The following is a 44,674-nucleotide window of genomic DNA, read 5'->3' on the forward strand; positions in this document are numbered from 1 at the left end:
TTATCATGTCGTTTTCAGCGACAAGATTTATTGTATCATATCATCAAATTCTGCGCAACAACTTTTTTTGAAAGTTGTTTGAGTGGTTAACAAGAACGAAAACCAAACCGCACTGCTCATCAGCGACAAATAATAATATACCACAATGGAATTTTCTACGCAACACTTTTTTAATTAAATATTGTTTTAAAGTAATTCTCATTGTGTTCAGAGTTACTAATTTATCATAACCCTAAATATAAGACAATCCTTTTTTACCAAAAAAATATAAGCCATATTTATTATAGATGTTTTTTTCTATCGCTTCGTTATAGTTACTCTTTATATAGAAAAAGAGATACCATTCTAATTTGAACTGCACCCGGTCAAGTAGACAGTGGAAATAATAAAAAGGACTTAAGCGGCTTTAGCTCTATATTCGATAGGGTTCAGGATGTACCTCACCTAACTCTTTGAATATAATACTCTGATAGAACAGCAGACAATTTATTCTTTGTATTTTCCACTTCAATATTAGGATACAAATCTTTTAAAGTAGCCACTAAATCTGATAGTACTCTCTCTCCTAAATTCATATAATCAACTTTCCTTAGTTCTTATTAGTAACTAAGGATTACCTATTCAAACAGCAAAAATACCAAATGAGTATTTTCTTAGATTTTTTATCCTTTGAATAAGAAAGAGATGATTACCTTTAGAAAAAAATTGTCTATTAACGGTTGAATAGCTAGTAAATTTGTACTGGGCTGCAAATAAGGAATAAGCTTAATAATCTGCATACATGAATCCAAAAACAAATAAACGACCAACTATTGTTGATCGTATTACTTATTGGGTATTCTGCTGACATACATGAAAGGTAACTAATAAACGCTTAGTTTTTATAGAAACTTTTTTTGTAGTATTCACGTAATTCAAGTGCATTATCTTCCCATTCTATTGTAAGACCATGGATTAATTGACCAAGGACATCCAAGCATCTATGCCATCCTGCAGCAGTATAAATAGCCATTGCTCGATCATCAAACGTATGACTAAACGTCAAGATGCACCCTTTATCCTCTTCATGTAAACTTATGTCTAACAAATCATCAACTTCCCGAAAACAAAAAGTATATGGAGGATTTAATTCGGTAATAACAGCCTCATAGATTGACCCTTCCCCATCATCGAACTTTATCTTTCCGCCAACGCTAAGATCCATATCTCCAGTTGCAAATGGATACCACTGAGTAAAATAATCAGAATCCGTTATATAACGAAATACTTTTTCAGGACTAAATGGATATTTACGTTCAAAAACCAAAACCTGTCTTCCTTCTTTTTCATAGAGACTGCCATAGTTACTCATGAATATTACCACCTTTTTCGAATGTAATAATGTAATACGGTTTCCAATACTTCTCTTTAGCTATTAAAACCAACGGAGTTAACAACATTACTTTCGATACAGATGTTAATTACTCCTTCTCACACTAATTGCTTCACTGGTTTAGTGTAGCAAGATTGAAGGATATTTTATTCAGCTTCTTTCATAGGTGAAACTAATATGCTTAGTCCCATTTCACCATAATCCCAACCCAGGTGGCCGCTTAGACATAGCATGTTAGCTAAAAAAGAAAAAAGTGTTGTACTTACTCAACTCAATCGTTCTTTAACTATTGCATCCGTTAAATGAAGATGTTCACAATCTATATATTTTAGCCCATTTGTAATCAAAAAAGGACTGCTCATTGCAGCCCATCTATACAAGCATTAATTACTATTTTATTAAATGTTCTATTTTAGTTCGTACACTATTTAATACTTCTGTGTTCACTTTGCCAAATCTTTTTCTGATGATTCTTTTTGAAAGTGTATAAACTTTGTCTACTCTCACTGCTGATGTAACTTTTAGAGCACCTTCATATAAATCCTCTTGTTTAATCACGACTGAATAATCAAGGTCTTTTAATTGTGATGTAATAGCAACAACAAGAACATCATCAGTCATCTGATTATAATCATCGTTTGAAATAATGAGAACAGGGCGTTGTTTTCTATTTGATAAGTCACTGAATGGTACTGGAATTAAAACAATGTCACCTTGTTCATACATCATTCCAAACCTCATCATCTATATCATTATCCCAAAAGTCAATGCTACTTTCGCTCGCTTTTGTTAAATCTTCTGATAAACTTTTTTCTCTTTTCAGCTTTAAATATTCAGCAAAGTCCAAAATTTTATCGACTTCTTGCTCTGGAATTTCATCAATAATCTTTAGTAATCGTTCTTTAGCAGTATCCATGATGTTCATCACCTCTTCCATGAATATTTTATCTAATTATATCATTTTGGATTACTTCAAACCATTGATGATTTAGTAAGGCTCACCTATAGTTGAATAAGATTTTGACATTCAAGCAATTAAATATTATATTTTATGGATTTATGGAATACCTCTTTCTTTTTAAACGAATACCAAACAATAACAAAATTATGCTATAGATGCTAAAACATACTATTATAAGAATTGCTTCATTTGTAAAACTAATCGGTTCATATCCGCTATGGTTGTTAATATGATATTCTTCACCTTTGTACGTGAACCAAATAATAGTAGAAATAAAAACATATAAAATTATTATGAATGCTGACTTTATATAAACTGATGCTTTGTTCTTTGAAGAAATTGAATGTAATGTATATAAAAAAAGACCACCATATACAATTATAAAAATGATTATTTCATAAATCCCAATTTTCAGTTCCAATTCACTTCCCCTTATTAGGCAATTCTGCCCCTTTATTTCAACATTGCTTCCTTCGCTAATGCAACCGTTCAATAAGCAAAACCTTTCAATGATAAAGACTATCTGTTCCTATGCTCCAATCCAGAAGGAAGAAAAACCATCGTCCTTATATTTCCTTAGCATCTCCGCTAGCTTTGGCACATTTCGGAAATCGCGCCGTTCCTATGTATTCATCAAGTCTATGATCATCATGAATGATATCTTCTGACACCTGGACCCCGGTACAATAAGCAAACAACGACTTCAGCACTTCAAATACAGGCTGATCACTTCGGGATATTCGCGGTAAGATCTTCTGATGAATTTCAATTTCATCACGAACTCGCTAGCCAACACTATTCTCCAAACTCGTTCAAGTAGCGGAACGAATCACAAAAAACCTTTAGGGAAAACATTTTTAATCATTTCTTCCATTTTCATTTTTCTTTCTGTGTCTATTATTGCTTTATTATATAAATCAATATCCTTTTTTAATTTTTCAACAGCTTCTTCTTCAGTTTGACCTATTTCTCCGCAAGCGCGATATATAGGGCACTTAGCGATAAAAAAACCTTCTCTTTCTTTTTCCTGTTCAATAAATATAGGTAAAAAAACAGGAGATTCAATCATTCTTACATCTGTTACGGTTTCCAAGGTACGTTTAAATATATCGTGAACTTCATCTTGCGATATTGAATTTCCTCCTTTAGATCTTTCTGAGATCTTTTTAGCCACTTCACTCAAAAAATCTAAATTGCTATAGCTATTTTCTTTTCCCATTACCTCACCTCTTTTATTTGTAGCTACAGTATTGTTAAGAAGATTGCTTTTCTACATCTAGTTAGTATAGTATTCTTAGCATATTTTCCGTAGTTGTTCTTTTCGTTTGCATTCATTTTTTAATCCCCACTACTTTGTTAATTTTACTATGTTCAATATTTCTATTTTTGCAAAAATATAGTTCTAACAAATTTGCCTAACTGTTCATCTGACATTTCTCTATTTTTCACTGCATCTTCTATTGCTTGAATTTTATTTTTATTAATTTTAGTGTTTTGCTCTTTTCTCTTGTGATACTCTTGAATTATTTGATGCTCTGATTTTGCAAACTCCATCGCTTGTTCAGCTGTTTTAAGCTTTTTTCGTGTCCAATGTCCTGCGATCTTTTCAACGTATGGTTTCGGAAGCTTCATGTTTGTCGTCATTAGCACATAATCTAACAACACGTTAATCACTTCATCCCTCAATCCCATTTTTCTTAAAGTATTAATTAGTTGCACATCCTCTTTAGGAACTTTTGCACCAGGAACTTTTGACATTAACAATTCTTCAGGTGAAACTGACTTATACACTTTAAGTATTTTTTCTATTTCTGTAGACATGCATCTCTCTCCTCTCTCCTGTTTTTTATTAGATTATTTTAATCAGTTATGTCGTATAATGCCATCATATGACTAACTGTGAAATGAGCAAAATATTAAACTGAGAATTATTATCAACTTCAGTTCATGACTACAATTTCTAAATTCAGGAAGTATTAGCATTTAATCTGTACACCCATTATGCCATGTACATACGTTCTAAAACGGGGGTTTTTCAAAATATTCACACAATTTACACACAAAAAACACACAGACCGATCCCCCCTCAGCCTGCGTTTCCCTACCTATTCTATTCCACCATCCCCACCAATTCCTTAAACACAACCGACGGCTGCCTCTCAAGCAGCACCAAATCCACAGTCTTTCGCACCTGCCTATTACTGACCAACAACTGCCCCCCTTCCACACTCACCGTCAAATTCTTAATCTGATAACTCTTAATCTCAGAAGCAGTATCCAAATAGCGATCATCCAACTCCATCTGAACTCGATTCGATAACCGTCGCAACATCCGCCATAATGTCACCTCTGCCTTTGACTTCATAAAAATCTCCGGCAATTCTTTTGCGTCCAACAAGGTCTCAAGCGTTGTCATCGCATAGACACGAATCCCATAACGAACGGGCCGAATTACTTCTTTCAATGGCTTCCACTCTTCTACTTCAAACCGGACATACTCTTCATCACTGCGTTTTGGCAACTCACGGATGTCCGAACGTCTAACCACCTTCACGTCCTTGATCTTTCCATAACACGTAATCCCATTTTGTTTCGCCGCCCCTTTCCTTGGATAAAGTGCGACATACTCCACTTCCTGCCATCCCTTCCGCAGCTGCTTCACTGGAACATGATAAAATTTATACACCAAATGCACTTTATAATTCTGCTCATATGGCACCATCCCGACAAGCACTTTTTCCTCAAGCGACGACTGCCATTCCTCCAACGCCCCGCGCGGCAGGATTCCCTCGGCTTGCAATTCCTCTGGGCTCTTTTCAATTAACCGCTCAACAAGCTGTTCAACCATCGCTGTCGTTCCTGGTAAAAATGGCAACCCGCCTATGTTTACTTTCTCAATGCTTTGAAAAAAAGGATGTTCCTGATAACTTGCTTCATCGTGCCATGGAAACAGCACATATGCGCCAAAGGCATTCCGCTCAAATGATCCACCGCTTTCAACAACTAATGCATCGCGGTATCTGTGCATCGTATTAATGTCTTCCTCAAGTGGCCCAGGTGTCGCGTATTTACTATCATTTACCGGAAAATCAATTCGGTATTTCGCATCAAATATATAATTGTATGTAAAATCCTTACCCTGTTTCTCAATGCTTAGCATCGTATCCGGCTTCTGACTTAACGTCGGTAGCTTTGACTCATATTTTTGAAAGTGCAAGACGATCTTCTCCTTCGTCATCGGGTGCACATACTTACATTTCGCCGACGCCTTCTCAGACAAATTCACAAACAATCCGTTACGATCGACTTTGATCAAATCATGTGACAGCAGCTCATATTTCTGCTTCAAAATCTGCCCAAGCTTCAAAAACGTCCAGTATTCATACAGTGTCGCCACATCTTTTACCGACATTTTGTACAAATCCCCCTGCAGCGATAACCCACGGCTGACAATCAAATAGATCTGGTACGCATTCCGATAGCCTGGTGCAAGCTGCATAACAAGACTCACCATCGAACGCTCCAACTTGCCGATCCCTTGCCAAAACGGTTGACTCAGCTTTCGCTCAAGCGTTGTGCTCATCTGCCCAATTCGAGTCACTAACCACGGATCAGGTTCACGCTTATACCTACCCCTCTCATCCGTCAACTTCCTCTTCAAGTCCGCTAACCGATGCAAAAAACGTCCAATCATCCATTTCACAAACCGGTTTTCCTGCGTATCAAATGTCAATTCCTTCTTGATCGCAAGCCCATGCGTCGGCAGCATGTTCTTCTCCTTAATCATAATCCCGCGCTCAACCTCTTGAAACAAATGCGGCTTCTTCCGTAACTCATTTCGGCCCTTACTATCTAAGCGCCGCAGTTGATCGCCACGTGCTTTCCGGTGCGTCTTCATCAACTGATGATGCGGTTGCCGCTCAATCCGCTCTAATGCTTGTAAAAAAGAGCGATAATGCGCATCAAACAAACGGTAAAACTCACTCTGAGACGGCTGGCGCTCAACCGTTGACGTCGCTCCCAAATACGTTTTCTTCACAAAATGATAAGCTAAATTGTACACTTCACTGTTTACTTCATCTAGTAGCTTACGATAATCATCCTTATAACTCAGCTTCGACGGAAAGATCTCCAGCTTCACCTTAAGCAGCAACTCGCTGCCGTCATAAATCTCAAACGACGTAAAACCGACTTCATTTTGAAACGCCAAATTACCCATCAAGAACGGCTGTGGTGCCCGTGTCACAAGGCTGACCGCCTGCCTTAACTTTGGATGCTCATGATGAAATGCTAACTTCTTTCCATGCTTTGAAGTAACAACCAATTGATAGATTCCATTTTCAAAAAAGAGCGGTGTATACTCTTCACTCTGTGTCAACTGCCCTTGTTGAACATCAAAGACATGGACTGACTCCACTCCCTGTCCACTAACGTAGAACTCCATCATTTCATTATGATCAAGCTGTTGGTATTGCTTCAAGCTCTCGTAGCGTTCATGATACGGCTTCCCTTTAATCCAAAGCGAGAGTTCTGATGTTTCAATCACAACGAGTTCATGTTCCTCACGCTCCGATCCAGAAAGAGGTGAAACCATCATCTATATACCTCCTTAGCATCTCAGCAAGCTTCTTTGCACATTTCGGAAACCGTGATGCTTCTATGTATTCATCCATTCTATGATCATCATGAATGATATCTTCTGTCACCTGTACCCCGGTACAATAAGCAAACAACGACTTCAATACTTCAAATACACGCTGATCACTTCCCGAGATTCGCGGTAAGATCTTCTGATGAATTTGAAAATCCAGTGCTTTTTCAAACGACATCAATCCTGCCTGTTCGTTATAAATCATATAAAAGGAAATTTCATCACGAACGCGGTAACCAACATGAGCGCCCAGCTGCTCTAATGGCTTATTAACCGATATAAGCTCATTCGTTACCTTTTTAATTAGATCACTGTAATCCTCATAGGCATCCTTCAGGTGAATGAATTGACTCGTAAATTGATTATTCCCGATATGTACTGCCTCTATTTGTTCTCTATCATTCTCTAAAAAAGCAAAATGATCTAACTTAACCCGATTAAATTCAATTGTATTCGCCCGATCGAGTACCTTCTTACTAAAAGGATGCGTCGTTTCATCCATATTCACCGTACCAATCACATACACATTTGCCGGAAACCGCACTGCCTCACCAATCACGTTTGGATCAAGAACCGTTGATGTTATAATCTTACCATCCTGCCATTCCCGACTTTCCATCACACTTAAGAGATCACTGAAATAATACTCAACACGAGCTAAGTTCATCTCATCCAGACAAATAAAATAAGGCTTGTCCGGATTATCCATTGCCGCCCGTAGCACCTTCGTAAATGGCCCCTCTTGAAACTCCCCTTTAATATCAACATAACCGAGCAAATCCGACCCATCACTCCAATCCGGTCGTACCGGAATGAGTGTATACTGTCCATTCTCACTCGTCGCCCCAACACTTTCCGCAAGCCATTTCACGATCATTGTTTTTCCAGTACCGGATATACCAGAGATAATTACAAACGGCTTTGTTTTTAAAGAAAGATAGAGGTTTTCTACTTCTTCACGTTCATAGTAGAAACCTTTGGAGTTGATGTAGGAGTGGATGTGGGTGACGAGGTCATGATCACTCATTTCCGTTGGTTTACGAACTTCTATCTCTTCAACTTGTCCTACCTTATGCTTAATGCACTCCTCATAATAGCGAATCATGCGCTCTAAATCAGTAATTAATACCTCTTCGGATGGCATATTCGCTAACGTATAAGGAATATAGACAGCTGTAGATTGTTCATAGCCCCTTCCTTTACTACTAATCCCAATCGATATCTCCTGATCACGTCGGACACGATCACCCGAAATCAACCCTCGAATTTGCTGATTAATTCGTTCCATCTCATCCCTTGATGTCTCAGTAATCCCTTGAGCAATCGTCAAATACACACGCTCCATATCCTCACTAAACAGATAAACAACATAATACCCCCGCTGCGTCGTTGTCGTTACAGCCTTGTTCATAATCGCCACCCACGGACAAGTAGCCCAATTGCCCTGTCCAACCGAACCTTTGACAATGTATTCTGTTTCATCAATAAATGGTAGCGAAATAAGCTCAGCTGGGAGAACATTGCGAACCTTCCGACCAAGCTCATGCCCAGCAAATGTTTCACGCTTGGCATCTATGTAATTTTCCATGACCTCAATAAATAAAGGTCTAAGTCTTTCTTGCATGATCGGATTCAACTCCTCGTCGATGAGATTGGCGGATTGGAGCCAGTTTAGTAAATATACAGTCCTATCTCTAGAAACCCCTTCAACCATTAGATTATCCCCCATTGAATTACGAACAATTAGCGTACCTAATTCAATAAGGGCTTCTTTCTTTTCTAGTTTACTTATTGAGTGTACATTTTCTAATAAGTCTAATATCATTACACTATATTCATGTTGAACTAACTGCCTTTTAATAATATTAATTTTGTTAGAGGCACTAGTATATTCTGTTAATAAATCTCTATTTGCTTTGTAATTATCATCAAAAAACCCAAGTAACCTTAAAGATTGACGTATTTTATTTTTGCTACTTTTAGAAAGATTTGTCTCAAGGTCACCAATTTCATTAGTATCATTCTGCCTAAATACCGTCATAAAATGTTTTTCCGCTTGATTAAAATTGGCTTCTGGTAACTGGTTTGTCATGTATTCTTTTAACTTAATAATGTCTAGGTCATCTTTTGAAGACTTTATAACAAAAGGCAACTTTTCAAAGAGCATAAGCATTATTGAGGCTGGCCATTCTTTTAATTCCGGCAGGTCATTTTTGGATATAGCTCTTAAATTCCTAAAGTTATTCCATGTAGAGATTATAGAATTTAATTCAATAGTAAGATTACCCTCAATTTTATTTTCTTCTGTATTTATTACAGTAGCAGAAATTGTTTTTCCATCTTCCTTCTTTAATAAATATGTAGTTTTACCATCTTGAGTCTGTAGTTTCTCAATAGCGGTTACGTAATCTAATATCAATTTGTTTAGCAAATCAAAAACATTCCTTCCATGCTTGACTCATTAAGTTCCATTCTATCAAGATTAACAAATTAATGGTAATTACTAAATGAAAAGTGCAAAATTTGTTAAAAAATTGTACTTTAGATATAAAAAAATAACACCATAATAACTTGATTTTTTTCCACAAAACTTCATCCTAAAGGTAGTAAAAATTTAGAAGTAAAAGAAAAATCCACCCGAAAGTTAATAATCGGTGGATTTCTATTTATATTAGTATTACAATTTTTAATAAGTAGAGGATTCCTTAAATACTTTACAATTCTTTCATGATGCGTAAAGCTCTAATGTATTTTACAGCTACATCAATTTCTTCTGGTGTTGCAATTTTGTCATCAATCTTGAAATTAAATTTTTCTTTTAATGTCTCTGGATTAAGTTCTTGCTTATCATTTTTCACTTTTTTTATTTTCTATTTTTCTATTTATAAGGGCTACATCGTCATTAGCAATCCTTTCTGTAGGACTCAAAGCAATCTCTAATATGAGGGGCAAGTGACTACTTAAATTAAACCATTCCTCTAAGTCACCCAAATAAAATTTTTGAATGATTTGAAGAATATCCTTAGAAACAAAACAGTAATCAATATGGAAAGGCTTTTCTAGCTTTCTTTGATGAAAATAAGTTGGTTTACTCTCCAAACCAAATTCTTCATTATAAAAGTGATGATAGCAACTTTTTAAGCCATATTTATTGAAAAGAGCAATAAATTGATTAAATCCCTGAATCCCAGAATAACTAGCTTTCAAATTTTTATCAACGTTAAAATCTCCAATAATTATAACCTTGCTGTTATTAAGTAGGATCTTATACTCTTCTATGGCAGTGTACAGTAAATGTCCGTAGGAGGAATAACCCGAAACTCTTTTTGTCCACACTGCTATCATTACAAAATCAGCTTTCCCAGTGACCTTTATTGGAACAATCCATTCATATTTAATTTCATCATCAAGCACAGTAAGCTTATAATCATCTGAAAATGATATAACACATAATCCTATGCCACCTTCTTTACCTATCCATTTAGCATCATCATAGTTAAAGTCATCGTTAAATTTGCTAGGTTCGGGACTCTCCTGTATAATTGCAATATCAGGTGAAAACTCTTGTAACTTTTTATACTTCTCTTTAGTTAGCAGACCTCTACTACAATTCCATGAAATAAGCTTAATTATTGACACCCTTTCTCACTTTATCACATCACATTCCAACATTTATTAATGATCAATACATAAAGATTGATCCGGGGATTCCACTTCACTTCATAACTTAAATAAAATGATTCAAGTAAATTAGGCTCAGTTTAAAATTTTAAATAGCTAAATCAGTTTATTTCATATTTATAAAAAATTCTTCCAATGCTTTTTCAACTACTTTCGATTTACTTATTTCATTTGCTTCAGAATAATTCTCGATCTCTTGAAGCAATGAGTTCTTAACTATAAAAGTTGATTTTACCTTTTCATCCTCAGTATGATTTCCATCAATCCCGTGCCATTCTTTTATTATCTTCCGAAGTTTAAAAATTTCATCATTTGATAATGAATTCTCAGCGGTTGTAATTACACTATTTTCAACTTTTGATAGAGGTTTTATATCTTCTTTTATAGTAGCAATTGTATCATTATTAATTGGTGAAGGATTTAGTGTAGCTAATGGCTCTGGATGCGGCTCTTTGTCTTCATCCTTTATTTGAGAAGGTTTATATTCCAGACCATTTTCTTCCAACTTTTTCATTAGCGCTTTAGTATAAACACCAGCTTTTTTTAATTCGTCAAAAGTTGTAATCCCATTTTTTAAATCATGTGCCACATTTTTTAATAATTCATCTCGACTTTTATTCGACCATGTATCAAACATGACATCATACGTATATCCATGGGCTTTTAACAATAGTCTAATTTTCATACTGTTGATTCTAAACTTTTTTTCAGCCAGTTTTATCGAATTTGATTTATTTAAAAAGGCAACGATTTCTTCTACATTACCTGCATCATTATTCACAGAAGTGGGATCGTTATCCTCCTTTTTCTCGTGTGCCGATTCCGCACTTGAAAGAGGACCTTCTTCTTTCTTTATGATATTTTGTTTTACAGTTGGTTCATCCTGTTTACTTTCTGGAATCTTCACTATTTCTTTTTTATATTCAGAAATTTCAGATTCCCATTTCTTCGTATCTTTATTAAAAAGATATCCTTCTTTTTCTAATTTTGATTGCAAGTTTCCTGCAAATTTAGCACGATATTTTCTATTTTTTGTATAACGTTTAGAAATATCATAAATTGTTTTTCCCTTGTTTAACTCTTGAACAATCTCCTTTAAAATTCCTTCTTCTCCATCCTTACTCCATTCATTAAAGAAGTAACTATACTTTAGTTGTGGATCTTCCTCAGATGTTTTTTCCACCTTTCCAGGTTCCTGAGCGTCGTCATTTAAACTATATGAATCTTCACTACGCACCTGATTTAAGCGTTCGAGTGATGATTTAATTTCTTTCCAACTTACATTTTGATTTGTTGTATTTTCCTCAACCTTATCCTGTGATTCTTCTTCAACTCCCGTTCCAAATAGCTTTTCCAGTTTATTACTTGAAATAAATCCTTTTCGATTCGTGACTCTTTCAAATAATTCAAGTCCCGCTTTTGTATAAAAAGAAACGCTTACAAGATAATCAAGATACGGTACAGTGCCTTTTACTTTCTTAAGTAGCACTTTATCAATCTCCACATAGTGTATATTTTCGATGAACTGATCTTTTGATACGTTAAAATAATACCCTGAGTTTATTCCTAATAAACTATTTACTTGTAATGAAATAATTACTCTTTTTCCTTTATACTCAATATATTTTAGCTTCCCATCGTCAGCATTTGTTACAAGTGTTAGTGAAGAATCAATGGCTGCATAACTTTCATTACCTTTTCTTGCTGTCTCTAACACCCAAATTTCTCTCAATGCGTTTTTCAATGTAATTAACTCTTCAGATAATTGATTTGAAACATCTTCTAATGTCTTCTCTGTTGTATTTAGTTCTATAAGAACCTTATTTAGATTTGATTGTGAACGGTGGCTTTCTTTAAGAATCCACCGTTTTATATAATTGTACTTATTAAGTTCATTTTCTAATGTCATTTTGTCTAAATGAAGGTCATCAGCGATTTGATCCAGCGTTTCCCCTGTGAAAACTCTAATAATGATTTCCTGTATTTGTGTTTGCGATAACGATTGGCTTTCCTGATGATTTGACTCTTCATTTGTCCCAGATGCGTCGTTTTGGGTGGCTAATCTATTTGTGATAAGTTCAACTTCAATTTCATACTTTTGAGCAACTTCCTCTACCGTACTGCCATGTCTAAGTAACATTAGGATATCTTCCCAATTTTCGTTTAAGCGATTATCTTCATTCTTATTAACCACTTTTCTTACGATATCTAATATGTCCATTTCAAAATCATCCCTTTATTATTTTGACTTAAAATGACAACATATCTGCTATCCCTTTTAGATTCCGATCCTTGTCGTTCACTTCATTTTTCATGCTCATAATAAAGTCAAAATATGTATTTAGCGCGAGTTTTGGATTCTCCATTATTTTATTATTTATTATTTCAAGGCCGCCTGCAGCGTACTCTTCAAATATTTTCATCTTCTCATCAAATTTTTCATTATCATCATTCAAAATTGTAATGTCCTCTGTTTCAGCTAGAGCAATTGCATTTATTATTGTTTCATCGGTTTCTAAAGTAAAAACATTCCATGGGATCCCTTCTGCAGATCCGGTAAATTCTTTACGTTTTTTTTCCATAAAACCTACTGCTCCTGCTAACATAAAAACATCTTTATAGGTAGCAAATATCCCAAATTCATTTGAGTCAGTTAATGATTTGTATATATCTTCTTGTTCTTTTGGACGGCGAATTCTTCTTCTAGACATTTTGCTTAGTCACCTCTATAACCTCTGTAAATTCATAAGGTTTTTCTTTATTTTGACGTGGGTCATTATATGATAATCGATACTCTTTTCCAATTAAACCTGCCATCTGTTCTTGTACTTCACCTTTCCATTGTGAAGTAGAAACAATTACGATTACTTGATCAGCAAGCTTATGAATTCCTTTTGCAATTCTTTCACGGTGATCAGAATCAAGAGCTCCAAATGGTGAATCCATAACGAGCGGATAAATTCCACCTTCATCAAATTCTGCCTTTTTTTCTTTCTTATATTGTTCCCGAGCAATATCAACGATTGCTCCAATAAATGATAAGCTAGTTATTTGTCGTTCACCTTGAGACATCCCTACAAGATTTCCATTGTCATTAACTACATTTAATTCATAGTTATCAGCTAATTGTACATGGTAACCTTTTCTCAAAAACTGTGAATAAACACTTGTAATTCTTTGCTGTAATTGTGCTTTGACAATTTTTTCACGAACACTAAGAATCCCCTGCATTGTTGTTTCTAGCTGGAAACAAACATCCATTCTCTTTTGTGTTAATTTTCCTTTTTGTTCCACAGACTGATGCTTTTTGGCTTCATTATTTTTCTTTATGATTTCTTGATTTATTTTATCTAACTCTGCTTGAATCGCACCGATTCTTCTATCAGTTAAACTCTTTTGTTCTAAAAGCTTTTTCCTTTTATCTTCTAGCTTTACAATCTCTTCAGAGTCTTTTCCTGATAATTTTTCACTAATCTCATCAATTTCCTCAGAAAGTTTTTTCTCTTCCTGTATACCCCTAATTTCAATGTCTTTTAGTTGTTTCATTTCTCTCAAGAGATTTTCTTTCCGTTCTTTCATCATCTTTAAGTTACTGGCAAAATCAATTATTTGATAATTGGATTGACTTTTTGCTAACTTATTTTTAATATTATTTATATGCTCAAAATGGCTACTACCTTCCACAAGTTCTTCTCCACAGATACAAACTCTTTCTTTTAACAATTGCTCAATAAACTTTTTACTAACACCACTAATTGTTGTTGAGTCACTATTTTCTTTAATTATTTCATCTGCTCTCTGAATAGCTGAATATGTGAAAGCTAAGTAACCCTTCTTACTTAGAAGATCAGTGATTTCTTTTCTTATCTTTTGTAAGTTTTCTTGAACTTCATTTAGCTCATCTGTTTTAGAATCCCTTAGATCTTGAAGTTGCTTAGCACCATCTATTTGTTTCATTCTTGTCTCAACTTCGTGGATTTCTCTATTTGTAGCCTTCATATTTTCCTGTTGTAGCTCTTCTTGCTTTTTTAATTCTTCTTTTTGAAGTTCCAGTTTATCTAATTCTTCAATAAGGTTTATTGTCTGTACATCACTATACTTTTTTAACTCATTTCTAAATCTAATCCTAGCTTTTTCTGTGTGATTTATCGCTCTCTCTAAAATTTCAAGACCCATAATATTTTTTATTGCTTTTTTTACATCTTCAGACCCACTATCCTTAGATAAATTATCAATTCTTTCCCCATCAAAAAAGAAATATGTTCTTAAATCTTCCGGAAGTATTCTGTTTAATTCTACTGTTGGATTATTTACAGATTTATATAAGCCAGCCTCATCTTTATACTCAACTGTAATATTTGTTTCTAAATATGTAACTCGTTCAGATGAATCTTTTTTAGCCAATGCTTTGCGTTTTGCATAATATGTTTTTCCATTATCGATAAAGACAATCTCTACCCAACCTTCAATTGTTTCACCAGGTTTGGCTATAGAAATAGCATGTTCGTTTATAATATTTGTTTCATTTGGCAGATTAATAATTCCATAAAAACACCAACTAAATGCATTTAATAATGCAGTTTTTCCTGACCCATTTTCTCCATGGATAACAGTAACATTTCTAGTTGCTGATTTTGAAAAATGAATTGTTTGGTCTTCAAAATATTGACGGAAGTTATATAAAGTAATTGATTCAATAAGCATTATTCAATGATCCTTTCCTTAACAATATTAACAATATCGCTAATAATTGTTGTTCCTTGTAAATTCTTTAAGTGAAGTACTTCTTTTTCAGCTTCAAGTATTTCTTTAAGAATTAATGTATGTGTATCTGGTAATTCAGCTAACAAAGCTTCAATCTTTTCTCGTTCTTGGTTCATACTTATCCCTCCTTGCTAAGTGTCTAATAAATGATAGGCTTTCTTAAATTCAATTAATGATTCTTGTGCTAATGGACCGTTGATTGCAAGGTCTGCGAATTCATTAAATCGATTCAGCTCACGGATAACCAATTTTCGTTCCATATTAAATAAGGCTGGTTCAATAAGGCGAACTTCATCTAAATATCTTGGTATAACAATAAAATCATGAATATATGAAAACTTTTTATTTTTATGCTTACGAAGAACTCTACCTCTTCGTTGGATAAACTCTCTTGGATTTGTACTACTTGATAAAATAAATGCTCTTTGTGTAGCGGGTACATCTACACCTTCATCCAAACATTTAATTGCAACAAGCACTTGCAAATCTCCACTTTCAAATTTATGTAAAAGTTCACTACGTTGTTCCTTATCTTCTCGAGATGTAAATGTATGAACCTTCATATTTAATTCATTCCCTAGTATTTTTACTACGGCATCAATTTGCTTCTCACCATCAGTCCAGCTATCGCCACAGTATACAATATTATACTTAGACTCAGTTTCTTCTTTCATTAGTTTTTTTAGCACAGACAATTTATTTCGTGCACGACTCAAAATTCTCGCCCGCTCAATCAAAAGTCCTTGAACTGATTGAGCATTATCCCCTTTAATGTTTCCATCTTTCGGAAACACTTTCACTAATTTCCTTGTAATTTCATAATATCTTTCACTTTCATCTTCATCCAAATATACAAGGTGAGGGTAGTAAAAATATTCAGTTAAAAACTCGCCAATTGCTTTATCTAAACCAAACTGGAAGACCGTTTTATTCCCAAAATAATTTATGAGTTGACTTGTTCCTTCGTCATCGTACCATCTATTAGGAGTTGCAGAGAGAGCAAGTCGAAATGGAATTGTATCTAGGAGCTTATTTCTACTATTTTCAGCACCTAAGTGATGAGCTTCATCGGCTACAAAAACAACATTTCCACTTAACCTTTTCAAAATAGCTTGCATATGTTTTGTTGAGTACGTAGCATTTGTTGTGATTAAACAAAAGTGTTTAATTACTCCCGATTGAAATGCAGTAACATAATTGGATAGATCCGATTCCCATAGATTTCTTGAATTATAAGCCACAATTGGAGACATATTGAATTTCTTTATATCTACTACCCATTGATCAACTAAATGAGTATACGGACAAACAATGATAACCGCTAAATTCTTCGTTACTTCCCATAGTTTAGCCACTGCTGATAATGCTGTAATTGTCTTTCCAGTACCGGTTGCCATTTCTAGTAACCCCTGACATTCATTTCGAAACCAACTTCGAATCGCTTCTTGTTGGTAATCACGAATTGTGAATTCTGTAGGTATTACTGGGTAATTATTTTCTTTTAATTTATCACTGGTTTCCTCTATTGCTTCAGGGTCAATTCCTTTATAGTCGCTAACTTTATATGTTAATATTTTTTCTTTGACAGCTTGTGGAAATTCATAAACCTTAAGGTAATCAGTATTATTCTCCCAAAGCTTATTAAAATCGGCATCCTTTTTTTCGACCCTTATTTCCTCATTAGGTTGCCATGAACAAAATACATCTATCGATTCAAAATTATTGTATAAACCACCCTCTGTTTCATTTGATGAACCTGAAAAAGCAATTTTATTACCATCCGTATCCTCCATAATACCGAGCTTTTCATGATAAATACCATACTTTACTCCATCAGAAACAACAGCAATCTTTATATCCAAATTATTATTAGCAATAAGCCAAGCTAAATAGTTAAGCCGTTCCTTATGAATTGGAGTAGTTACTTCTTCGTCCAATACACGAAGTAAAGATTCCTCCACTACCTTCTCCCGTGATTTATAACCTCGTTCTATCATTTCGATATCCTCTTGCTCTAGTTTCGGTGATGCAATTAGTTGCATTTTTCCGCCATTATCAATAAGTTCAGAAATCCCTTTAGCTGCTAACATTAATGATCCACTAGAGAAGTACCCTACTGCTCTTTTATATAAGATACTTTTTGATAAAACAGGTATGTAAAATTCCTTTATAATATTTCCTGGTTTTTGATCTGTTCTATATTGGTAAGAGACATTTAATTCTTTAAAATTCATAATTATCTCCTCTCAATTTTTCATCATGATCTAATGGTTTACAATTACCATTTTACAATTAATGTAATAACTTGACAATTTGAAATCAAATTTCAATAAATTACACTTAAAAGTTGCCTTTCTCATCCCTTCTACAAAATTTGTTCGTAGTCCATTTTTCTCATTTTAATATTAATAGATTTAATTCTATTAAAACTCTTGTTAAAATTTACTACATTTTTTATTATAGAAGTAGATAAAATTACGTACGTAAAAGGAGAGTGTTATATTGTGGATGCTAATTTTTCATACAGTTTTCCTGCTTTAAGAGGGAAACAAGCAGGGAAAGAATATTTTGTTGTCATGTGCCCATTACGTTTAATACCAAAAATCTTCTTGTTTGATGAAGAGGAAATCCCACCAGAGCATAGGGCACAACGAATTATCAACAAAACTAGAGTTCCAGAAATCGCTAATTATATGCTGGAAAATCCAACAGATTATGTTTTTTCATCGCTTACAGCATCTGTTGATGGTAAAATGGAGTTTCTACCTTATTCAACTGAAGATGATTTTAAGGATCTTGGTAAATTAATTATTTCTCTAGATTCAAAGTTTCTAATTAATGATGGACAACATCGGAGAGCCGCTTTAGAAGAAGCCTTAAAAATGTCTCCAGAATTAGGGAATGAATCTATTTCAGTTGTGTTTTATAATGATAAAGGCCTAAAAAAATCACAACAGATGTTTGCTGATTTGAATCGTCATGCTGTTAACACTACTTCCTCGATTGGGATTTTATATGATCATCGTGATCAAATGGCTACCATGACGAAAGATGTTATTGCTGAGATTCCATTATTAGAGAGGTATACAGACAAAGAACGTGTTTCCCTTTCTAAGCACTCTCCTAAAATATTTGCATTAAATCATATTTTTAATACAAATTGTAAACTTTTAAATAAGAAAAAAGGCGAACTAGTATCCCAACAAGAAAAAGAGTTCATTAAAGAGTTTTGGGAGGTTCTCTGTGACTCAATTCTAGAATGGCAGCAAGTAATAAAGAAAGAGCTAACACCAGCACAATTACGTGCAAACTATATCGTTGCTCATGGTGTTTTTCTTGAAGCAATTGGTACAGTTGGTTACTATCTTTATCAGAATCATCCAACCAACTGGCAAAAATATATTAAACAGTTATCTAAAATTGATTGGAATCGTTCAAATAAAAAAGATTGGATGGGACGAGCTTTTGGTACAACTGGGCGTATTAACAAAACGAACCAAACCATCCTGTTAACTGCAAATCTCATTAAAACAAAACTATCCTTACCTCTATTGGAAGTAGAAATAGAGATGGAAGAAAAATTAAGGTCTGGTGATGTATAATGTCAACCCAAATCATAAATGATGAGATGATTAAAGCCACTAAACAACATATTCAAGAAATATATTTAGCTGATGATCGCCCTTGGGTTGTTGGTTATAGTGGTGGTAAAGATTCGACTGTCGTTGTTCAACTAGTTTTTGAAGCACTTTCAGAATTGAAATCAGATCAATTACAAAAGAAAATCTATGTGATTTCTTCTGATACACTGGTAGAAACACCGCTAATTATTTCATCCATCAATACAACGTTAATGCGAATTCAAGACAAAGCTCTTGAACTAGGTTTACCAATTGAAACACACAAGGTAAGACCAGAAACGAATAAGACCTTTTGGGCATCGTTAATAGGAAAAGGCTATCCTTCACCACGGCAAAAATTCCGTTGGTGTACGGACCGCTTAAAAATCGATCCAGCGAATCGGTTTATTCTAGATAAAGTATCAAAATTCGGTGAAGTTGTAATGGTATTAGGTGTACGTGATAATGAAAGTCATACACGAGATCAAGTGCTAAAATCCCATACAATTGAAGGTAAGGCGTTAATGAGGCACTCTTCACTACCAAACTCTTTCGTCTTTGCACCGATTCGTCATTTTTCTTTAGATGATGTTTGGGATTACCTGCTTAGCTACCCTTCTCCATGGGGGAATGATAATCATGAATTGATGGCACTCTATCAAAATTCAAATAGTGAGTGCCCTTTAATCGTTGATAAAGATATTAAAGAAAGTGCAGGTTCTTGCGGAAACAGCCGCTTTGGTTGTTGGACATGTACGGTTGTTACAAAAGACAAAGCATTAATTGGTTTTATTGAGAACGGTGAAGATTGGTTAATACCTCTATTAGCATTTAGAGATTGGTTATCAGAAATCCGTGATAACCCTAAATATCGTCAGAAACACCGTATGAACGGACAAGTGTACTTACTTTCAGCAAATATGAACGATATTAATATAGATGACTATACAGTTATTCCTGAGAAGGACTTAGGAAAATATCTTGAACAAAATCAAATTGATTTAGCTAGTATTGAAGAATTAAACTTACTTGTTGAAGACGAAGATGGAAACATGAAAAAGTTAGGTCTTGGGCCATTTACGATGAAAGCTCGTGAAGAAATTTTACGTAGGTTATTAGAAACGCAAAAAGAAGCTCAAGCAAAGCACCCGAATGATCCAAACTTTGAATTAATTCGCGAAGAGGAATTAAAAGCGATTCGCAAGTATTGGTTTGAAGACGGTGATTGGAATGACCGTGTTCCTACTATTTACGAAGAGGTTACTGGAAAACAACTTGATTGGGAGCAAGATGATCGTCCCCTCTTTGAAGAAGATCAATTAACTGATTTAGAAACGTTGTGCCAAGAGTATGGGCTGAGCCTTCAATTACTAAAAAAATTAGTAATGATTGAAAAGGACTATGCCGGTTTTAAAGTTCGTAGAGGCCTACAACAAGAAATTGAAAAAACATTAAAACAAGACTGGCTACATTTGTAGCGAAAGGACTTGAGTTATGAGAATAAATAAAGTAATTCTTAGTAATGTCGGAGCTTATTTCGGGCATTATGAAGTTGATTTATCAATCAAAAGTCCAACAAAAAATGTAATTTTATTTGGTGGTAAAAATGGCGCAGGGAAAACTACTCTACTTGAAGCCATCCGTTTAGCATTATTTGGTCCATATACTTATGGATTTCGGACAGAAAACGATCAATATTATAAACGAATTCAATCGTTATTAAATAAAAGAGCGATTCAAAATAAAGAACAGAATTATCAAATCATATTAGAATTTGATCGTGTTGAAAATTATGAACGCTCAACATACAAAATAAAACGTAGTTGGACATATGCCCAAACGAAAATTAAAGAAAATGTTGATGTAATTAAAAATGGTCAATATCTAAGTGAAAGAGAAAATGAGATCTTTAATTCTAAGCTCCGTCAAGAAATGCCACCTCAATTGTTTGAGTTATGTTTATTTGATGGAGAAGAGATTTCTCGAATTATTACAGACAATAAGCTTTCAGTTTATTTACAAGACTCTGCCCGTGTATTATTCAACTTACACCTATTTGAAAGCTTAGAACAGGATATCGGTCAGTATATGAAGCAAGCTACAACCCAAGGAAATAAATCGGAACTCGAACTTCAATTGGAAGAGTTGGAAAATCAATATACTAACGTTACCGATGAACAACAATTGCTTTTAGAAAAAAAGGAAGAATTAGATGAATTGATAGCAAACAATGAAGGCGAAGTTCGTAACTTAAAAAATGACTTTGATGTTCATGGTGGGTTAGTAAAAGAAGAACGTGACAGTTTATTAGAAAAATTAAATGCGATAGAGCAGCAACGAAAAGAAAATATAGAAAAGGTGCGTTCTTTTATTACAGGTCTTCTCCCTATATTTTTAGTACAGGACTTATTAAATGATGTACAAGTTCAAATGACAAAAGAACAAGAAAATGAAAGCTTTGAATATGTTTCGGAGGCATTAAAACCGGATAAATTAACCGACCTTGTGGGATCGCTGAAACAACTAGGTATGCCAGAAAACACTGATGACAAAACGATTGAACAGGTTCTTTTAAACGGAATCTTGTCAAGCATAAAACCAGAGGATAGTTCTTTAATTCACCGTGCATCCTTTAATCAGCGGTCAGAAGTTACAGCTTTAGTAAATCAAATTAAAAAAGTTGATTCACCACATTATTTACAGCTTTTTAATGAAAACCAAAAGCTACTTAAAGAAGCTCAAAAACTACGTAAGAAAATTGAAAACAATGATAAAAATGAGCAGTTCAAAGACATGTTTGAATCAATTGAACAGCTTAATCAGCAAAATGAAAAAACAAAACTTGAGCTTATACAAATTGATGAACAGTTAACTAGTAAAAGCGATCGACTTATTCAATTAAGTACTGAAATTGACCGATTAAAAGAAAGAATTATTCAATCTGCTAAATCTGAAACAACCCTCTCCCTTTCAGTTAAAATCGGTGAGGTAAGTAAAAAATTTAGACAGATACAGCTCCAGAAAAAACTGCAACAAGTTGAAATCGAAGCAACGCGAATGGCGAATAAACTATTCCGAAAAGAAGAATTCTTGAATCAAATTAAGATTAACCCAATCGATTTTACTGTTACTCTATTAACACCGAGCAATGAAGAAATTGACCAGCAGCATATTTCTGCTGGTGAAAAGGAATTATTACTACTTTCAATTATTTGGGCCATGTTCAAAACATCTGGAATTCGAATGCCGTTTGTATTTGATACACTTCTTGGTCGACTTGATCAAACACATCGTGAACGACTGTTGACAAAATTAATTCCTAGTTGTGGTGAGCAAGTCATTATTCTAGCAACTGATTCAGAAATAGACACTAACCTCTTCCAGTTTGTCAAACCAGTTCTATCTAAAACCTTTACACTTGATTATGATAAAGAACATAGAAAAGTTGAACTAAATGCTGGAAAGTTTTTTGATATTAATGTATTGGAGTTGAGTTCATGAATTTTAATTTAAAAACATCTAATTATGCACATGAAAAACTTAAACAACTCCAAGGAACTACTAATATTACACCAAATATTCTAGTTAGGATTGCAGTTTCTCTTTCGTTACGTGATCCTAACCCTGTTCCAATTGACATGAAAATCAATACAAACAACGGACTTGCCTTTAATCGTACAACACTTACAGGTGAATATGATTACATTTATAAGACGCTCATTGCTCAACATGCAAAGCGTGAAATTACGGATGATGAATATTTCCCCGGGCTATTTAATGCACATTTGGAACGTGGAATTCGACTATTAGTAAACGAGTATCAATATGCTGGAAACTATGAGAAATTAATTACAAATTTAATCAAAGTTGATCAGTAATGGAGTTGTTTATATGATTTATTTAGATAATAGTGCAACTACCAAGGTTGCTCCAGAAGTATTAGAAGCCATGCTCCCCTATTTACAGGAGGAGTATGGTAATCCATCTAGTAAATACTACACACTTGCAGAGAATGCAAAAAAAGCAGTTGAAAATGCACGTCTTCAAGTAGCTCAATTAATAGGCTGTGAACCTGATGAAATTGTATTTACTAGTGGAGCTACAGAGAGTAACAATATGATATTAAAAGGGGTTGCTGACTTCTATAGTAATAAAGGTAAACATATTGTCACATCCAAAGTAGAACACCCTTCTGTTATTGAAACGTGTAAATTTCTTGAGACAAAAGGTTTTAAAGTAACGTACTTAGATGTCGACCAATATGCAAGAGTTAACATCAACCAATTACAGCAAATTCTCACTTCTGATGATAAACCCATTTTGGTCAGCATCATTTGGGGAAATAACGAAATTGGATCACTGAATGACATTGATACAATTGCATCACTTTGTAACGAGTATAATGTCTTTTTTCACACTGATGCTACACAAATTATTGGTAAAGTGAGAGTAAACCTTAACCAAACACCAGGCATTCAATTCTTATCTTGTTCAGCACATAAGCTTCATGGACCGAAAGGGATTGGTGTATGTGTAATCCGCAAACATAAACTTGGGTTTAAAACAAAAATCACTCCCCTATTTCACGGTGGTGGACAAGAAAAGGAATATCGAAGCGGTACACTTGCAGTACACAACATTGTTGGTTTTGGTGTAGCTGCCAAAATAGCACTAGCTAATTTTGAAGACAATGTAAAAAAATTGACCGAACTTGAAAAACTTACTCAGTCTATTTTAGTTTCTAAGTTTAGTGACATTATTGAGTTTAATCATGATGACACAAATAAAATTCCTGGATTAATTAGTATTCGCTTAACTGGGGTTAATAATGAACTTTTCATTCGTAAAGTCGCTGATAAATTAGCACTTTCAACAGGTTCTGCCTGTAGTTCAACCAAACCCAGTCACGTGTTATCAGCAATCGGTAAAGATCTAAATGATGTAAGAAATACGATCCGAATTACATTATCTCCTGATACTGAGAAGTATGAAATAGAGAGTGTTTTAAAAAAAATATGATATTACTAGGAGGAATGGAAATGCCACTCCTCCTAGTAATAATTGTAAGTTTATATTTTCTACGATTTCACTTAATCACTTTCCATAATGTGGCTTCAGAAAATTTAAACTACATAAATTCCTACATAATATTTTAATCAAGCTCTTGTTATCCTAACTAATGAGGTGATTTAAGAAATGACTACATGTGAACATTGCAAGCAAAAGCTCGATATAGATGAGGTTGTCCAGTTTGATGAATTTGGATCATTAGAAAACCCTATGATAATATGTAAATTATGTTTTAAAAAAATTATTGAAAAAGGTGTGCCAAATTTTGATCCTGGGAAATGCGAAACATGTAATAAAACTCTAGTCCCTCATATCGACGATTGGGATGATGTTTTTAAAGAGAAATTAATATGGTTTATGTGTCCAGAAGCAATAAAAAACCCTGAGCTTTCTGACCATGAACAAATTGGATATTATATTGTTCAACCTCCTGATGATTCAGAACCAACATGGAATGGATAGCCAACTTACATGCAAAAATAAAAACCAAGTCCCAAAAGAATTTTCTTTTGGGACTTTTCACAAACTAGTAACAAAAAATGGATTAATATTAGGAAATATCTGTTACTACTGGTACATATGTATAGTAAACTTATATGGTAAGTAACTCAAATAATAAAAGGTGATAAAAGTGAATAAAATAAGGCTGCAAGAAAAAGCACTTTTAGAAAAAATTTGTAACGAAAATAATTTATCGGTTAAATTAGTTTCTGAATTGATAAAATCTGCAGAAAAATTTTCGTACGAGAATATTTCCCTAAATGTAAGAATTAAGGAGTACTTAGACTTAATTAACTTTTATGCCACAAATGATAAAGGTGATTCATAATGCTATTTAAAAAGTTAGTGTTTGATAATTACAAAACTTATTATGGACATCAAGAAGTTAACTTTTATATTCCCAAAAAAGTTCGTGAAGAAGAAGGCAAAAATATAATCCTATTAGGGGGCTTAAACGGTGCTGGTAAAACAACCATTTTAAAAGCAATTCTTTATGTTCTTTTCGGAAAACGTGGAATTACTGAAGAAGAGCATAAACGGTTATTTTCTAATGTCATTAATAATACTTTCTTTGATGAAGGTGGTAGAGACTGTTCCGTCTCACTTACTATTGAAACTGATAAAGGTGAAGATTGGGAATTAAAGGTGAAGTGGAGTTTTGATCATAATAAACGATTAATATCTGAAAACCGAAATATCTCTATTCGAAAAATTGGATTGCGTCATCAAAGACATGTTCAAATAGATAATATAGAAGCTTTCAATCGATTTATCGATAAAATGATTCCATATCATGCTGCTCCATTTTTTATTTTTGATGGAGAAGAAATTAAGGATATTATTTTGAGACAGAATAGTTCTGAAATGAAGGAAGCTATCCAAAAAATAACTGGTATGGAAGCATATAAACAATTATTAAATGACCTTACATCAGTAAAATCAAATCTTCAAAATAAGCTTGCAAAAGCAGTCAGCCAAAGTAAAAAGTCAAACCTACAAACTCAATTAAACGATATTGAATTGGAGATCTCAAAACAGGATAATAGGAGAATTACTCTTTTTACTGAAAAAAAAGAATTAGAAGATAAAATTACTGTAGCTAAACAAGCTCGAAACGAAAAAGTAGCTAATAATTCCAAATCACGGGAAGTCATTGTTAAAAAACAAACTCAACGAAACACTGAACTTAAGCATACAATAGCAGAATTTGAAAAGACCTTTAAGGAAAATGCTATTTATATTATCCTTAGTAAAAAAATACCCAAGTTAAAAAAACAATTAAAACTAGAAAACGAAATAAGAAATAAAAAACTCATACAAGATGCATCGCTCATACCGTACCGTGACTTTATGAATCAACTTTTAAGCCAAACAATCACTCCCCCACTTACAGAAGTGCAATTAAATCAAATCCAAACAATTGGGGAAGAAATCTGGATGAAAGAAAATGACATTAAAGAAGTTGACGATGATTTTGATGAAATTCATGATATTTCAACTAAAGATTATAGTTACTTAACTAATCTACCCATAAAAGATAAGAATTTAATAGTTACATTAATAAATAAAATTGAAAAACTAAATCATGAACTAGAAAATATTGAACATGAGATCCGAAATGCACCAGAGGTAGTTGATATAAGTAGCGAAAATGAAAAAATTGATTTGTTAACAAAGAAATATGGAGAAGTTGATTTAAAATATAAAGTTTTAATGAAGAAGATAAATACTCTTAAAGATTCAAGATCATCTTTACTCAACCAAATTACTAGACTTTCTGATCAAAATGAAAATAGTGAGGAATTAAATAAACAATTAGAATCTGTAAATTCACTCATTAAAGGAATGAATGAATACGTAAAAGAAATGATTACAATGAAGGCTCATTTTATTAAAGATGAATTTGCGACAATGCTTAAAAAGTTATTTAGAAAACAAGATGAATTTGGAAAGATTGAATTTGATATTAATACCTATACGATTCGTTTATTTAATGATCGTAACCAAGAAATTAGTATTCAAGATCGTTCAGCCGGTGAAATGCAAATGATATCGTCAGCATTAATTTGGGCTTTAACAAAAGTGTCAGATTTAGGATTACCAATGGTTATCGACACCCCATTAGGCAGATTGGATAGTTTCCACAGAAACCATTTGATTAATCATTATTATAAAGAATTAAGTGAGCAAGTAATTATTTTGTCAACCGATACTGAAATTACTCAAGAATATGTTACTCTAATGCAAAACAGCTCTTATCGTCAATATATGTTAGATTATGATCAAAAGAGAAAATACACTATCATTCGCGATGGTTATTTTGATTTTGTAAGGGTGTGAAAATATGTCAAATAGAAGAATGAATCTAACTGGTACTGGAAAGGAATTATTAGACAACCTATGTGACCGTTTAGAGGTAGAACGTCCATTTGGAATCAAAATAGCTCTTGCAAAAGGAATTGCACATGCTAATGGCACAGTAGAGGTTAATGTTATCGAAAATAAAGCTAAATGGACAATACCTGATAATATAATTCGAGATAAAGAATATCTTCTTTTTAAACACCTTTTAATAAATGAATTAACAACTCCTTTGAACGAAGAAGAAGTTAACCAAACTATGCTAACTTTTATTGAATACGGATTACGAATTATTTCAAATGAATTAAGCGAAATTTCCTCTATAGAAGATTATCGTATTAAGGTATTAAATTAAAGAAACTAAGGCACCTAAATACAGGTTCCTTAGTTTCTTTTTTAATTTATTCTTTCTGATAGTGGACTAATATCAACGATTACAGCTGTAGGGTTTGACAGCTCGTTATTTTCTTTTAAGAATGGCCCTTGGACAACACATTGACCTTTTTTTAGTGAAGAAAGATCAGCTATCCAACGTTTCTTCTCACCTGGTTCATTTGACAAACTTGCTGCAATGTTTGAAACTTCTTGCTCAGGTGGTGAAAAATATATTTTTTCAGAAGAATTTTGTAAACGAGCTAGTTCATCTGCTTCCAATTGAGATTTCAAAAACTGAGTTGCATACCATCCTGACCATCCAAACTTTCTCCCTTCTGTTAAAATTCGGGCTGAAGGAGACTTTTCTGTATGATCCAGATTTTGTGCTTCATCCAACAGTACTGGCATTGGTTTATTTTTATTACCATACTTTATAGAGTAGTTCCATAAATCCCATAATATAAACTCTGAAATTAACAATTGAACTTCTCTTGGATACTGTGTTAACTGTATGATAAAGACTTCTCCGTTGCTTTCTATAACATCTTTCCATTCAATAGTTTGGTCATTACTAAATGGATTACGGTCAATTAATTGCCTTATTTGAGATAGAGCTGTCTTAGCATAATTGGAATTGTCTTCTTCTAAGACTTCCCTTAACTTTGGTAAGCTCATATTTTCTCCATGCTTTTCTAATCCTTCAAGTAATGCTTCATAGATTGCATTTAACTGTTGGATCCCTAGACTGGTGTACACTGAGGCAAAAATACTCCTAACTCTTTCTGCAATATCAATATTCGTTTCAGGGATTGTAATTCCACCAATGTCGCGAACGTTTTTCTTAAATGGGTTAATTGGTAATTGCTCACTAAAAACAATTTTATGCTTTAGTTTATCACCCATATATTCAACGAATTCGGGTTCTAACTGATTAGGTAAGAAGCCTTCGGTATAGTCAATTACGATACTCGAAATCCCTTGTTTCGTCATTTCTAATAATAAACATTGCATAAAATAGGTTTTACCTTGTCCTGACTTTCCAGAAATTAACAAATGACGATTCGCTAATCCGCGGTTGCCATATTCCCAATAAATTCTTTTATTTGAATTTTTAGCCTTGCCAATTAATACCCTTACTTTTTCAAGATTACTCCTACTTTCTGCTTCTACATTATCTTTCAAAGTAAGTGGTTGTTCCACTACATTGTCTTCTATAACTTGTTCATCTGGTAGTGGTTGTTCTTCCTCTACTGTAGGGTATTCTTCTATAGTTTGCTCTTCTAGCAGTGATAAAATCTCTTTAATATTTGTAGACGGTTCCTCTTGCTCTCTTTGTCCAGGGATAACCATATTAACTTCTTCTGTTGCATCAATTTCTATATCTTTTCTTCCTTTATAAGTATATGACAGTAAGTTTTCTTGTACAAAATCCGTTTTTCCGGCTTGAATTCTTTCTGTTAGTTCTTCAATTTCTTTCACAATTCCACTAAATCCGTCTTGCTGTGTTAAGTTTACAATCATAACATTATCTTCTAAGTAAGATGAACGAAGGTATGCATCTTTCTTAAATGATAATATAGCGCCTTCTCCAATCATCTCTTTTAATTCTGTGGATATTTCATAGTCATCTGACAATAATTTCTTAATAATCTCTTCTGACAAATAATAACTTCTCTCAGGCCACAATTGACTTTGCTCAATTTTCTTTGCATTTGCAATAAAAATTTGAGCAAAGAAATTACGATAAAATAAATTCTTGAACAATGGTTTTCCATCTTCGTTGGCCTTATATAATTCACGATCTAACAACTTACGAGTTGCATAGATCTGCTCTTTAGCCTTATCAAATGTAGTACTTGTGTTAATACCAATTTTTACTTCGATAGGATAATAATGAAATTTTAGTGTGTCTCCAAGTTCAAGCCCCACCAGTAATAGATCATCGCTATGCTTTCCAGTAACCCCCAAATTCTTTGCAGTAAATACCCCATCTCGTTTGTTCAAGTTTACTGCTCCAGCAACTCTAAGGATTTCTTCTAGAGAAATTGGTACCCATAATATATTCGGATGATTGAAAAGAGCTAAACTATATTTTATCGCAGATATAATACTTAACTTTTCCCTATCAAAATGACCTTTGCTACCAACTATACGTAATAACCATTCTCCATTAAATGTATTAAATGCTTTTATAGTATTTGATACATTTCCTTCTGTAACATCGACCTCTTTAGACTTTAAAAATTCACTGATTACTGCATTAAACTGATTCGATTTGTCCGTGACAGTTATAGCGTCATATCTACTAGAAGAAGTAAATTGGTCATTATAATGAATAACAACTAGGTTCCGGTCATAATTTTGAAAGAATTCTAAATCAACACTTGGGTCAATAAAGGTTACCCAATATGAAGAGTTAAAAATCTTTGACAACGTTTCCTCATCATCAGTAGCAGTTCTAGTGACAACTGACTCTCCTTTGTGATAAGTATTGTTACCTTCATTATTCATATTAGCAGCAAGTTCATTAACATAATATGCTGTTTGTAATAATAAATCTTCTTCATTTATCGTACAGCCCTTAATGCCAAATCCACTTCGATAATTTTCTTCAGCTTTCATTGATGGTACAGTTGAAACGACTCCTTTTAATGAAACACCAGTATTCATATCTTTCATTGGTTGAAGAGCATAATGTTCTTGAGCATACATTTTATAAAAAGAAATGTGTGCATATCGATAAGAAGGAACATTTTTACTACTATGTTTAAAATATGATAATTTTTCTCTTATAAAGCGTACAATATCACTCTCGTCATATTTTGATGATTTTAGTTTAATATCAAAAGTAGTTTTTATTTGTTCTATCGAATCCAGCCGAGAAAACTCATCAAATGCACTTTGATGTCTTTCATCAACATATAAAGATACTTCTACTGGCTTCATTTCTTCAGGACCATTTTCCTCAATTCGTTCAATCATCCAGTTTATAATACCTCGTAATACTTCTCGGTCATTCGTTATATTAATAACATTAAACTGGTACGGTGCTTTTGATTTTTCTAAGAATAGATAATTAAAATGTTCTTCAAATTGATTAATTTTTTCATGAACTACTTTAGTTAAGTATTGGCTAGCATCAGAAACAGTCACTTCACGAACTGGTTTAAAACGCAGCCACTCCAGCGCTTCATTTTGACTATCTGGTTTATAGAGTTGGTCAGATTGACTATAAATAAATGGGATTAAAGAATCGGGCTTCAATCGGTTAAGGATCGTATTATCTAATTCTTCTTGACCAAGAACTTGTGAAAGTGATAACTGGTATGCAGCAACTATCGGATGAAAAGGCGTAAAATATATCTCATTAGGCGTTGTCAACACTCCCAATTTCATTAAATTACGACCTTTACTCCCAGCTGCTTTCCCTTCTTCGAATAATCGAATCTGATTAATATATTCTTTAATATAGTCTACAGCACGTTCCTTTAATTCTTCTGAATAATGACATAAGCTAGGAATACTATGAATACGAAAATACGTAATAAATCGGCTATATGCCTCACGTAAATTCTCATCAAGATCGATGCTTACTTCGATTATTTCATCAGAGTCAATTGTTGCAGACTGGATTCCTCTATTTACCCACTCTTTTTCCCAATCGAAAAAAGTCTTATAGCCTTTATGAGTATAAAAAGCACTATTCCCAATAATAAGTCGGTTATTTTCTAGATTAAAGTCTTTATTTAGTTCCCTTTTTAATTTCCAAATCCTCATCCCTGTGATTGGAGTAGACTCAGGTAAATCATTTTTGAGGACAATTGGAATTCTACTATTGTCTCCTTCAATATAGATCCTTAAAGTGTCATCCTCATCAAAAGCTTCAGGTTGTGGGATAAGTGTTACTTCAGTATCATCAGGAATTGGGATAATTTCATCAGCACTCGTTATTTCAATTGTTTCACTATTATATCCCTCGCCAAACTTTAATTTATCAATATCTGATTCAACTTCTATACATTTATTACTAACATTAATAAAATATTTTGTTTTTATATCTTTAAGTAAGGCTTCATTACACGGGAAAACAGCAATATGAAACTCAGCTCCAAATGAAGCTTTACCTTCATGTTTATATGATACTTTTATAAATGTCGGCTTCTCTTTAAATGCAGGTATATCGATTGTTGCATTGACCTTCCCAGCTTGAATATTTGCATGCACCCCTTTCGAAATAGAAAAATACTCTTTTGACAAACTTTTAACTTGACTACCTTCTATTTCAAAATTGGCTTTTAAAGTTACCGTATCATGATGGTTTGGGTTAAAGATAATAATATGTCTTTTTCTTCTTCCAGCAGCTGTTTCTGAAAGCCCCTTCTCCCAAAGAACGAGAGATTGCTCTACATTCACTTTTTTTAACTCTACTTTTGTCTTCTTATTTTCTTTCTCCTTCTCTTCTGCATATCTAGCTACATCAGAAAATGGAGTTTCTGTCCACTGTTCTGTTTTTAATTCTTGAACCCCTTTTAAGACAAATTTCTTTTCTAAATCATCTTCAAGTGATCCAAAATCATGAACTTTTTGCACATAATCAAACAGTTCCTTATTTTTTTCTAAACGGTCATCTAAATACTTACCTTTAAATGTAGATAATTCCTCATCTTTAAACATTCCAAAATTTTTATAATCTTGATCACTTAAAGTACCCTTGGATAAAACTTTAAAAACATCTTCAAAATCTAATAGTGTTACTTGGTGAAGATAGTGATCATCCATTAAATGATTTAAATTATCTTGTAATATAATTTTTTCTGTTTTTGTAAGTTTGCTTTTTTCAATGTCATTTTTAAGATACTTAAATAAGGAGTTAGGATGTAATGGCATTCCTTCTTTTTGAAGATTACTACTACCACCTTCAATGCTATCTAACTGTTCAGATACAATACTAAATAACGCTGTATTTTCCCAAACATCTTTTTGTTCACCGACCTGATTTCTAAGCGTTACCAGAAAATCCGCCTTAACATTTTCGGAAGTAAAGGCAAAAACTAGCTTTACATCATTAATATTGATAAAAAATGTTTCATACGGTTCTCCCATTGAATGTTGGTATACAAAATCATGTGAATGATCAAACAACTTGAAAACATTAATTAATTGCATAACGTCATCATTTGAGTCTAGTTGTAAATAAAAACGGTCTCCGCTTTTTATTTCAGTATCTTTAAAGAAACTTATTAAAAGATCTCTAATATACTCATAATATTGGTTTAACATACTGAGCATCACCACTATCACTTTTTTTGTCTATTATATTTAAATTATCCAATAATTCAATTACTTCTTTTTTTGAATAACGGTCTAGTGCAACTCCACGTTTCTCAAATTCTTCAAATAATTGCTTTAATGGTATACGTTCATTCTTTACACTTATTGCGGTCAATAATAACAAAAAGTCTTGAGTTATATTTAATGTATTACCGATATTACCTCTAGACTTTAAAAATCTCGGTGACGCAGCATCTTCTACCCCTTCACCATAACGCTCATATACTTGTGTATTCATCCCTTCACGCAAGCAATCGACAAGCTGTTCAAAAGCACTAGTAAGGTCAGTAGCTGTTCTAATGTTTTGCTTCAACTTTGCTTTTTTTGCATACTGGTGAATCCAATCATTAACGGTTTCTAAAAAAGCCAATTTTGCCTGTTCATCTTGAACAGTATCTACAAGATCACAATAAGTCATGAATCTCCTTGAATCTACGTTGTTCGTGTTGTAACTTAATTGTGACATTGTGTGCATATGAATAAAGAGTTCACTGGATTTATGCCTTAATCTTTTATAACCTTCAAGGTCACTAGCTGCCTTTCTTCTTTTATTAATTGATTCCCAATCTAAGGCAAAGTATAGTGGATCGACTTTTTGATAATCAGCTTTGTCATACTGAGAAAATTTTAAAGTCAATTGTGTCAAGTAAAGAAAGTAATAATATTGCGCTAAAATAGGATAGTGTTCAAGAAAGTAATCTCTGTGATTACTAATAAATATAAAATCCTCTTTAAACTGATTTGAAAGGATAGGCAATAAAGGTGCGTATGTTTGTTTACTTTCTTTCTGTTTTTCCAACCCCTCAAGGTTTTCTAAAACTAATGAAATAAGTAAGTTTTCTTCTTGTTTTTTTTGAAAAACCTTTTGAAAGGCACTAACATCTTCAACCAAGACGTCACGCATAAATTTAGCAACTTTCTTTTCTTCATTCGCCTTTACATTTTGTTTAGAGACCGCAGTATAGTTAAAAATATATGGATGAATTTGTTTTAATTCCGTTTCATTTCCAAATAGAAAATTATCTAAAAAAAGATTTAAATCAAAGCGATCATCATCGTTTTCACAATCGACAACCTTCGATATAGATAAAATAATTGGGTTTTCATCTTTAAAGGGAACTTCTTCTTCATCTGGTTGAGTATATTTAACCTGTGAAATGAGGCGTGTAAACTCCCCCAAAACATAGGAAAACCTTTCTCTTCCTATCGTCATTTTCTTACTTGAAAGTGGTAAGATACTCTCTATATTTCCTGTATCATGTGTTACACCGTCTTTATTCTTTTTTTCTTTTATTAAATTATCAAGTTCCTCGATTAATAACTTCATCTACACATGCCCCTTTTCAAACACATATCCACCAAAGAAACCTTTTGTGAGTTTATAAAGCTTGTTCTCCACAGGAATATGAATCAGTAACTCCTCATTCTGATTTCCGAATTTCATGATTTGATCCAAAAATTCAACAAATTTAATTGCATCTTCTTCGTCCTTTTTATTTGGACAATATCCTTTTTGGACATCTGAAAGTAGTCTGTATAATGGGTAATCTACATCTAATTGAACTCTTTCATCATTATTTTTCCCAAGGAAAACTAAAGTCAGTGTAGTTTTAAAACTAGTTAAAACATCCTTTTTGTGTGGTGATAAATGATCCATACTTGGTGTTAAATTCAATTGTTGAGCAATACGATAACGTTCATTTGGCTTATTAATATAAACATATCCATTTTTAGGACTTCCACGCCATTTATAAATAGTTTGAATAACCTCTTTATAGAAGTTTTCTATTTGTTTTTTACTCACTTTATTAAATGAGTATAAGTGACTCATATAATTCTTATATGATGTTGGAATAATGTCTTTTGCAAACGATGGGTTCGTTAAATACGCTAATCTAATTAAAGCTTGGCTGACTTCTACTGTTGAAAATTCTATGATTTCTTCTTGATCAGTTAAAGGTTCTAGCCACCCTTTAGCGATTGAATGCTCAGTATATTTCTTAATAATTGTATTCCAATCACTCAACGTATTTATTTCAATAATAATTTGATCAATTGCATCAGAACGAATATGAATCGGATCTAAATTAGACATCGTTTTTAAAATGACTGATCGTTCTTTCCGTTTAAACAATAAATAAGGTACTGTTTGATTTAACTTTTCAAAATCATTCCATTCAAAATCAAGAATCTCGGAATACGACTCGGGTATGATTAAATCGGCAATAAAGTTGTAGAATGCCCTTGATGAGATAACAAGTTTATTTTTAACAATCCCTTGGATTACAAGTTGGATTATTTCATATTGGACATCTTCATTCATTAAAAACTCAAAGTTTTCATGTATAATACCTTTTACATTTCGTTCCAAATCATTCTCGTACGCCTTATAAAAGGGATTATTTGCATCATCTGAAAATACTTTTGAAAATATCCCTGAATAAAATGATGAAGTAGGTCCTTGTTCAGTTAACTCATACGATTGATAATCACTAAATCCTATTAAATGAAAAGACTCACTACTATATTTAGTTGTTACCTTTTGTGTAAATAGTTCACTTTCTTCAACAAATATCTTAAGTTTGTTAAATGTTTTATCCTCATGGGTGGCAGTTAAGAAATTATGTAGGACACCCAGATTAATTGCCAAAATAATCTTTGATTTAGAAGTTTCAATTTTTTCATCGGAAAATTCATCAAGTAATTCAGAAAGCGTTTCAATTGCATTTTTATTTGGACTAAAACTTTCTGTAGCATCATTTAGAATGGTATATTTACTTAATTTTTCGGGTGCTTTTTCATTAAAATAAGCAAGTAGATGAGATTTTCCGTCACCAACACTCCCAGATAATAAAATTAATTCCGGTCGTTCAGTAACACTTGTTTTTTCTAAAATTTCTTCAAAATCTTTCTGAATATCTCTCTCAACATGCATATAATTTTTAAAGGAACTAAAGGAATTTGCATTTTCAACGGCTTCTTGTGAAGATTCTTGAAGTCTCTTTAATTCACGAAGCAAATAGCTTCTTCCTTCTGGTAAATCCATTTCAAAATAGTCGTCTGTTTGATTAGTTGTTACTTTCACTTCTTTTTCTTCATCAGGATTACTTTTATCTTCTACTACTGATTTATCAGTTTCAAATTCATTTTCTAATTCATTATCTTGTTGTTCTTTATTTTCGGCCTTCGAAAGATTTAAATATTGATTTAATTTACCTTGAATAGCCTCATCAATTATTGACTGTATTTCATTAGGATCTAAACTTTGTTTCATCGGTTTTGGATCTCGGTAAGTTGGAACAACAATATCCATAGAATAAACTTCAGTATACCAAGAACCTAGCTTGTACATCATTTTAAAAATTTTCAATGCTAGCAGTATATCTACTTCAAATGTTGCATCGTGAACAGCTTTGTTTCCAGTTTTTCGTATTTCATAAATAACTTGTTGAATTTCTTTCTCAAAAATCCCTTCTCGAGTAAGATAAATAATCCGTTCGTTAAGATCTTTAAAATAATCGTAGTTGTATTCTTCTCGTCTAAAAATATCTTTTATGATCTCTTCAAGAAATAAACGTGCACGAATAACAGTACCTTTTGGATCCTCATAAATAAGTCTCTCGATCTCTTTTGCACTGTCAGCCGCAGTTTTATTAATTTCTTCTAAGAATGAGAATAGGTATTGTTGTATTTCCAAGTGTTTCAACTCCATTCAATGACATAGTATTTGTCATTTGCAATGTATATGTAAAATATTCCAATTACCATTTTAACATACATATTTACCTTTTCTAAACTCTTTATTTATTGTTTACTAAATAACAGGATTTACAAAATGAACAAATATTACTCGAAGTTATAGTTTCCTTTCTATCATTAATCATAAGTGAAGTACTACAACCTAAAAAAACCTTTCGAACAAATTGCTCGAAAGGTTTAACAAATATTTTATTAATCCTACATTTGAGTTTATATGTCAGCCCCTCTTAATGAACACCTACACTACCTAATACCTCATTTTCAATATCGAGGTCTTTACTTGGAATGATGACATTACTTGCTAATTGTTGTTTATCTTGTATAATTTCATCGACGACTTGCTCGACGGTTCTGAATCTTGATGATTTTACTATTGGATAATAAACGACAACTTCTTTCTTTTGACCAATACGATAGACGCGGTCTGTCGCTTGATTTTCTACTGCTGGATTCCACCAACGTGTATAATGAATCACATGGTTAGCAGATGTGATCGTTAATCCTGTTCCTGCTGCTTTTGGGGAGAGGATCATAACATCGAACCCTGATTTCATGTTGAATTGGTCAACTACGCCCTGTCGTCTTGGTGTATCACCATTTATAATTGGAGCAAGAAAATCGAATTCACGTAATATATGTTCTCTTAAGATCGACTGCTTTTGTTTATACTCGGTAAAATAAGGGCCTTTTCTCCTTTATTTTTTATCGCTCTTAGCTGGTTAATCGTTTCTAATAATTTAGGGACATCTTCTAATGCCAGGGCCGATTGTAGTGCCTCTTCTGTTTTGAACAGCTCCTTGTGACCGTTCAATGTGTTTCCCCATTTTTCCCCTTAAAAAGTATAGTTGGTTTTATAAATTCTTCATTATCTCATATTTTTGTCCGAGTTTTAGAATAAATTAACTAGACCTTCCAAACTATCTTTAATATAAAAAAGAAGATAACCGATCAACCAAGGTAAAATTATTAATATTATTTTTATTGAAATAACATTAACTATATTAAGGTATATCTTTGACTTAATTATAATTTTCTTAAATTCATTTTTTTTATTGTATTTTTCTCTTTTTTGAAAATAAATATAATTATAGTAATCTAGTTCATCATGGTTCTCACATGTTTCTAACAAGATATTATACTCTTTTTTTATTTTTTCTAATTGATATTCTGCAACTTTAGAATTATCTATATTCTCTATTTCTGAATATAGCTTCGATAGTGCTATATAATTATTTTTAAAGTTAAAATATTTTTCTTTTAGATTTAAAGAATAAATTACTATTGAAAATGTAAACGCAAGTATAGAAAATATTAATAATGTTTGAGCTAGCTGACCTGTGGGATCTTCAATATTTAAGTTTATAATTGATAAGACAACTAAAAAAACTGCATAGTAAATATTAATAAAGTGATAAAAATTTTCCTTTTTTTTATATCTTTCTGCTGCTAATATTCTAGCTTTCCTAGTATCACTAATTGTCTCTTTAAACTTCTCCAATCCCATATTACTTAAGCCCCTTTTTTATATCTCTCAACTTTTCTAATAAAACTTTCCCTATAACTTTAATTTCATCTTCCGTATAAAAATCGCTTTTTTGACTATTACATAGCCAACATGATTTAACTATATTCTTTATTGAATAACCTTTACTATTATCTACTCTATCTATAGTCATATCATTAATTTTTGAATGATTTTCCAATTTAAAAAACTTTTTAAACCTATTTATATGCCAATCATTTCCAACATAATTCAGGATCATGTCTCTTAATTCACGATACTCCTCAACATTAACACCACAATAACTACATGAATCCTCTGTATCTTTCCACCATTTTTGAAGTTCGCTTTCAGTTAAATCAAAAGTTATTCCCCTTTTGTTCGCACTATTTGACATGTTTATAACTGCGCCTTTACCGTATTTAAAATAACCACTATTTATTTGCTTTTCCTTAGCTTTTTTTATATTTTCTTTACCTTTTAATTTATTAAATAATTGCGCCTTTTTATAGTTACACTCTTTACAATAAGAATGTAATCCATCTTTATTTCTTTTATTTTTGTGAAATTCAGTAACATCCTTTAATGTATTACAATTAGCACATAGTTTTTTCAATAGCAATTTCCCAACATCCTTTTACCTTTTTATACAATATTATACAACACTATCCAATATTATGGTATATTTATGAATACGCGGAGAATTGTGCTTATCTTTCATAAGAAAGGTATAGGTCTGATATTAGTACATATGTTTCTACTTTAAAATGGATATCGGAAAAATCTAGCATGTTTAATATTTGGAACTAGTTCCAGACTCTTTTAAAAAGGGTATCTATATACAACCACCTTTCTCCGCCTTTCTTAAAAGGAGTGGATAATAGAAATGTTAAAGGAATTTGATATTGAAAATATAGAGAAAATCTATTCTACAAAAGTCCAAAACGGAAAATTAAATTCTGGGCTAGATAGGATTTCAAGGAAAAAATTTAATGATGAACAAAATAGTTATTTTAAAATTATTTCTAGAAAAGTTCAAAACCAAACATATCAATTTTCCCCCTACAAAGAAGTATTAATTAACAAAGGAAAAGATAAGACACCGCGGGTAATCTCCATTCCAACAATTAGAGACAAAATCACCTTAAAGATTATCCATGACATCCTAAGTAAGAACTTCAAAAAATGTATTAAAAACCCTTTAGCAAAACAAGATCTAATTTCAAATATTAGTACTGCTCTCAAAAAAAATAAATATAATTATTTTATGGCAATAGATATTAAAAACTACTATGATCATGTAAATCACGACAAACTATTTAAAACTTTAATTACAAAAATAAATGATAAAGCAATAATTGATTTAATTTTCTTGGCAATAAAGAACTGCACATTCCCTGAAAATACCCCTAAAAAAGATAGGACCTATATAAAAAGACATGAAGGATTACCACAAGGAATATCAATATCTAATCCATTAGCAAATATTTATTTAAGCGAATTTGACAAAACAATGAACTTAAGAAGAAAATTTAAGTACTTTAGATATGTCGATGATATATTAATTCTTTGTAAAGAAAGTGACCAACAGGAAATCATTGAGTTTATTAAAAATGAATTAGTCAAATTCCACTTAAATTTACATGAAGAACAGACTGAGAAAATAAAAAAAGGATATCTTCCTGGAGAAATAAAATTTCTTGGCTATACATTCCTTGATAAGGGAAAAGTTAGTATTTCAAAGAAAAATGTAAAAAGGATGGAATTAAGATTAGAACAAAATTTTAAAGATTTCTCCAGTTCAAAAGACAAGAAAATAAAAAATAATACTGAACTTCTAAAGTGGAATATTGACCTTGCAGTTGCTGGAATAATAAAAAATAAAAGGACTTATGGATGGTTATACTATTTTAAAAAAAATGACTGCGAAGAAATTATGTTTCATCTAGATAAAGTTGTTGAAAAGTTAATAAAAAGATATAAATTACAAAATGATCTAACGCTAAATGGGAAGTACATAGGAAAGCGTTTTGTTCGCGTATTTCATGAAATGAAAAATAATCATAGTCAAAATAAACATATTCTTAATGTCGATACTGCCGATATTAACTATAAAAGACATATACTTCAAAATATTTATAAAAGAAATATTAATAAGTTGAACGACTCATCTATTGACTATGAGTTTAATAGGTATATTTTTAAAAGTATTAGAGAAATTGAGTATGATTTACAACAAATTTACTCCTAAAAATAAATCACATGAGTTTTTTCAGTGATACAATAATATCTCATATAACACGAATCATTAAGTTGGGAAGGATTATTGTTAATTAAACATAAAAGCTCACTTTGTAGAATTACCGCACCTTCATTAATATTTCGACTCAACCACCGAAACCAAAATAGGAGCTGATCCCCGATACCGGTTGCCATAACAACCATCGCTTTTGTATAACCTTCACTTACTGTTGTTTCCAAAGCTTCAAGTGCTTGCCTCTGTGCCGGGCGTGGTGTTAGCTCTATATAGGTTTCTTGTGTTTCATGGACAACATCAGCTTCGTTTTCTGGCTCTCCTTTTGGAAGCATCAGTTCCTTTTCCTCAGTTTCAGTCCAGACACGAACGAGGTTTGGGTTTTGCTGATGATTTCGATCATATTGCTCCTCATACACTTTGATCGTTTCTTCATTCACTGGAATTGTTTGTTCATGCAGATAGAGCTGCATAAACTTGTTCTTTGCTTCTTCAAAGGTCACTGGTTCTACTGAGGCATCCATGATCAAATTCCACTCGATGCCATGGGTAAGTGCGGATCGAGACAGATTGGAAGAACCTACGATTAATGTTCCTTCATTCTGACTTTCTTCAAAAAGGTACGCTTTTGGATGAAACGAGCGTCCATTGCTTTGCCAAAGTCGCACCTCAATTCGCTGATCAATTTCCGTTAATTTTCTCAGCCCCTCTGGCTGGGTGACATATAAATAATCACCCGTAAGAAGCTTCACCTCTGCCCCTTTATCTATCGCTTTTTTCAAATAAGGTACTAGGAAATCGACCCCTGATTTCATAACAAATGACGTTAAGATATAGATTGAAGTGGCTTTTTCAATCGCCTGAATAACTTCCTCTCCAACTGCTCCGGTGATAAGTTTGATTTTATTCATCTTCAACATCAATGAGGAAGACTTTATCTTGAAAGCCCCCTCTTTCCTCTGCTTTTTTTGTCCGAATCGCTTCAACCTCTTCAATTGAAGAACCGTGAACAGTTGTAAGTGTATGAATGATCTCCATGATGTCCGCCAATTCTTCTAAAGCTTGGCTATCATTCGCTGCCTCTAAATATTCCTCCACTTCTTCACCTAACTTTATCTTTAGTTCTTTTATGTATTCAGTTTGATCAAGGATTTTCGTCTGATAACTCTTACCTGAGTTTTCAATGATTACTGGAATTTTGTCACGGACAAGTTTATTGTAGAATGGCATACTATTCCTCCACTGCTAATATTGTATATATTTAACAGTTTATCATAGTCGATTTTTGTCAGGAAGATGAGTACATAATAAAAATTGATAATTATAATATTATGTTTTTAAAATGAAAGCAGCTATCCGTGATAATATCCCATCAGAGAGCCTTTTTAAATAAATTTTGTTGGTAGACCAGACCATTCTGAATGGGTTGCTGCAATTTGTCCGACCTATCATAGGTGCTGACATCAAGGTACGGGTTGGGTTGGGTTGGGTTGGGTTGGATTGAGTAGAATAGGAAAATTATGTGAATTATTAAGGAAAAAGAACGGTGATAAATAAAAGGTAAGACAGCGAAATTTTGATGTTTTCACTGTCTTTCTTATGTTTTAACTATTTATTAAAACCAACTATATTTTTTATAGTAACTGGTTATTATACTTTAAAAATTCAATATAATACTCTATGGTCCTTGGATAATGATTTGTTGTATCTTTGTAATAACTCTTAATCCTTACTAACATTTGATCATTTAGAGTTTGTTCGCCATTGTAAATCTTTTTCCCTTTTAAATTTTTAAGTCTATTATTATATTGTCTTGCAGAATTTTTACCAATTTCTTTTACACCCTTAATTAAATTGTGTCTATTTTGTAGGTATTCCATAAAATCCATAAGTTACCCTCCTTTTCAGTTAATATAAATCAATCTTTCATCTTACCCCCACTGACCTCAATTGAACTTTTAAGGATGTTATATATTTCGTGTACAATAGAGCTATTCCATTTAAATTCGTGTGGCTCTGGGATAGTAGTTTTATAGATGGCTTGAATATCTCTTGCTCTAACTTTTGTCGAGCCTGTTCCGCTACGAAGATATGCCTGCATCCATTCTGACATACGAATATTCCACATAGTGTCTTTAATATACTGATGAAGATTCTTGTTAAATTCCCCTGCTACTTGATCGATACTTTCCTGCTTCATTTCCTCAGGTGCATTTGGTGCTGTCCAACCAATAGGGTTATCAAGTATTGAAGTAAATAAATTTTCACGTAACATCATAATGAGATCAGCTATAGGACGTAAACCATCGTATTCATCCTCACCTAATTCAGCAAACCTTCTACTTAAGGCTTGAATTCTTCTCCAGTGTTCTTTGAGTGAAGTATCTTGAGAAAGATTAAGAATTCCATTCCAGCGTTTGTAAAATTCTTCAGCTGCACGTTGTGTCGCTAGTGCTGCGGTCTTTCCATTATATATGGGAAATGTTTCATTTGGCACTACCTCAGCAATTGTCTTTTCCAATGCCTCAACCAAACTCGATAATTGTTCAGTGGTATATTGATCGGTTTCACTAATTACTTCATGGATACCTCCGAGGAAGAAAAATGTTTCTTTCTGCATTTGTTTTGTTAAATGTCGTTGAGCATTTGCACCTAATTTCTTCCCTATTTCTTCTAGAGCATTCTCAAGAGAACCAATTACATGACTTTCTTTATCCGCAATTTCAGGAAGGTTATCCCCTTTCACCTCATCAAAATGGGTAAAACAGATATGAAGTTTCGAAGTATGCCCAGTGGTGACAATATGTTTTAAAGCATTTATAGGCTCAGAAATCATTGGAGATTGTGAATTATCAACAAGTAGAATTGCATCAACATCATCCATTTTTTTGCTAAGTGTTGTTGAGATACTCCCTCCTGCTTGGTGACCAAGACCTTCACCATCCATAAGAACAAGTTTTGGTATTTCTCCTTTATACCACGTTGGTTGAAAAGGGCCTACAATACGTATACCTTGAACCAATGGAGTTAGAAGTTTACCGAAATGATTAGCATGGTTGCTGGACATTTGTTTGATTCCTTCAATAAAGTCTTTTCGATTATCTTTAGAAAATGTCCAATATACCGGCCATTCTTGAGAATTATATTCCCAACTTCCTTCAGGTACAAAAGAAAATCGTTTTTCTATTTCATCCATTATGTGTTCAACTATTATTGAATAGCTTTCGTTTTCCTTCCATAACTCCTCAAACTTTACTTCGAGTGCCTCCTCAATGTCTTGAGATTCGTCAACTTGTTTACTTAATGACGTTTGTACCTGTTTGTATGCATCAACAGCACTTTGTTTTATTAAATTTATAATATATACTAGTGATTCTTCCATTTGCTTTCTTTCTTCTGGAGAAATATGAATGATGGATTTCTCAGTTGTGCTCTTAGTTTTAAGGGGTGATTTACGTAATAGCGTACTACTTTTTTTAGGGGTAAGGTTGCCTAGTAAATAACTTAGTCGAAACCGTTGATTAGTATGTTCGAATAAATGGCGAATTATTGTTTGCTCATTATCTCCCTTAACATAAGATTTTCCACAATTCATGACGCATTCTTCTACATATATTCGAATTTTTTCATATGAGAAAAATGTTACAACGGCTTCAAATATTGGCTGTTTTTTTAAAATTATCTCCATGTCACAAACAGTAGTTTTTGCCGTTGAAGTAGAAGGAAACCGATCCTTTTCAGGATGAGTGCCTATAAGCTGCCTAAGTAATGTCGTTTTCCCAGATCCAGTCGTTCCGATAAACTGCACTTTAGCATATCCTTCAGCAGTAGTAGGCAGGGGTTGAATTTTTTCACGAATACTCCAGGGATCTGGTCCCATTTTAGGTTCAAGATTATCATAAAAAGCATTAACAATTCTCTCATCAAATGCATGAAGCGCTTTGGGCTTTGCACTCAAGCTCCAAAAGGTCTCATCTTCTAATAGTCGATTCATTTCTTGTACCAAAATCTCAGCTTCAATTTCATTTTCCGTTCCTAGTCCCCTTCTTATTTTTAGGCCACACTTTCCTTTGGGATCTTTTCGCAGAGGATGACGAAACATAATACTCCAGCTTCTTCTGTTTTGCGAACGACTCTTGTTAGCCTTATAATAAGCAGTCATAATCAACCTCCTAGGACTTTTATACCTTAGAAGTTATTCTGTTCTTGGGAGGATTATGACAATTTATTGGAACAACATGGAACAACATAGATTTAAAGAGTTTATTTGGCAACCATAAAATCAATTGGTAATACACTCGGTCAAGAGATTAATAATATAGACACATGGCTTTAAGTAAATCAATTAAGAATAAAGCTTTAAAAGCACTTTTTTTTAAGAAATAGCGACCGATAAATTGATTCTATCCTGCTCCACAAAAAAGGTTCCAGTCCCTCAGTTCGGTAATACTTTACTGTATCGGGGGACAGGAA

Annotated in this window: 35 protein-coding genes; 10 read left to right on the forward strand and 25 right to left on the reverse strand. The window is 33.0% G+C overall.

All coding sequences use genetic code 11. The annotated features are described in order from the left end of the window. Window positions 1-874: 874 nt before the first annotated feature. The 14 genes from ACJ2A9_RS21805 to ACJ2A9_RS21870 form a co-directional block, all read right to left on the reverse strand. The gene (locus tag ACJ2A9_RS21805) at window positions 875-1,351 is read right to left on the reverse strand and encodes an SRPBCC family protein (RefSeq protein WP_441423814.1); all 477 of its coding nucleotides are present in this window, start codon (window positions 1,349-1,351) and stop codon (window positions 875-877) included. Between the two features lie 411 nt (window positions 1,352-1,762). Then, entirely contained in the window at window positions 1,763-2,101 is a 339-nt protein-coding gene (locus ACJ2A9_RS21810) for a type II toxin-antitoxin system PemK/MazF family toxin (protein WP_441423815.1), read from the reverse strand. Beyond that, window positions 2,091-2,288, reverse strand: a complete 198-nt coding sequence (locus ACJ2A9_RS21815; protein WP_441423816.1) for a DUF2281 domain-containing protein — start codon at window positions 2,286-2,288, stop codon at window positions 2,091-2,093. The genes ACJ2A9_RS21810 and ACJ2A9_RS21815 overlap by 11 nt, the downstream gene beginning before the upstream one ends. Before the next feature lie 874 nt (window positions 2,289-3,162). Beyond that, a complete protein-coding gene (locus ACJ2A9_RS21820; RefSeq protein WP_441423817.1) occupies window positions 3,163-3,552 on the reverse strand; it encodes a hypothetical protein in 390 nt (129 codons plus the stop codon). A 161-nt stretch (window positions 3,553-3,713) separates the two neighbouring features. Continuing rightward, the gene (locus ACJ2A9_RS21825; protein ID WP_441423818.1) at window positions 3,714-4,154 is read right to left on the reverse strand and encodes a DnaD domain protein; all 441 of its coding nucleotides are present in this window, start codon (window positions 4,152-4,154) and stop codon (window positions 3,714-3,716) included. Window positions 4,155-4,443: 289 nt separating this feature from the next. Then, a complete protein-coding gene (locus ACJ2A9_RS21830) occupies window positions 4,444-6,927 on the reverse strand; it encodes a DUF2357 domain-containing protein (protein ID WP_441423847.1) in 2,484 nt (827 codons plus the stop codon). Next, window positions 6,896-9,415: an McrB family protein gene (locus tag ACJ2A9_RS21835; RefSeq protein ID WP_441423819.1), complete on the reverse strand. Its 2,520-nt coding sequence runs from the start codon at window positions 9,413-9,415 to the stop codon at window positions 6,896-6,898. Before ACJ2A9_RS21835 ends, ACJ2A9_RS21830 begins: the two co-directional genes overlap by 32 nt. A gap of 283 nt (window positions 9,416-9,698) precedes the next feature. Beyond that, entirely contained in the window at window positions 9,699-9,842 is a 144-nt protein-coding gene (locus tag ACJ2A9_RS21840; RefSeq protein ID WP_441423820.1) for a hypothetical protein, read from the reverse strand. Beyond that, window positions 9,832-10,623, reverse strand: coding sequence for a hypothetical protein (locus tag ACJ2A9_RS21845; RefSeq protein ID WP_441423821.1), 792 nt, complete (start codon window positions 10,621-10,623; stop codon window positions 9,832-9,834). Before ACJ2A9_RS21845 ends, ACJ2A9_RS21840 begins: the two co-directional genes overlap by 11 nt. 148 nt (window positions 10,624-10,771) lie before the next feature. Next, on the reverse strand, window positions 10,772-12,886 hold the full coding sequence (locus tag ACJ2A9_RS21850) for a hypothetical protein (RefSeq protein ID WP_441423822.1): 2,115 nt from the start codon (window positions 12,884-12,886) through the stop codon (window positions 10,772-10,774). A gap of 28 nt (window positions 12,887-12,914) precedes the next feature. Continuing rightward, window positions 12,915-13,376, reverse strand: a complete 462-nt coding sequence (locus ACJ2A9_RS21855) for a DNA phosphorothioation-associated protein 4 (RefSeq protein WP_441423823.1) — start codon at window positions 13,374-13,376, stop codon at window positions 12,915-12,917. Then, window positions 13,369-15,369, reverse strand: a complete 2,001-nt coding sequence (locus tag ACJ2A9_RS21860) for an AAA family ATPase (RefSeq protein ID WP_441423824.1) — start codon at window positions 15,367-15,369, stop codon at window positions 13,369-13,371. The genes ACJ2A9_RS21855 and ACJ2A9_RS21860 overlap by 8 nt, the downstream gene beginning before the upstream one ends. Further along, entirely contained in the window at window positions 15,369-15,545 is a 177-nt protein-coding gene (locus ACJ2A9_RS21865) for a hypothetical protein (protein ID WP_441423825.1), read from the reverse strand. The genes ACJ2A9_RS21860 and ACJ2A9_RS21865 overlap by 1 nt, the downstream gene beginning before the upstream one ends. Window positions 15,546-15,560: 15 nt before the next feature. Further along, window positions 15,561-17,663, reverse strand: a complete 2,103-nt coding sequence (locus tag ACJ2A9_RS21870) for a DEAD/DEAH box helicase family protein (protein WP_441423826.1) — start codon at window positions 17,661-17,663, stop codon at window positions 15,561-15,563. 270 nt (window positions 17,664-17,933) lie between these two features. Between ACJ2A9_RS21870 and dndB the strand changes: the two genes are divergently transcribed. The 9 genes from dndB (at window position 17,934) to ACJ2A9_RS21915 (ending at window position 27,336) form a co-directional block, all read left to right on the forward strand. Next, the gene (dndB, locus tag ACJ2A9_RS21875) at window positions 17,934-19,031 is read left to right on the forward strand and encodes a DNA sulfur modification protein DndB (RefSeq protein ID WP_441423827.1); all 1,098 of its coding nucleotides are present in this window, start codon (window positions 17,934-17,936) and stop codon (window positions 19,029-19,031) included. Further along, window positions 19,031-20,527, forward strand: a complete 1,497-nt coding sequence (gene dndC, locus ACJ2A9_RS21880; protein WP_441423828.1) for a DNA phosphorothioation system sulfurtransferase DndC — start codon at window positions 19,031-19,033, stop codon at window positions 20,525-20,527. Before dndB ends, dndC begins: the two co-directional genes overlap by 1 nt. A gap of 16 nt (window positions 20,528-20,543) precedes the next feature. Then, entirely contained in the window at window positions 20,544-22,550 is a 2,007-nt protein-coding gene (dndD, locus tag ACJ2A9_RS21885; RefSeq protein WP_441423829.1) for a DNA sulfur modification protein DndD, read from the forward strand. After that, window positions 22,547-22,927, forward strand: coding sequence for a DNA sulfur modification protein DndE (dndE, locus tag ACJ2A9_RS21890; RefSeq protein WP_441423830.1), 381 nt, complete (start codon window positions 22,547-22,549; stop codon window positions 22,925-22,927). The genes dndD (ACJ2A9_RS21885) and dndE overlap by 4 nt, the downstream gene beginning before the upstream one ends. 13 nt (window positions 22,928-22,940) lie before the next feature. Continuing rightward, the gene (locus ACJ2A9_RS21895; protein ID WP_441423831.1) at window positions 22,941-24,068 is read left to right on the forward strand and encodes a cysteine desulfurase family protein; all 1,128 of its coding nucleotides are present in this window, start codon (window positions 22,941-22,943) and stop codon (window positions 24,066-24,068) included. 177 nt (window positions 24,069-24,245) lie between these two features. After that, window positions 24,246-24,581: a hypothetical protein gene (locus ACJ2A9_RS21900; RefSeq protein ID WP_441423832.1), complete on the forward strand. Its 336-nt coding sequence runs from the start codon at window positions 24,246-24,248 to the stop codon at window positions 24,579-24,581. 169 nt (window positions 24,582-24,750) lie between these two features. Then, on the forward strand, window positions 24,751-24,948 hold the full coding sequence (locus tag ACJ2A9_RS21905) for a DNA modification system-associated small protein (protein WP_441423833.1): 198 nt from the start codon (window positions 24,751-24,753) through the stop codon (window positions 24,946-24,948). Continuing rightward, entirely contained in the window at window positions 24,948-26,960 is a 2,013-nt protein-coding gene (gene dndD / locus ACJ2A9_RS21910; RefSeq protein WP_441423834.1) for a DNA sulfur modification protein DndD, read from the forward strand. The genes ACJ2A9_RS21905 and dndD (ACJ2A9_RS21910) overlap by 1 nt, the downstream gene beginning before the upstream one ends. Before the next feature lie 4 nt (window positions 26,961-26,964). Then, complete coding sequence (locus tag ACJ2A9_RS21915) at window positions 26,965-27,336, forward strand: hypothetical protein (RefSeq protein WP_441423835.1); 372 nt, start codon at window positions 26,965-26,967, stop codon at window positions 27,334-27,336. 41 nt (window positions 27,337-27,377) lie between these two features. On the opposite strand, the gene dptH is transcribed toward ACJ2A9_RS21915, so the two are convergent. The 7 genes from dptH to ACJ2A9_RS21950 form a co-directional block, all read right to left on the reverse strand. Beyond that, window positions 27,378-32,636, reverse strand: coding sequence for a DNA phosphorothioation-dependent restriction protein DptH (dptH, locus tag ACJ2A9_RS21920; RefSeq protein WP_441423836.1), 5,259 nt, complete (start codon window positions 32,634-32,636; stop codon window positions 27,378-27,380). After that, window positions 32,617-34,014: a DNA phosphorothioation-dependent restriction protein DptG gene (dptG, locus tag ACJ2A9_RS21925; RefSeq protein WP_441423837.1), complete on the reverse strand. Its 1,398-nt coding sequence runs from the start codon at window positions 34,012-34,014 to the stop codon at window positions 32,617-32,619. The genes dptH and dptG overlap by 20 nt, the downstream gene beginning before the upstream one ends. Next, on the reverse strand, window positions 34,015-36,384 hold the full coding sequence (gene dptF / locus ACJ2A9_RS21930) for a DNA phosphorothioation-dependent restriction protein DptF (RefSeq protein ID WP_441423838.1): 2,370 nt from the start codon (window positions 36,382-36,384) through the stop codon (window positions 34,015-34,017). It lies immediately after the preceding gene. A gap of 289 nt (window positions 36,385-36,673) precedes the next feature. Next, complete coding sequence (locus tag ACJ2A9_RS21935) at window positions 36,674-37,096, reverse strand: helicase-related protein (RefSeq protein WP_441423848.1); 423 nt, start codon at window positions 37,094-37,096, stop codon at window positions 36,674-36,676. Next, window positions 37,090-37,257 carry a hypothetical protein gene (locus ACJ2A9_RS21940; protein WP_441423839.1) on the reverse strand — a complete coding sequence of 56 codons (168 nt, stop codon included), beginning with the start codon at window positions 37,255-37,257 and terminating at the stop codon, window positions 37,090-37,092. Before ACJ2A9_RS21940 ends, ACJ2A9_RS21935 begins: the two co-directional genes overlap by 7 nt. Window positions 37,258-37,335: 78 nt before the next feature. Next, entirely contained in the window at window positions 37,336-37,950 is a 615-nt protein-coding gene (locus tag ACJ2A9_RS21945) for an SLATT domain-containing protein (protein ID WP_441423840.1), read from the reverse strand. Window position 37,951: 1 nt separating this feature from the next. Beyond that, window positions 37,952-38,569: a hypothetical protein gene (locus ACJ2A9_RS21950; RefSeq protein ID WP_441423841.1), complete on the reverse strand. Its 618-nt coding sequence runs from the start codon at window positions 38,567-38,569 to the stop codon at window positions 37,952-37,954. Between the two features lie 264 nt (window positions 38,570-38,833). Between ACJ2A9_RS21950 and ACJ2A9_RS21955 the strand changes: the two genes are divergently transcribed. Then, a complete protein-coding gene (locus ACJ2A9_RS21955; RefSeq protein ID WP_441423842.1) occupies window positions 38,834-40,198 on the forward strand; it encodes a reverse transcriptase domain-containing protein in 1,365 nt (454 codons plus the stop codon). Here ACJ2A9_RS21955 and ACJ2A9_RS21960 read toward each other — a convergent pair. From ACJ2A9_RS21960 to ACJ2A9_RS21975, 4 genes are all read right to left on the reverse strand, one after another. After that, complete coding sequence (locus ACJ2A9_RS21960; RefSeq protein ID WP_441423843.1) at window positions 40,195-41,112, reverse strand: phospholipase D-like domain-containing protein; 918 nt, start codon at window positions 41,110-41,112, stop codon at window positions 40,195-40,197. The genes ACJ2A9_RS21955 and ACJ2A9_RS21960 overlap by 4 nt on opposite strands. After that, window positions 41,105-41,431: a nucleoside triphosphate pyrophosphohydrolase gene (locus tag ACJ2A9_RS21965; RefSeq protein WP_441423844.1), complete on the reverse strand. Its 327-nt coding sequence runs from the start codon at window positions 41,429-41,431 to the stop codon at window positions 41,105-41,107. Before ACJ2A9_RS21965 ends, ACJ2A9_RS21960 begins: the two co-directional genes overlap by 8 nt. Window positions 41,432-41,835: 404 nt before the next feature. Next, entirely contained in the window at window positions 41,836-42,090 is a 255-nt protein-coding gene (locus ACJ2A9_RS21970; RefSeq protein WP_441423845.1) for a hypothetical protein, read from the reverse strand. 29 nt (window positions 42,091-42,119) lie between these two features. After that, window positions 42,120-44,363: a GTPase domain-containing protein gene (locus tag ACJ2A9_RS21975; RefSeq protein WP_441423846.1), complete on the reverse strand. Its 2,244-nt coding sequence runs from the start codon at window positions 44,361-44,363 to the stop codon at window positions 42,120-42,122. Window positions 44,364-44,674 lie beyond the last annotated feature (311 nt).

This window comes from Anaerobacillus sp. MEB173, assembly GCF_052119505.1.
In the GTDB taxonomy this organism is placed as follows: domain Bacteria; phylum Bacillota; class Bacilli; order Bacillales; family JBJMAU01; genus JBJMAU01.

Coding starts and splice junctions, on each gene's coding strand:
- dptH (WP_441423836.1), bottom strand. CDS start 32,636: ATGTTAAACCAATATTATGAGTATATTAGAGATCTTTTAATAAGTTTC.
- ACJ2A9_RS21820 (WP_441423817.1), bottom strand. CDS start 3,552: ATGGGAAAAGAAAATAGCTATAGCAATTTAGATTTTTTGAGTGAAGTG.
- ACJ2A9_RS21955 (WP_441423842.1), top strand. CDS start 38,834: ATGTTAAAGGAATTTGATATTGAAAATATAGAGAAAATCTATTCTACA.
- ACJ2A9_RS21825 (WP_441423818.1), bottom strand. CDS start 4,154: ATGTCTACAGAAATAGAAAAAATACTTAAAGTGTATAAGTCAGTTTCA.
- dptG (WP_441423837.1), bottom strand. CDS start 34,014: ATGAAGTTATTAATCGAGGAACTTGATAATTTAATAAAAGAAAAAAAG.
- ACJ2A9_RS21860 (WP_441423824.1), bottom strand. CDS start 15,369: ATGCTTATTGAATCAATTACTTTATATAACTTCCGTCAATATTTTGAA.
- ACJ2A9_RS21965 (WP_441423844.1), bottom strand. CDS start 41,431: ATGCCATTCTACAATAAACTTGTCCGTGACAAAATTCCAGTAATCATT.
- ACJ2A9_RS21900 (WP_441423832.1), top strand. CDS start 24,246: ATGACTACATGTGAACATTGCAAGCAAAAGCTCGATATAGATGAGGTT.
- ACJ2A9_RS21855 (WP_441423823.1), bottom strand. CDS start 13,376: ATGTCTAGAAGAAGAATTCGCCGTCCAAAAGAACAAGAAGATATATAC.
- ACJ2A9_RS21945 (WP_441423840.1), bottom strand. CDS start 37,950: ATGGGATTGGAGAAGTTTAAAGAGACAATTAGTGATACTAGGAAAGCT.
- dndD (WP_441423829.1), top strand. CDS start 20,544: ATGAGAATAAATAAAGTAATTCTTAGTAATGTCGGAGCTTATTTCGGG.
- ACJ2A9_RS21975 (WP_441423846.1), bottom strand. CDS start 44,363: ATGACTGCTTATTATAAGGCTAACAAGAGTCGTTCGCAAAACAGAAGA.
- dndD (WP_441423834.1), top strand. CDS start 24,948: ATGCTATTTAAAAAGTTAGTGTTTGATAATTACAAAACTTATTATGGA.
- ACJ2A9_RS21865 (WP_441423825.1), bottom strand. CDS start 15,545: ATGAACCAAGAACGAGAAAAGATTGAAGCTTTGTTAGCTGAATTACCA.
- ACJ2A9_RS21830 (WP_441423847.1), bottom strand. CDS start 6,927: ATGGTTTCACCTCTTTCTGGATCGGAGCGTGAGGAACATGAACTCGTT.
- ACJ2A9_RS21960 (WP_441423843.1), bottom strand. CDS start 41,112: ATGAATAAAATCAAACTTATCACCGGAGCAGTTGGAGAGGAAGTTATT.
- dndC (WP_441423828.1), top strand. CDS start 19,031: ATGTCAACCCAAATCATAAATGATGAGATGATTAAAGCCACTAAACAA.
- ACJ2A9_RS21915 (WP_441423835.1), top strand. CDS start 26,965: ATGTCAAATAGAAGAATGAATCTAACTGGTACTGGAAAGGAATTATTA.
- ACJ2A9_RS21850 (WP_441423822.1), bottom strand. CDS start 12,886: ATGGACATATTAGATATCGTAAGAAAAGTGGTTAATAAGAATGAAGAT.
- ACJ2A9_RS21810 (WP_441423815.1), bottom strand. CDS start 2,101: ATGATGTATGAACAAGGTGACATTGTTTTAATTCCAGTACCATTCAGT.
- ACJ2A9_RS21895 (WP_441423831.1), top strand. CDS start 22,941: ATGATTTATTTAGATAATAGTGCAACTACCAAGGTTGCTCCAGAAGTA.
- dndE (WP_441423830.1), top strand. CDS start 22,547: ATGAATTTTAATTTAAAAACATCTAATTATGCACATGAAAAACTTAAA.
- ACJ2A9_RS21805 (WP_441423814.1), bottom strand. CDS start 1,351: ATGAGTAACTATGGCAGTCTCTATGAAAAAGAAGGAAGACAGGTTTTG.
- ACJ2A9_RS21970 (WP_441423845.1), bottom strand. CDS start 42,090: ATGGATTTTATGGAATACCTACAAAATAGACACAATTTAATTAAGGGT.
- ACJ2A9_RS21815 (WP_441423816.1), bottom strand. CDS start 2,288: ATGGATACTGCTAAAGAACGATTACTAAAGATTATTGATGAAATTCCA.
- ACJ2A9_RS21870 (WP_441423826.1), bottom strand. CDS start 17,663: ATGAATTTTAAAGAATTAAATGTCTCTTACCAATATAGAACAGATCAA.